Origin of the sequence: Streptomyces sp. NRRL S-350, from assembly GCF_000719705.1 — a bacterium.
Taxonomy (GTDB): domain Bacteria; phylum Actinomycetota; class Actinomycetes; order Streptomycetales; family Streptomycetaceae; genus Kitasatospora.
Window position 1 is genome coordinate 1 of the sequence record NZ_JOHO01000004.1, and the last position, 55,483, is coordinate 55,483.

Genomic DNA, 55,483 nt, shown 5'->3' on the forward strand with positions numbered 1-55,483 from the left:
CCAGCCGAGCGTCTGGCTAAACTCCTCGCGGCCTAGACAACCGACCACGTGTTGCAACGACCACTAAAAACCGCCTTCGACGGTCCGGGCCTTCGTCGTTCTGCGGTGCGGTCCCGGCGGCGGGCGCTGCACCCGCCGCGACCAGGGAGGCGCACCGGTTTCCGCCGAGGTCCTTGCGGCAGGCGGGTGGCTCGCGCGTGGCCGCTAGTGCGGGGGCCTGGGGTGGTGGGCGAGGGTCCGGCGGAGGGCGTCGAGTCGGGCCAGGCATGCGTCCATGGCGGTGATGGCCGCGCCGGTCTCGGTGCGGAGGCATTCGCCGACCTGGGTGAGCCCGTCCTCGATCCGCTGCCAAGGGTCGGGTGCGTCGGTGGCAGGCCCGTCAGGCTCGGCGCCGGTTGCTGTCATGGCGGAGTCGGTCCGTGTGGGCGGTGTAGGCGTCGAGGCGGGAGGCGAGGTCGGCGTGGCGGGCGCCGAGGTGGGGGCGGACGCCGGCGAGGGGGGCGAGCAGGTCGGCGGCGTCGGCGGTGCCGAGGGCGGTGGTGAGGGCGGCCTGGGCGGGGCCGGCTGCGGGGGTCAGGTCGCCGAGGGCGGTGATCTGGGCGGCGAGGACGCGCAGGTCGGCAGCGTTCGCGCGGGCCCAGGTGGTGACGGCCCGCTCCGCGGCGCGGCGGTCGCGCACGGACTTGACGCGCTCGGCGCCGGTGCCGGCCGCGCCGGTGGGGCCGGCTGCGGGCCGCAGTCGCAGGTAGCGGTTCTCGGCGGCCTGGCGGCTGGCGACGCCCATGGGCTGGGCGAGGTCGGCCCAGGTGGCGCCTGCTGCCCGGGCCGTCTCGACCAGGCCTGCTTCCCAGCCCGCGAGTTCGGTACGGAGCTCGCGCAGCAGGAGCAGGGCGGCCAGGGCCTGGTCGGGGCCGGTCTGCGGTGCGGGGCCGGGGCCCGTGGGGTCGGCGGCCGGGGTCTGGGCGGTGCGGACGGCGTCGTCTATGGCGGCCAGCGCGGCGGCCGCGGCGAGGAAGGACGCGGGCTCGGGCGGCGGGTTGCCGCCGGCCGGGGAGGGCTTGGGCTGCTCTGCCATGCGGTGTCACTCTCCTGGCGACTCGCCTTGTTGTCATCGGATGGATGACATGCTAGAACAGATTCAGGTGAAGCGCACTGGCACCTATCAGTCCGATGGAGGTGTTTCGCGATGCTGATGCGCACCGACCCGTTCCGCGAGCTGGACCGACTGACCCAGCAGTTCCTCAACACGACCGGCACGTGGTCCCGCCCCACCCCCATGCCGCTGGACGCGTACCGCACCGGCGACGAGTACGTGATCTGCTTCGACCTGCCCGGGGTGGACCCGGAGGCGATCGACATCGACGTCGAGCGGAACATGCTGACCGTCAAGGCCGAACGGCGCCCCCGCCGCGAGGGTGAGAACGTGAAGTGGGAACTGTCCGAGCGCCCGCTCGGCGTCTTCTCCCGCCAGGTCATGCTGTCCGACACGCTGGACCCCGAGGGGATCAGCGCCGACTACGAGAGCGGCGTGCTGACCCTGAAGATCCCGGTCGCGGAGAAGGCAAAGCCCCGCAAGATCGCGATCAACCGCAGCGGCGACCGCAAGCAGATCCAGGCCTGACCCCCGGACCGGGCTGTTCCGCGCGGCCACCCCCCTCCGCCGCGCGGAACAGCCCGCGTCCCGGACACCCCGTCCAGCCGTGACCGCGGCCGTGGCGCCGACGGGCGCCACCCGAACGGAGGGAGATGCGTGGTGACTCTTCGATGGGAGGCGTTCCTGGACCTGGTCCGGGAGCGCGGCGAATACGACACCCCCCAGGAGGCCGAGCGGGCGTCCCGCGTCGTCCTGGCGCTGCTCGGCGCCCATCTGGCCGGCCGGGTCCGCGCCGACCTCGCCGCCCACCTGCCCGAGGCCATGGCACTGATCCTGCTCAACCCGCTGCAGGCCGCGGAACCCCTCACCCCCGAGCGGTTCGTGCGCGCCACCGCCGCCTGGATCGAGGGCGCCACCGAAAGCACCGCCCTGTGGGACATCGGCGCTGTCCTCAGCACCGTGGCCGACGCCGCGGGCGACGACCTCACCCAGCGCGTCCTGCTCCAGCTTCCCCCCGGCTACGACCTCCTCTTCGGTCGCCCCCACCCGGGACAGCGGCCGTGACTCCCCCGACCGCCCGCGCCGCCTCCCCCGCACCACCTCCGGAAGCCACCGACATGACCGCATACCAACAGCTCGTGCAACGAGTCCGCGACCTGGGTCGCTACGACACCGACCGGGAAGCCGAACGCGTCCTCCGCGCCGTCCTGGCCGCACTCGGCGGCCAGCTCATCGGCGAGGAACGCTGCGACCTCGCCGCCGCCCTGCCCGAGCACGCCCGCAGGGCCTTCGCCGACCAGATCCCCCTCACCCAGCCGCTGGACGCGCACGCCTTCGTCGACACCGTCGCGACCGCCCTGGCCACCACCGCCGACGCCGCCCGCTGGCACACCACCTCGGTGCTCGCCGCGCTCACGGAACTCGTCGGCCAGCCCCTGACGGACCGCCTCCTCGCCCAGCTGCCGCACGGCCACGCGATCCTGTTCGGCCGCGCCGACCTCACCACCGCCGCCTGAGGCACCGGCCCGTCACCTGAGACACCGGCCCGTCACCCCCACCGGGGTGACGGGCCGCAACAGGTCCGACGGCAGCCGCCGAGCCCTGACGGGCGCAGCCCGGCGAGCGGACGGTCACTGGTCGGAGTAGCTGAGGTCTCCCACCGTCCAGCTGCTGATGTCCGCGATGGCGATGCGGTACATGCCCCCGGTGTGGGGCAGCCCGTAGCTGCCCTGCAGGATCCGGGCGACGTGCAGGTGCAGGTGGGTGGGCCGCGCGGCGGACGAGGCCGCACCTTCGCCGCCTGCGCCACCGTCGCCGGTGGCGGGCCTCGTGAAGAGGGCCGCGAATGGCTTCAAGTGGTCGGAGGCGGCAAGGACTTCGGACACCCGCTCATGCCACAGGCGCTCCGGCGCCAGCCGGCCGGTGATGACCGCCCCTGGGACGACCACGGTCAGGGGCATCTGGTTGCTGCTCTCGGACTCCACCATCGCGGCGATGTCGACGAGCAGCCCATCAGGGTTCGACATGAACCCGAGGATAGTGCCCGCCGGAACCCACCGGAACGGACACCCCCGAACGGACGGCCCCGGACCGGGCCGCACGACGCGTGACCGGAGCCCGACAGGTGCTCGACAGGTGCTCGACAGGCACCGGGGCCGGGGCGACGGGCGACCAGGGGCCACCCGCGCAAGGTCCCTCACCCGGACACGAAAACCTCTGCTGGCGAGAGTAGACATTGCCCGATGGCGTGTGTAGTGTTCCTGGTGTTGGAAGAGCAGGAAAGCAGGGCGGGCAGACATGAACTGCCCGGGCAGTACCGCAGTTCGCAACACCGACAGTGATGCAGGAGGCGTGCAGGTCGTCAGTACGCGGGGCCCCGGTCATGACAGGAGGGGTCCTGGCGGAACGCGGGTGACCTGCCGGGCGTCACGGACCCGGTCGTGCATGGGGTCCGGGGCGGCGGCGGTCGCGCACGCGCAGTACCAGCAGTACGCAGTACCAGCAGTAGGTAGTAACAGCAGTAGGCAGTACCAGCAGTAAGCGCAGTACAGCGGTAAACGGCAGTACCAGCAGTACGCACGATGCACATCAGAGGAGAAGGGAAGGGTTCACCCCGTCGGATCGCCCGCCACGGCACGCATTCCCGCCGGGCGGTCACCGCAGTAACCATCGTCATGGAACGTCATGGAAGAGGTGGTCCTCGGTCACGCATACGCGATCCCCGCGTCCTGCCCCTCCCCCGGGCAGTGCGGACGCCGCAGGCCGGCGCATCAGCCGGCAGCAGTAGTGCAGTAGATGGTGCAGTGAATCCTCATATCCCTGGGCCCCGGCGCAATTGCGCGCCGGGGCCCTCGACCCGTTTCCCGAGAAAGAAGGTGCTGGTGGAACAGACCACCCTCGCCACCAACCACGACACGGCGGACCACATGAGCGCAGAGAACAAGTTCGACGACGACGACTACCCGGCCTACACCATGGGCCGGGCCGCGGAGATCCTGGGCACGACGCCGGGTTTCCTCCGCAGCCTGGACGAGGCCAAACTCATCAGCCCGCAGCGGTCCGCAGGCGGCCACCGCCGCTACTCCCGCTACCAACTGCGCATCGCCGCCCGCGCCCGCGAGATCGTCGACCAGGGCACTCCCCTCGACGCCGCCTGCCGCATCATCATCCTCGAAGACCAACTCGAAGAGGCCCTGCGCATCAACGCCGAACTCCGCCAGGACCGCACGTAGCCGGACGAGGAGCTTGCCGTAGCAGCACAGGCCGTCCCGCTCCACCGGCGCTCGTCGACGTGGTGCCGGTGGGCCGGCCCGCGCGGACGGCGCCCGGGTGGCGGCTCAGCCGACCGTCTCGGCCACCGGCCCGGACGGGGGCCCGCTCTCGGCGGCCTCCGCACCGCCGTCGCCACCGCTGCTGCTGCCACTGGCACTGCCGCGCATCAGCAGCAGGGTGAGCGCTGCGGCCGCCACGACGGCGATGCCGCCCACGGTGAAGGTGGTGGAGGTGGCGGTGTTGAACGCCTCGCGGGCGGCCGCGACCAGCCCGCCGTCCCCCGTGGAGCCCGCGACAGCGAGCGCGCCGGTGATGTCGTGGCGCGCGGCGGCGGGGGCGCCGTCGGGCATCGCGCCGGTGTAGGTGCCGGAGAGCACGGTGCCGAGAACGGCGACGCCGAGCGCGGCTCCGGACTGCTGGATGGTGTCGTTGAGCGCGGAGCCGACGCCCGCGTGCTCGCCGGGGATGGCACCCATCAGCGCGTTGGCGGCGGCCGGCATCCCGAGGCCGGAGCCGACGCCCAGCACCAGCATGGCCAGGGCGACCTTGGTGAATCCGTCGCCGACGGAGAGTGTGGCCAGCAGCCCGAACCCGCCGGCGATGACCAGCATGCCGACGGCCGTCAGCACCCGCGCCGGGAGCTTCTTGCCGAGTGCGGCGCCGATCCCGTTGAAGACCAGCGAGGCGATGGCCAGCGGGATGAAGGCGAGGCCGGTGTCGGTGGGCGAGAACTCCAGGACGAACTGCAGGTACTGGGTGAGGACCAGCATCAGTCCGCCGGTGGCGAAGGTGAGCAGGACGAGCGAGAAGCTGGCGCCGGTGAACACCCGGTTGCGGAACAGCTTGAGCGGGACCATCGGCGAGTCGGTGCGGACCTGCCGGACGGCGAACCCGGCCAGCGCGGCCACGGCGACGGCGAGCGCGCCGAGCGTGCCCGGGCTGGTGAAGCCGTCGCGGGGCAGCACGATGATCGACCAGACCAGCGCCGTCATGCCGACCATCGACAGCACCATGCCCGGCAGGTCGGGTCGGCGCCACGGCCCCTTGGACTCCGGCATGAGCAGCACCGCGGCGAGGATGGCGACCGCCGCGACCGGCACGTTGAGCAGGAACACCGCGCCCCACCAGAAGTGCGCGATCAGTGCGCCGCCCAGCACCGGCCCGCCGACCAGGCCCACCATGGCGACCGCGGTCCACGCGGCGATCGCCTTCGGCCGCTCGTCGTCGTCGAAGACGGTGATCAGGATGGAGATCGTGCTCGGCATGACCAGCGCGCCGCCGACGCCCATCAGGACGCGTCCGGCGATCAGCTGGCCGGGGCTGTGGGCGACGGCCGCTACCAGCGAGGCGGCACCGAACAGGGCCAGTCCGACGATCATCACCTTCCGTCGCCCGAAGCGGTCGGAGAGGCTTCCCGAGGTGAGCAGGAGTCCGGCGAAGACCAGGATGTACGAGTCGATGATCCACTGGATGTCCTGCGCCCCGGCTCCGAGGTCCTCCGCGATCGGCGGGATGGACACCGTGAGCACCATGTTGTCGATCACCAGCACCAGGCTGCTGAGACAGAGCACGACCAGGATGAGCCAGCGTCGCGGATTGCGTTCCATCACGTTCCCCCTTCGAACTTCGAACTTCTCGGCCGTCGGACTCACCGACGCGAGTGGTGGCCCGCGCAGGCCTCGGCCGCGCGGAAGTCGGCGCGGCGCACTCCGCCCTCCGTCCCCACGGGAACAGCGTGCGCCGCTCCGAACACTGTACGGAGGCCGCACAGTGTTCGCAACGCCGTACACTGTGCGGAGCGACTTATGCTGAACCGACGACGCCTGACGGGACCGGACAGGACCGAACGGACCGAACGGGTGATCACGAACGATCACGAGTGATCACGAGCGATGAGGAGAGCCGATGGCGGCCACACCGGACGACGGAACGTCGGGCATCCCCACCCTGTGGACCCGCCCCCAACGACCCCGCCGGGACCAGCCCGCGCTCAGTCGCGAGCAGATCGTCACACAGGCCCTCGCCCTCCTGGACAGCGACGGCACCGAGGCGCTCAGCATGCGCAAGCTCGGCGCCCGCCTCAACGCAGGCGCCACCTCGCTCTACACCCACGTCGCCAACAAGGACGAACTGCTCGCACTCGTCGTCGACCAGGTCTTCGCCGAACTCCCGCTGCCGAGGACGGACGCCCCCCAAGGCGACCCGAAGGTGTGGCGGGCCGCCATCGAGGAGTGCGCCGAGGGCGTGCGCGCGGTCATCCTCCGCCACCCCTGGATGGTCTCGGTGCTCGGCGACGTCGGGATGGTCTACTTCGGCCCCAGCTGGATGCGGCTTTCCGAGGCCTTCCTCGCCCTCCTGGAGGAGTCCGGCCTCGACCTCGCCCAGGCCAACGAGGCGATGGGCGTCGTCATCGGCTACACCATCGGAACCGCCACCGTGGAGGCCGCCTGGCTGAGCGCCCTCGCCAAGCGCGGCCTGGGCGAACAGGAGTGGATGGACCAGCTCCTGCCAGCCGTCGCCGAGGCCACCAAGGACCACCCCCGACTGCACCGGCTGTACACCACCCAGGTGCAGCGGGAGATCGAGGCCGGCCGGGACTCCGCCTTCCTCAACGGCGTCCGGCTGATCCTCGACGGGATCGAGGCCTCGTGGGCAGCCAGGGCCGAAGGGGGAGGGCCTGACGGCCGGAAGGGGTGACGGCCGGAAGGAGTGACGCCCGGCAGGGGTGACGTCCTTGGCAGGGGTGACGCCCGGCAGGGTGATGTCCGGGCTTGAGGACGGCCTCGGCTCGGCTCACCGCCCGTTCAGCGCCTGCACCTCCGCGTACCCGGGCACCGGCCCGACCGGCTCACCCGCCGCGACGGCAGCCGCCGTGGCCACCGCAGCCGCCAGCGCCGAGCGGTACAGCAGCGAGCCGAGGCTGACCCGGGCCACCCCGAGCGCGGCCAGCTCGGCGAGGCCCGGACCGGTCGGCGTCCAGAGGATGTTGAGCGGGACGCCGACCGCACCGACCAGCCGTCCGATGGCCGCCGGCTCGGTCAGCCCCGGCGCGAACACGCCGTCTGCGCCCGCCTGCCGGTACGCGTCCAGGCGGCGAAGCGTCTCCGGTTCCGGGTCGTCCTGCCCGTGCCAGTAGGTGTCGGTACGGGCGTTCACGAACAGCTCCGGCACGGCCGCCTTCACCGCCGCGACCTTCGCCGCATGGACGGCGAGCGGCGCCAGCGTGCCGTCCGCCCGGCCGTCCTCCAGATTGATGCCGACCGCTCCTGCCCGAGCCAACTCGACGGCCAGCGCGGCCACTTCGTCCGGGTCGTCACTGAAACCGGATTCCGCGTCGACACTGAACAGGAAGCCGCCGCCTCCGAGTCGGCGCGCCAGCCGCACGGTCTCCGCACGAGTGGCGGCGGCGCCGTCGGGCAGCCCGGCGGCGGCTGCCACACCCAGGCTGGTGGTGCCGATCGCGGCGTGGCCGGCGGCGGCGAGGGCGGCAGCCGTGGCATGGTCCCAGGCGTTGGGGAGCAGCAGCGGGTGTCCGGGGCGGTGGTGCAGGGCGGCGAAGGGCGTCATGGCGTGGGCTCCGGGGCGGTCGGGTCTGCAGGGCGGTCGGGGTTACGGCGCAGTCAGGGTTGCGGGGCAGTCGGGGTTGCGGGGCGGTCGGAGTTACGGGGCAGTCGGGGTTGCGGGGCAGTCGGTCGGGGCTACGGGGGCTCGTGCGGGCTGCGAGATGGGCACGGACTGCGGGTTCACACCGCCTCCTCGCCCACGACCGCGGCCTCCACCGAGCTCAGATCCCCCACGGAGTCCGCGTAGTACCCGGATTCGGAGACATGACGGACGACCTGCCGGAAGCTCCAGCCCGTGCCCGGCGAGTCGTCCAGGCAGGCGTCCGGCAGCGCGGCCACCCGGCGGGCCCAGATCCCGGCGAGCCGGGTGAGGCGGCTGCGGGCCTCGTCCAGGTCGGCGACGGTGAACGGGGCGAGGTCGGCCGGGGTGGTGGCGTTGGAGGCGTGCCAGTGGTCGGGCTCGGTCGGCTCCCCGGCCAGTCTGGCCTCCAACTCGGCCAGGTGGTCGATGAGATGGTCCACCACGCGACGAACTGCCTTGTGCGGCGTATAGGTTCGCCCTTCGGCATTGACGATCGGGCGGCCGTCCCAGGCCGGCCAGGTGGCGGCCAGATCCAGCACGTGGTCGACCATCTCCGGTACCAGGGAGACGAGTTCGGCCTTGCTTCCGCCCTGGGCGGCCGGCGTCTCGGCGGCCACTGAGGCCACGTCCGCCGGGGCCACGTCCGCCGGGACCGCGTCCGCCGCGGACGCGTCCGCCGGAACCGCATCCCCCGAGGCCAGGTCCGCCGGGTCGGACGCACCGAGCAGGATCCCCTCGGCGATGACCAGGGCGTGCGAGCGCCCCGGGCAGACCCGGGGGGCAGCTCCGAAGGTGAGCGCCACGCCGTCCGGCGCCTCGGCCTGGGCGGCCGCGAGGTCGAGCACCAGGTGCGTCCCGGCCGGTACGGCGGTTCCGCCGACCTCGGTCGACCGGGCGGCGAGCCGGCGCATCACCCGTACCGGCGGGTCCTCCCGCAGCGCGGCGGCCAGTCCGCCCTCGTTGCGGCGCGCGGCCTCGACCAGGGCGGCGGTGGCGTCGCAGGCCTGGACGAGCAGGCCGATCCGGTTCGCGGCCGTCTCCTCGTCCGGGTCTCCCATGGCGGGCAGCAGCCGGGCCACCGCGGCGTCCGCTTCCGGATCGTCCGGCGAGTCCGCGAAGTACGCCCGGGCCACCGTTGCGACGTCCCGCGCCACTGCCTCCGGGTCGGCCAGGCCGAGCGCCTCCGCGAGCACCCGAACCACCCGCCGCCGCACGTCGGGGTCGAAGCCGGCTGCCGCGGCCACCCGCAGCGCGGACGGGTCCAGCCGCTCCAGGTCGGCCAGCACCAGGGCCCGACGGCGGGCATGCGGCTCGCCCGAGCTGAACCGGGCGACGGAGGCCCGTAGCCAGGCCACCCCGGCGGCCACGCCCGGGGTACCGGCCGGTGCACCGCCCGACACGCCGCCCAGCACGCTGCCCACCGCGACGGGCGGGACGGGCGGGACGGGCGCCGCGGGCAGCGGGACCAACGCCGGGTCGGCCAAGGCCGCCGTGACGTCGTCGTAGCGGGAGAAGGTCATTGTTCCGAAGCCGGATGCCACCGTGGGTTCGCTCATGCCGCCATCGTGGTCCCGGCTCGTTTCGGCCCCCGCCGAACTGTGCCGGGGCGACCATGGAGGCATGTCCCCGGAACCCCGCACCGACCCCGGCCCGGCCCGGCGCCCCGACCGCCACGGCCGGGCACTCGCCGCCTTCGCCGCCCTCCTCGCCGACCCGACCCGCGCCGCCTTCTGCGACGCGCTGCTCGACGGCCGCGCCTGGACGGCCGGCGAGCTGGCCCGGTACGCCCGCGTCGCGCCGTCCACCGCCAGCGAGCACCTGTCGCGGCTGGTCGCGGGCGGACTGCTGGCCGAGGAGCGGCAGGGCCGGCACCGGTACGTCCGGGTGGCCTCGCCCGCGGTGGCCACCCTGCTGGAGGACCTCACTTCCTTCGCCGAGTCCGGCGGCAGCGGCCCACCCGCGCCGCGCACCCTGGGCGAGGCCACCCGGCTGAGCGCGGAGGCCCGCGCCCGCACCTGCTACGACCACCTGGCCGGCCGCCTCGGGGTGGCCGTCTCGGACGCGCTGCTCGCCCGCGGCCTGGTCGCCGACGACACCGGGCCGGCCGTCACCGAACACGGCCGGGCATGGCTGGCCGACCAAGCGATCGAACTGCCGCCGCGCACGGGCCGCCGCGGCGGACGGCCGGTGGTGCGCAGCTGCCTGGACTGGACGGAGCGCCGCAACCACCTGGGCGGAGCGCTGGGCGCTGCGCTCTGCCGGACCGCCCTGGACCGCGCCTGGGTGGAGCGGATCGGCTCCGGCCGGGCCTTGCGCATCACCCCGGACGGCGGCCGGGCGCTGCGCGAACTCCTCGGCGTGGAAGTCCCCTGAGCCCCGCGCCCGACTGAGCCCCGCGCCCGCCGCCGGCGTCCGCCTTCACCCGGGTCGGCTTCCCCTGGTCGGCTTCACCCCATCGACTTCGCCCCGTCCAGCGCCTCCCGGATGATGTCGGCGTGCCCGGCGTGCTGCGCAGTCTCGGCGATCAGGTGCAGCAGCACCCGCCGGGCCGACCAGGCCGCACCCGGTTCGAACCACGGCGCCGACGGCAGCGGGTGGGCGACGTCGAGGTCGGGCAGGGTCCGGACCAGCTCGTCCGTGCCGCGCGCCACCCGCTCGTACTCGGCGAGCAGTCCTGCCAGGGTCTCGCCCTCCGCCATCCGGAACTGCGCCGCCCAGGCATCGGCACTCCCGGAACTGCCGGTGCCCCCGGAACTGCCGGTGCCCCCGGAACTGCCGGCGCCTCCGGAACCGCCGGCACCCCCGCCCCTGCTTCCGTCCCCGCCCCGCATCGCCTCCGCGCCCCCGGTGATGAACCGCACCCAGCGCGCCTCGACCGCCGCCACGTGCTTGACCAGCCCGCCCAGGCACAGCTCACTGACCGTGGTGCGTTCGGCCGCCTGGGCGTCGGTGAGATCGCGGACGGTGCGTCGCAGCAGGCTGCGGTGCTTGTCGAGCGTTTCGACGAGTTCCTCGCGCTCCCCCATCAGGCGTCCACCGTGTTCGGCTGCTCGCCTACGGTCCGTCCGAGGTCGATGATCCCGAAGGCCGCACCCTGCGGGTCGCCGACCGCCGCGAACCGGCCGAACGGGCTGTCCATGGGCCCGAAGTACACCCTGCCGCCGCGCGCCGTGAGCCGTTCGATCGCGGCGTCGGTGTCGTTCACGGCGAAGTAGACGCTGATGTAGGACGGCGCCTCGGGCGGCAGGACTCCGCTGTCCGCCCCCATCCGGCCCAGCACCGGCCGGTCGCCGACCTGGAACATCCGGTAGTCGAACTCCTCGGAGTCCATCTTCCGCACGCCGTATGGGAAGACGGCCGGGAAGAAGGCGTCCGCCTTCGCCGGCTCACGGGTGACCAGTTCGGCCCAGCTGTACGCGCCGGGCTCGCCCTGCTTCTCGAAGCCCTCGTGGCGCCCGGCCTGCCAGACGCCGAACACGACACCGCCCGGGTCCTTGGCGATCACCATCGTGCCGAAGTCGCCGACCTGCATCGGCCCCATGACCACCTCGCCGCCGTGCGCGCGGATCCGCGCGGCCGTGGCACCGGCGTCCGGCGAGGCGAGGTAGAGGCACCAGGCGGACTGCGACTGGTCGCCGGGCATCGGCGGCACGACCGCGGCGACGGCCTTGCCGTCCGAGTACGCCTGCGTGTAGTTGCCGAACTCCGACGAGCTCTCGCCGAAGGTCCAGCCCAGTACGTCGCCGTAGAAGGCCTTCGCGCCCTCCACGTCGGTGAACATCGCGTCGGCCCAACAGGGTGTGCCCTCAGGTAGCGCAGCCATTTGTCCCTGCCCTCGTGTGTGGCTGGAGCGCGCGCCGGGGGGCACACGCCGACCCCCGATTCGCCAGCCTAGCCACGCCGCGGCGCACCCGCGCGGGATGGCCCGCACGGGTGCGCCGGGAGGTCACCCACCCCTGGGCCCGCTCAGTGCTTCGGCACCGCCCCGCTGCGCGGTGGTCGCAGCGCGGTCGTGCCGAGGCCGGTCGGCCCGAGCGGCACCGCGCCGGTCAGGACGGCGGCCGAGGGCTCCGGGGCCCTTCCGGCTCCCGGTGCGGGGAGCGGCGACAGTGGCGACAGCGGTGGCACCGGCGCGGTCGGGACCACGGGCACGGCCGGAACCACGGGCGCCGACGCCTCGACGGAACCTCCCGACGGCGCCCGGCCGGGACTCCCCGAACCCGCCCGCCGGGCCGCCGTCGCCGCCACCATGTCCCGCTCGGCGCCGAAGTGCCGCCGCAGGTCCGCCTCGCCGTAGCGACGGCAGTCCTCGTGCCAGCGCAGGATGCCCGCGAGCCAGTTCTGCAGCTCCTTGACGTAGCCGTCGAGCATCTCGCGGGCCGCCGCATCCAGCCCGAAGTCCTCGTACATGACCGGGAGTTCCTTCTGCGCGACGTGCTGGAACTGGCCCAGCCGCGAGTGCATCAGGTCGTCGACGATCCGGACGGCCGCCGGGTAGTCGCAGTTGAAGAAGTTCTGCACCACCAGGACGACGTTGTGCAGTTCGCCCTCGTACTCGATCTCCTTCTGGTACGAGAAGAGGTCGTTCATCATGGTCGCGTAGTCCATGGCGGAGTGCTCCAGCGCGCGGATCGAGCCGTGCCGGTAGACGTCCGGCGGCACCGTCTGCCCGTGTCCGAGGCGGCAGAGGCTCGCGGTGAGGTCCGAGCCGAAGGTGGCGCGGCGCATCTCCAGGTAGTCCACCGGGTCCGGGATCCGGTGCTGGATCTGGTTGGCGATCTCCCAGACCCAGCTCGCCGTCATGTCTTCGACCGTCCTGCGGAACGCGGCCCTGGCTTCGGCGGTCATCGGGCCCGCGGTGCGCTCCCAGATGTCGGCGAGGCCGCGCTCCAGCGCGTTGGCCGGCTCGGGCACGGGGCTGCCGTCCACCGGCATGAACAGCGTCAGCCGCTCGTTGGCGAGCTTGGCGCCGGTCAGGTCTCGGGTCCGGCCGAAGGCCACCGGGTAGTAGTCGTCCGCCCAGGTGCCCCACGCCAACCAGGCCGAGTCGATGTCGAGTTGGTCGGCGGTGGCGTCGGGGTGGATGCCGGCCGCGCAGAGCGCGAGGTCGTAGTCGCGCATCGCCTCGGCGTCCCAGATGCCGGAGCCGGGGACGGCCGGGTCCGCGTCCAGCAGGCCCATCCGCTCGGCCCACTCGACGACCCGCTGCCGGGCGCCGTCCAGGTGCGGGCTCAGCGTCAGGGCGAACGGCAGCTTGAACTCGGGCAGTCGGGACGGGCCGACGGCCCGGAACGGCACGTGGCCGTGCGAGCGCGCCCGGCGCACGGCCGGCCCGGCTCCGGCCGCCGCCGCTCCCGCCTCCGGATCCACCACCGGCTTCGCCCCCACCCCGGCTCCTGCCGCCCCGGCTCCCCTCGCCCCGCTGCGCAGGATGTCCAGGGCGGAGGTGCCGATGCCGCCGATCGCGTACTGGTCCCACCAGTTGCCGGAGCCCGGCACCCCGGGCAGACCCGGAAGACCCGGCATCGCACCGCCCGAGCCCGGCGCCACGCCCCCCGCCGAACCCGCCGCCGCCCCACCGCCGTTCATGTACCGGCTGGAGCGCATGTGCCACTCGTGACCGCCGGACTGCCAGTCCTGCAGGCCCTTGACGTACGCCATGACCTTCGCCCGGCCCTCCGGTCCGAGCCCGGTCTCCGCGAACAGCACCGGCAGTTCGGTGAACACGGTGTTCTCGAACTGCTGGAGCCGCGAGGTGAGCAGGTCGTTCACGGCCTCGGCCGCCTCCTGGGTGGTGCACTCCAGGAAGCGCTCCAACACCAGGATGCCGTTGCTCAGTTCGCCCTCGTCCTCGACCTCCCGCTGGTACGAGAAGATGTCGTTGCGCAGGTGCACGCCGTCGGAGAAGGCGTCCATCAGCACCCGCAGCGCCCGCGCGCCCGACACCTCCGTCGGCACCTCGGCGCCGGCCGCGTACTCGACCAGCTGCGCGGACCACGGCGCACCGCCGACCTTGCGGCGCATCTCGATGTACTCGACCGGGTTCGCCACCCGGCCGGCGTCGATGTTGGCGAGCTCCCAGAGCGACTCGTCGAGCAGGTTGCGGGTGCTCTCGGCGAACCGGATCCGCCAGTCCTCCCCCATCGCCGGCACGGTGCGCCGCCACAGGTCGGCCAGGCCGGCCTCGACCGGGTTCGCCGGCTCGGGCACCGGCGCGGCCGGGTCGGCCGGCATGAACAGCGGCAGCCGGTCGAGGTGCGCCTTGCCCGCCTCGCGGTCGTTGGTGCGCTTGTACATGTCGAGGAAGTGGTCGTCGAAGAAGAAGACCCAGACGTACCAGTCGGTGACCAGCGACAGCACCTCGGCGGAGGCGTCGGGGTGCGTGTAGGCGCAGAGGAGTCCGTAGTCGTGGGCTTCCAGGTCGGCCTGATCCCAGATCCCGGAGCCCTCCAACATGCCCATCTCCCGGGCCCAGCCCGTGGAATGGGCCCGAGCTTCGTCCAGGTGGGGGTTGAGGCGTGCCGGATGCGGCACGTAGAAGGACGGCAGTTCGAACGGCTGGGTCACGGCGGGCGAGCCTTTCTGGACGCGTCAGTTGGACCAAGAATGACCCGCGTCCCGGGCGCCACACCGGCACACCAAAACAGTCATATGAGATGACCCATCCGCTCGAACCCCCACTCGAACCCCCGCTCGAGCCGCGGACCGAACCGCAGAGCGAACCGCCACCCGAGCAACCGCCCAGCCCCGGATCGTACGTACGACCCCACCCCACCACCGGCCCCCTCCCGCAAAGCCACCCACCCAGCCGAGCGCACTCCCACCACCACACGCCCCCGCCCCACCGCGCACCACCCGTGCGCTAGGCGTCCACGTTCCTCCACCCGAGCGCCCTACTCCTCGCTTCCGTGCCCGGATCCCGGCGACATCCCGTTCGCGGGAGACCCGTTCACCGATCCGTCGAACTTCGTGAAGCGCGCACCTGTCCCACCAGCGGCGCGATCCTTCGCAGGGCCCGGCCGGCCCGAAACGGCACTGTCCTCGCCCAGCAGTCCCTCCCTGATCAGCCGGGCGTGTTCCGGCCGTCCAGCCGCGTTGATGAATTCCGCCAACCTCCTTGTGCAGACGTTTCGTTCATCGGAATGCTCCGGCAAGCCGACGTCATCCAGCAGCTGGTTCAACGGTCCGATCACCGGAGTCCCCCCAGCCGGCCCTGACGGTCCGAGCGGGCCTGCCAGGCCCGCCGTCGGCCCGTCATCGTCCTCGTCGTCATCCCGGAACGAGCCGGCCCCCGGCCCCAGGTGCTCGTACAGGTCGCTCAGGGCTTCGTCGTTGGCCGCCGCCGAGAGCTGTGCGAGCGGGCCGATCATGTCGACCGCCTCCTTGACCTGCTCGTCATGGCGTGCCAGCCACCACACCACCGCGCTGCCTGGCGACTTCAAGACGTCGTCACCGAGATAGGCCCGCTTGCTCTGCTCGTAACGCCGCTCGTGCTCCCACACCTCCTCGGTCTTGCGCACCTCGGACAGCTTCCCCAATCGACTTCGGTCGTCCTCCGACAGCCTGAGCTCGACGCGGCCGCCCATGGCCTCCACCAGCCCCGACCGGTCCTGGCTCTGGGTACCGAGCAGGCCGTTCAACCGGTGCTGCACCAATTCGAGCCGCCCGGGAACTTCGTGTTCGGTCAACGCCTTGGCACGCTCCAAGACCGTCTCGACCGCCAGACTGGCCGGGTCCGCGTGCACGAGCCCGGTCGTGTTCAGGATCGGGCGCCACCACACCGTCGCCGAGAAATAGAAGTCGTAGTCCGGCACCCGGCTCGGCAGCGCCACTGAGACCACCCGAGTCTTCTCCCACGGTGGCTCATCCGAATCCGGCCTCGGAGCTCTGGCCGATGCCAGCAGAAGGGCCAGCAACACGGCCATCGCCGCGGGCACCGCCCACAACCAGACCGGCCATCTGGCCGACATCCCGAGCACCACGGTCGCCGACCCCGCAGCCATGGCCAACCCGACCATCGGTACTTTCCCCATGCCGTTCACAGCCCTCTCCCCCAGGTCACGCCGACGAGCGGTTCGATCCCCTGCGCGCGATCGATTTCCCGGCAGAAGCGCGCCAGGACCTCCGCCCGGCTCGCCTCAGCAGGGGAGTCATCGGCCTCATTCGCCCAGCCATGCGCCAGCCGGTAATAGCGGTTGAGCACATCGACACGCCCGTCGGCGGCATCGGTGAGTACCCTCATTAGCCGTCCGCCCCCGTCCGGCGCCCGCCGCGCAGCCGAAAGCCAGGTCCGGATCCCGGACTCCCACGCCTCGGCCGGCGAGACCGCCAGTACCCCTCGCCAGCCCCGCACGACCTCCGCACGCGGCACCCAACCCGGCAGCGGGTCGACCAGTTCCAGGAAGATGCCGGCATCAGGTCGCATCGGCACTCTTCTCTCCAAGCCTTCGCACAGGCGGTCGAGCAGCTTCAGATAGAGGCGCTTGTCCCTGCCGACCAGTTCGAACAGGGCCTCCCGGCCGTACCGCGGACCGTCCTGGGCCTCCCGCCGCGTGAGGTGGTGCAGGCGAACGAGCGCCTGGCCCGGGTGGCGGGTAGCCATCACGTCAGCGCAGATCCGTGCGAGACCCCGTACGAGGTTGGCGTGCAGTTGCTGCCCCACCACCCATTCGTAGATCTTCGATCGGAAGGCCGAGTCGCCGGTCTCGCTCGTGAGTCCCCGTTCCAGCACCAACATGGCCTCCGGCAGAAGCTTGGTCTCTGCCGCCCAGGACTCCACCAGGCCCGTCAGTACGTCCAGGTCACCGCTCTTCAAAGCCGATTCGGTCAATCGGACGATCAGCCGCTGCCGATCCGGCGTGTCCAGCCATGCCGTTTCCCTGGCCGCGTCCTCGAGCCAGTCTCCGAACCCGCCCCGCAGGTCTGGGTAGTACAACCAGAAATGAGTACGGACAGCCTCCGCGTAGGCCAGCCCCGTGAAACGGATCCGTCCTTCCGAGACCTCCACGCGCAGGTCGTGCAGCCGTTGGGTCAGATCCGCACGATCGAGGCGGGGCCGTTCGTCCTCGGGGTGGCCGAGCTTCCTCAGCAGCCGATCGGAGAGCCGGAAGACAGCATCCGCTGGAGCCCCCTCCAGCATCGCCGCCGTGAACAGCAGCGCCCGCTGGCGCCCATCGGCGAGTTCGGCGACCTGCTGGGCCACCTCGTTGCCACGATCGCGAAGCGCTGCGACAGCCTTGGCGGCCCATTCGTCGAGGTCACCGCCCGCGGAACGCGCTTCGGTTAGCAACTCGTGCAGCCGCTGCAGCTCACGCATGGACGAGGTGTTCACAACCTCACCGAGGGCCGACCGGTACAGGTCCGCAGAAGTCACTGCGACACCGGCGTTACGGAGATGCCTCACCAGCACGTGCGCGCCATTGGGTCGGCCGATCCGCACCAGCAACTGCCGAAGGTCCGAATGCAGGAGAGACTCGCGATCTTGGTGCAGGACCACCGCCAGCCGGCCACCGACACGCTCCACCTTGTGCCAGTACGAGCTCACCAGGCCCTGGGCGTCCGGAAACCGCGCCTCGGATATGACTGACAGATCGATAAGAACTCGTTCACCCGGAGCCAACGGGATCGGATCGCCCTGGTGATCATCCAACGCGACCTCACGGAAAGGGTCATGAGCCTCTCCGGTGCCGTGCAGCAAAACGACGGCTGCCGTGCGCCGCCCGCTACCGTCCGCTCCGGAAATCAGCACAGCCGTGCCGGGGTCTTCCAGCCTGTTGACCGCTTCCCCGTATCCACGTGGCGGAACGAAGCGCTGGGTCAGCCAGCGCCGGCGCTCAGCCGCCACCCGCAGGGGATCCGCCCCACCGCGAACCAGTCGCTCCGACGCGAAGTAGTAGTAGGAGTAGTTGTTCTGGCTTCCACTACCCGTGTGCGTCGGCCCCTGAGTGTCACCGATCCACGTGGCATTCCCGACGTCGCTCACCGCCGTCCCTCGTGGTCACCCCGGCCGCGGAAGTCGTTGTTGACCGTGCCCCGTTCGACGTAGTTGTTGCCGTTTCCATGGAACTCGACACCGCCCGTGCGGGTGGTGATGTCCTGTGTGCCGCTCCCGGTGTGGATCGGTCCACTCGCATTGTTGATGAACGTCCCCACGTCGCCGCCCACGTTGCCGATGCCACCGCTCTGGTCATGCCGGTAGTCCCGAGCCTGAACCAGGCTTCCGTCCACGCTGCCGGTCTCGGTGTGGGCTTCCCTCGCCCGCTGCTCCTTGGCGGTCCGCTGCTCAGCCTCGGCGAGCTGGGGGACCGCCTCGGCCAGGTCGTCCCCGAGGCGCTTGAGGTTGGACTCCGCGTCACGGATGTCGAACCGGCGGTACTGGCAGTCCGCCAACTCAGCGATCTCGGGGGGAAGATCGTGCCGATCGAGCCGTGTCATGCGGCCGACGAGCACCGGGACGACCAGGGCTCCGGTCTCGAAGGCCTCGGCGATCTCCCTCCGGGTCCAATCCTCCGGGTCATCGAGCGCACGTCGTCCGTCCGAAGTTTGGGCGTCGGCCCAGCGCGGACCGATGACGGCGACGAGCACGCTGCTACGCCGGACGGCGGTCAGGAGCTCCTGGGGAAATGGCCGGCCGATCGGGATGGACTTGCTGGCTCGGAAGACCCGGTCGGTGCCGAAGCGCCGGGAGAGCTCCCGCTCGATCAGGGTGGCTGTCGTTCCTTCATCGCTGGTGCGGTAGTTGATGAAGATCTCGGGCATGACGAAGTCACCTCTCCGGTGCGTGAGGGGGGTGGATGGCAGCCGGGGACGGGCCGCGGGTCGGATCGGTCTACGGGTGCAGTGCGCGGGCGAGCAGAGGCTGGATGTCCTGCGCGAATCGGCCGCCAGGGAACCGGTTCAGCTCGCGGGCGAGCCGCCGGACGTCGGAGCGAATCGTGGCCGACCTCAGCGACGGGACCAGCGGCAGGAGTTCTGCGGCGAGTTCGCAGGCATGTTCGGGCTCGCCTGCTGCCGCATGTGCCAGGGCCCGCCTGAGGCCGTACCGGGCGCGGCTGCGAACGGCCTGCGAGGGGATTCGCAGGCACTCGCTGTCGAGTACCTCGGCGGCCTGGCCGGGGCGACCGAGGTCGTACAAGCACCATCCGGTGACCATGGCTGCCGGGTCGGTCAGATTGGTGGTTCCAAAGACAGGGGTACCGCTGTCGGCTTCGGCGTCGGCCCTGGCCAGCAGCCCTCGGGCACGGTCGAGGCCGCGCAGGCAGGCGGCGTGGTCGCCGGCGAGTGCATGGCCCTGTGCTTCCCGCTGTGCCGCAAGGCCTCGGATCCGCGGTGGCAGCGAATCTTTCTGGGCCGGTTCGACCAGTTGTACGGTCTGGGTAGCGTCGCCCGCATAGAAGGCAATCAGTGCGCGTCTGACCAGCGCGTACGAAGCCAGGTCGCGGTCACCGCCGGCCTGCGCGAGTTCGACGGCGCGGGCGGTCCACCACAGGGCGGACGGGTTGTCGTCGGCTTCCTGGGCCATCCAGCCCGCGTACTCGGCGTACCGGGCGGCCAACCCGAGCAGCCGGTCGCGGTTCGCTCCAGCGGCTTGGAGGGCGAGCTCGCGAAGTGTGTGGGTCTGGACCGTGAGCAGCGGAAGCAGCGTGCCGGGATCACTGACCTGGCCGAGCTGTCTCATCTGGTCGAACTGGGCTCGGAAGATCTCGACCGGGGCGGATTCCGCGACAGCTACCGCCGGGGTGACCGGCGGCAGCGCAGCGGCGAGGCCTCCGCCGAGCAGGGTGGTGGCCCCGGCGGCGAGCAATTGCCTCCGGCCCATGGCTGGAGACCAACGGACACCCCCACGGTCGACCCGGAGCAAGGGGTCCCCGTCGCCCTGGGTGCCGCTCTCCGCAAAGTCGGGGGATCCGAGCGGATCGCAAGCATCATGGCTCGGCAGGAGCCGCTCCAGCTCACCGTCGGCGGCGAGCTGGACGTCACAGCGACGGGCGAACTCGGGCGGCGGCTGCTTGTGCCCGCGCTCGATCTTGCTCAGGTGGCCCTTGCTGTAGCTGAGCAGCTCGGCCAGCCGAGTGAGAGTCAGCCCGGCGGCAATCCGGCGTCTGCGAAGCTCCGGACCGAACTCGCCGGATGGCGCTCTGGACATGCTCATGCCACCCCTCTTTCTCTGATCACCCAGCGCCTGCTGCATCGTGGGCCGAAAGCGGTCACCCCTCGCTTCCGCCTGGAATCTTGGCATGCGATCGAGCCGGTCAAACGGGGTTCTGCAGGTTTCCCGTTTCCTCTTTGCTTCTCGAATGGCCATGCGAACAAAACGAGTTGGAGATAAGTCAACCCATTGGACCGACACGCCCAAGCGCCGGTCGGACCCGAGACCCGCTCCACTTCGCGATCAGGGCAGTGCTCCACCCTCCGCCGCGCCGGCCGGCCGGCGACACCACGGGCGCAGACAAACGGTGGACCACGCCGACCGCAGCGGCGTAGTCGATAGCCGCGGTGGTGCAGCGCTCGCGACACCAAAGACTCCGGAGAGACTTCGCGGACGGCGCCGACTTCCGATTCGCCGCCGTGAAGTGCGGCCCGTTCGGAGGCCGTTCGGCTCGACACGCCGTCGACCGGGCGCCCGGGGCGGGTGCGCTGGGCGCGGGCAAAAAATATCCCGCGTCACCCTTTCGAGGCCCCAACAACCGCTCCGCCAACGAACAAACCAGGTGCGGCAAGGCCTGGAACACCAAGAGTTCCCCCGGTACGGGCGTGTTGACCACCTCCGCCCACGTCACGTCCACCAGACTGGGCGCCGACCCGACGTCAACTCCGAGGAGGGCAAGCCCATGAACGCCACCGTTCGGCTCGCACAGCAGCCCGAGGCCGACGAACTGCTCGGACGGAGTGCGCTCGCCGCACTCGTCGGCATGTTGCTCGATCAACAGGTCCCGATGGAGTGGGCGTTCACCGGTCCGCTGACCATCGCGCAGCGCCTCGACCGGGACGACCTGGACGCCCACGAGATCGCCACCTACAACCCGGAGGAGTTCGTCGCGCTCCTGTCCGCGAAGCCCGCCGTCCACCGCTACCCCGCCGCGATGGCCAAACGGGTGCAGCAGCTCTGCCAGTTCCTCGTCGCGCAGTACGACGGCGACGCCGCCGCGCTGTGGAAGAACGTCCGCACCGGCAAGGAACTGCTGAGCCGCCTCAACGCCCTGCCCGGCTTCGGCAAGCAGAAGTCGCAGATCTTCCTCGCCCTGCTCGGCAAGCAGTACGGCGTACGGCCGGAGGGCTGGCGCGAGGCGGCCGGCGTGTACGGCGAGGAGGGCGCGCACCGCTCGGTCGCCGACATCACCGGGCCGGAATCCCTCGTCCTGGTGCGGGAGTTCAAGCAGGAGATGAAGCGCGCCGCGAAGGAGGCCAAGGCCGCCGCCAAGCCGCGCACGACCAGTCGTGCGACGGCCGCGACGGCCGCGCCGGCTCCGACCGGCGTCCGCTGAGAACCGGTTGCCGCGGTCCGTCCCACCGGGCGACGCTCCCGGTATGACCGCAGCCGGCCCGACCTCGCCGAGCGGGTCCGCCCTCTTCGCCCCCGACGGGCGGCTGATCGCCGTCCCCCGCAAGGCAGCCCGCCGGGAGCAGCTCCTGGCCCACCTCGCCGACACCCTCTTCGAACCCGGTCGCGGCTGCACCGAAGCCGAGGTCAACGCCGCCCTGCACACGGTGCACGACGACGCCCCCGCCCTGCGCCGCTCCCTGGTCGAGGCCGGCCACCTCGCCCGCCCCATGGACGGCAGCAGCTACCGGCTGGCCTCCGAGCGCCGGTAGGCGTACCGCCCGCGGATCCGTCGGACGAAGTACCGCCCGTGGCTCTCCGCCGCCAACAGCTCCCGGTGCACCCGGGCCGGTACGCCCGCGTAGACGTACACCTGGCCGCTGGTGAACTCCAGCTCCAGCAGCCGCGCCGGCGGGTCGTAGCCGACCGAGCGCAGCACCGAGGAGTCCACCGCCGTACGGTCCATCGCCTCCAGTGTGCGCCGGAGGCCCCGGTCGCGCAGTGCGACCGGGGCCCCGTGCGGAGCGCCTTCCGTCAGAGCAGGGCGGTCTCCCGTTCGTCGGCGGGCTTCTCGGCGAGCTCCCCGGCGGGCTTCTCGGCGGGCTTCTCTGCGGCCTTCTCGGCGAGTTCCCCGGCAAGCTCCTCGACGGGCTCCTCCGCAGCACCGGCCGCCGCCCCCGCACCGACCGCCGTGCGCCGCCGCGGCAGTGCGAACATCAGCAGGAACACCGCCAGCAGCACCCCCGCGACCCACCACATCGCGTGCACGAAGGCCCCGCCGAACGCCGTCCCGACCGCCTCCGGCGCGACCACGTCGTCCATCGCCCCGAAGAAGGCCACCGAGACCAGCCCGAGTCCGAGCGCGTTCCCCACCTGCTGCACGGTGTTGATCAGTCCGGAAGCCGAACCGGCGTGCTCTCGCGGCACCTCCGCCAGCACCGCGTCCGTGATCGGTGCGACGATCAGCCCCATCCCGAGGCCCATGACCACCAGCGGCAGCGCCATCTGCCAGGGTGCGATCGCCGTCCCGTACCGGTGCGCCTCGCCGATGTAGGTGAGCACGCCCGCCGCCATCACCAGCGCGCCGGCCTGCAGCACCTTCCGTCCGAACCGCGGCACGAGCTTCTGCACCGACAGTCCGGCCGCCGTGGAGACCGCGATCGAGAACGGGATGCCGGTCGCGCCGGCCTTGAGCGGGCTCCAGCCCAGTCCGACCTGCATGTAGAGCGTCCAGACCAGGAAGAAGATGCCGAGCGCCACGCCGAAGGCGAGTTGCACGCAGATCCCGGCGGCGAAGGACTTCACCCGGAACAGCGCCAGTTCCACCAGGGGCGAGCCGTCCCGCCGCGTCTTGGCCTTCTCGTACGCCACGAACAGCGCGAACACGGGCAGGCTGCCGGCCATCGACAGGTACCCCCAGAGCGGCCAGCCGGCCTCCCGTCCGTGCGTCAGCGGGTAGATGAGCATCAGCAGGCCGACGCTGGCCAGCGCCACCCCGACCAGGTCGAGCTTGAGCGCCTGGTCGGCCTTCGACTCGTCGATGAAGCTGCGCCCGAGCAGCAGACCGGCGATGCCGACCGGCAGGTTGATCAGGAAGATCGGCCGCCAGGCCAGGCCGAACAGGTCCCACTCGGTGAGCAGCGCACCGATCATCGGACCGGAGACGGCGCCCAGTCCGACCACCGCACCGAACATGCCGAACACCTTGCCGCGTTCCTCCGCCGGGAAGGTCGCGTGGATGATCGACAGCACCTGCGGCACCATCAGCGCCGCCGTTCCGCCCTGCAGCAGTCGCGTCGCGACCAGCATCTCCGGCCCGGAGGCCAGCCCGCAGAGCGCGGAGGCCGCCGTGAAGCCGCTGATCCCGATCAGGAACAGCCGCTTGCGGCCGTAGATGTCGCCCAGCCGCCCGCCGGTGATCAGGCCGATCGCGAAGGCGAGGGCGTAGCCGCCGGTGACCCACTGCACGGCGCTGAACGAGGCGCCGGTGTCCGCCTGGATGCTGGGGATGGCGATGTTGACGATGGTGACGTCCACCAGGTCCATGAAGGAGGCCACCATCACGATCGCCAGGGCGATCCACCTCCGCCGGTCGGCCGCTGCCGCGCTCATTCCGTGCTCCTCGCTCTTCTCCGCCTTCTCCACGTCCACGACGGTACCGACCATGTAGGTCAGGTCCTGTCCCACTTCGTCGGGCATGCTGGACGGCATGAGCGACACCCCGGCCCGGCTGCTGAACCTGCTGTCCCTGCTCCAGACCCCGCGCGAGTGGCCCGGCAGCGAGCTCGCCGAGCGGCTCGGCGTCAGCCCCCGCACGATCCGGCGCGACATCGACCGGCTGCGCGACCTCGGCTACCCGGTGCAGGCCAGCATGGGCGCCGTCGGCGGCTACCGGCTGGTCGCGGGCACCGCGATGCCGCCGCTGCTGCTGGACGACGAGGAGGCGGTGGCCATCGCGGTCGGGCTGCGGGCGGGCGCCGGACACGCGGTGGTCGGCATCGAGGAGGCCTCGGTACGGGCCCTCGGGAAACTGCTGCAGGTGCTGCCGAGCCGGCTGCGGCACCGGGTCGGGATGCTCAACTCCGCCACCGTGCCCCTGCTCACCGGGGACGGCCCGACCGTCGACCCGGAGGACCTGACCGTACTGGCCGGCGCCGTCACCAACCGGGAGCGGCTGCGCTTCGCCTACCGCGCCTACGACGGCACCGCCACCAAGCGGCTGATCGAGCCCGAGCGGCTGGTCTCGGTCGGCCGCCGCTGGTACCTGGTCGGCTACGACCTGGACCGCGACGACTGGCGCCTGTTCCGGGTCGACCGGCTCAGCGAGCCCTTCGCCACCGGCGCCCGCTTCACCCCGCGCCCGCTCCCCGCCGAGGACGCCGCCGCGTACGTGGCGGGCAAGCTGCGCCGCCCGTCGCCGAGCGGCACCGTGGTCGCCACCGTGCACGCCCCGGCCGAGCTGGTGCGGCAGCGCTTCAAACCGGCCGACTCCGAGATCGAGCCGGTCGACGACCACAGCTGCCGGCTCCGTTCCCGCTCCGACTCGCTGGAGTGGACGGCGATGCGGCTGCTGTCGCTGGACTGCGCCTTCGAGGTGCACGAGCCGCCGGCCCTGCGCGAGCACCTGCGCGGACTCGCCGCCCGCGCCCACCACGCGGCCGGCCGGGAGCCCGACCGGGGGGACTGACCAGGGAAACCGACCAGGGGGCCCACCGGGAGGCGGCAGGGAAACGGAAGGGCCGACCGGAAGGAAACCGGGAGGCAGCCGGAGGGGCCGGGCCCGGCGGGCGCCCGCCACTACTCCTCGGGCAGCCGCCGGACTTCGACCGGACACCCGGGTACCGCCGGCGCTCGGACCGCGTAGTCCGTGCTCGGACCCCGTACGCGGCGCTCAGACCCCGTAATCGACCCTCAGACCCCGTACTCGGCGGTCAGCAGCGCGCGCCCGAGGGTGTGGAAGGTGAGGTGGAAGCCCACCTGCGCCGGCGGGAGGTCGGGGGCGACGTCCAGCTTCTCCACGTCCAGGGCGTGTACGGCGAAGACGTAGCGGTGCGGGGCGCCGGGCGGCGGGGCGGCGCCGTCGTACCGGTTGTTCGGGAAGTCGTTGCGGCCGTGGAAGGAGGCCACGCCCGGCAGGCTGTCGTCCGAGGAGCCGGCGCCGCGCGGCAGCCCGTCGGTGTCGGCGGGCAGGTCGAGGGCGAGCCAGTGCCACCAGCCGGAGCCGGTGGGCGCGTCCGGGTCGTAGCAGGTGACGGCGATGCTCCGGGTGCCCTCCGGCAGGCCCGACCAGGCCAGCTGCGGCGAGAGGTTGCCGCCGGCGTGGATGAACTCCTCGCCCAGCGTGGCGCCTTCGGTGATGTCCTGGCTGCTCAGTTCGAAGGACGGCACCTGCGGCAGGAAGTCGTACGGAAGCGGCGGACGGGCACTCATGGGTGGTCACCTCTCACGCTCGGATTGTCACGAGTCACTGTAACGGGGTGCACGTCCGATCCGGCCGCCCCTACAGTCGGGGTCATGGCCTCGAACGACCCCAGCCGCGCGGCGAGCACGCTCGACCCCGCACAGATGATCGCCGACGCACGCCGGGCTCTCTTCACCATGGTCGGTGTGCTGGCCGCGATCTGGCTGATCCAGCTGGTGAACTGGATGGACGACTACGACCTCGGCCGCCGGTTCGGTGTCGTCCCGCAGGATCCGGGCCGCCTGCCGAACGTCGTCACGGCGCCCTTCCTGCACTGGAACTGGGCTCACCTGGAAGCCAATTCGGGCCCGCTGTTCGTCTTCGGCTTCCTGGCGGCCTACCGCGGCGTGAAGAAGTTCCTCGGCCTGACCCTGCTGGTCGCGCTGACCAGCGAGCTGACCTCCTGGGTCTTCGACAACCCGAACTCGGTCGGCGCCGGGGCCAGCGGCGTGGTGTTCGGCTACTTCGGCTACGTGGTGCTGCGCGGGGTCTTCGACCGCAACCTGGTCGACACCCTGATCGGCGTCGTCCTCGGCGCCTCCTTCGCCTACATGGTCACCAGCGCCCTGCCCGGCGTAGCCCCCGGCATCAGCTGGTCCGCCCACCTCGGCGGCCTGGTCGGCGGCCTGGCCGGGGCGTGGATCTTCCGCGACCGCGCCTCGCGCGCCGCGGCCGCGCGGCCCGCAGGCACGAAGGCCACCACCACGAAGGCCGCCACCACGAGGGGCATGGCCGACAAGGGCGTGGCCGACAAGTCCGGCGCCACGAAGCCCGCACCCTCGCCGGACAGCCCCAACGCCGCCCTGCTGAAGGAGTTGGACGACCTGGGCCTCTGAGGCCCCGGCGGGCGGCCCCGCCCCCACCGGAGTGCTCACCGCCGCCGCTTGGACGTCCCGAACAGGCTGCGCGAGATCTCGTGCCCGAGCTGCCGCCCGGCGGTGCGCGCGAAGGACTTCACCGTCGGATTGCTCAGCAGCGATCCGAGCAGCCCGCCCACGCCCTCCTTCGGCACCTCCCGGGCATCGCGCGGCGCCTCGCGGGCTTCCCGGGACGCCTCCCGGGCATCGCCCCCTGGTGCGGCCCCCGCCGGTCGCGTCGGCGCCGCCTCCGGCCGGGGAGCCCGCGCCGCCAGCTTCTCGTACGCCGACTCCCGGTCGACGGCGTCCCGGTAGCGAGCCGTCAGCGGCGAGGCATCCACCGCCGCCTGCAGCTCCCCCGCCCCGATCGGCCCCATCAGCGACTCCGGCGCTCGCAGTCTGGTCGCCGCGACGGGCGTCGGCGCGCCCTTCTCGGAGAGGACGGTGACCACGGCCTCGCCGGTGCCGAGCGAGGTCAGCACCGCACCGAGGTCGTACGAGGAGCGCGGGAAGGTCGAGACGGTGGCCTTGAGCGCCTTGGCGTCGTCCGGGGTGAAGGCGCGCAGTGCGTGCTGCACCCGGTTGCCCAGCTGCGCCAGCACGTCGGACGGGACGTCGCGCGGCGTCTGCGTCACGAAGAAGATGCCGATGCCCTTGGAGCGGATCAGCCGCACGGTCTGGGGGATCGCCTCCAGGAAGGCCTTGGAGGCGCCCTTGAACAGCAGGTGCGCCTCGTCGAAGAAGAACACCAGCTTGGGCCGGTCGGGGTCGCCGACCTCGGGCAGCTCCTGGTAGAGGTCGGCGAGCAGCCACATCAGGAAGGTGGAGAACAGCCGCGGCCGGTCCTGCACGGCGGGCAGTTCCAGCACCGAGACCACCCCCCTGCCGTCCGGCGCGGTCCGCAGCAGCTCGGCGGTGTCGAACTCGGGTTCGCCGAAGAACGCACCGGCGCCCTCGTTCTCCAGCACGGTGAGCGCCCGCAGGATCACCCCGGCGGTGGCCGCCGAGAGCCCGCCGATGGTCCTCAGCTCCTCCTTGCCCTCGGGTGAGGCGAGGAAGGCGATCACCGCGGTCAGGTCCTTGAGGTCGTAGAGCTCCAGGCCCTTCCTGTCGGCGTAGTGGAAGACCAGGCTGAGCGAGGACTCCTGGGTCTCGTTCAGGTCGAGCACCTTGGCGAGCAGCAGCGGCCCGAAGCTGGTGACGGTGGCCCGGACGGGGATGCCCGCGCCCTGCCCGCCGAGTGAGTAGAACTCGGCGGGGCAGCCTCTGGGTGCCCACTGCTGCCCCACCTCGGCGGCCCGGGCGGCGGTGCGGTCGCTCGGCGCGCCGGGCGCGGCGACGCCGGAGACGTCCCCCTTGATGTCGGCCAGGAACACCGGTACGCCCTGCCCGGAGAGCTGCTCGGCGATCAGCTGGAGGGTCTTGGTCTTGCCGGTGCCGGTGGCCCCGGCGACCAGGCCGTGCCGGTTGAGCACGCCCAGCGGGATGCGCACCTGGGCGTCCGGGTACGCGGTGCCCTCCAGCAGCACCGCTCCGAGGTCGAGGGCGGGGCCGGTGAAGGCGTACCCGTCGGCGATCTCCCGGACGGCCGGCGGGGTGGGGGCGGAGGACATCGGTGCACACTCCTGGGCGGATCGGATCGCTACGGGGACGCTTCGGAACGCTTCGACGTCGGGACCGGATTGCGGTCGAGCCGGGCGATGTTCGCGACATTTCCCATCAAACAGCCGCATTCGTCCACCCGCAGTTCACAGCGGCGCGCGTGGCGGCGTCGCGGCTGCTGCGTCATTCGCCGCCCAAACGGTAGGCTTTCCGTGTGATCTTCAAGCGCATCGGCAATGGGCGGCCGTACCCGGATCACGGCCGGACGAGCACCCGACAGTGGGCTGACGTCGCCCCGCGTCCGGTGCGGCTCGACCAGCTGGTGACCACCAAGGGCCAACTCGACCTCGAAACCCTGCTGGCCGAGGACTCGACCTTCTACGGGGACCTCTTCGCCCACGTGGTGAAGTGGCACGGCGACCTCTACCTGGAGGACGGCCTGCACCGGGCCGTCCGGGCTGCGCTGCAGCAGCGCCAGGTGCTGCACGCCCGCGTCCTCGAAATGGAGTGACGGCCCGCCACCCCAGGGCCCGTCGGACCCTCCGCAGACTTCCGGACCGCCCCCTCGCCACCCGGCGGAGGGCGGTCCGCTCGTACCCCGGTACCCCCTTTCGGGTACCGGGGTACTCCAGATGATGATCGTTTAGTACCTTCACAGCCGTCCGGCACTACGCTGCTGACTACGGCCGCGACCAGGGGATCCGCCCGCACCCGGGCACCCCAACCCGACCGACCCGTCATCCCGACCCCGCCCCGGCACGAGGGGGAGACAACCCATGAGCATGCTGACTCCCCAAGGCCTCAAAGGGAAGCAGTACCGCATCACCGGCAACGCCTATCCACGCCTGGGCCGGCCCCCGAAGCGGAGCCGCAAGGTGGTCGCCGCGCTCGTCGGGCTGCTCGCCCTGGCCCTGATCGCCCTCGGCGGCGTGCAGCTGTACGACATCTTCACCGGCAAGAACAAGAACGCCTCCGCCCAGGCCTGCGCGACCCCGTCCGGCAAGCCGCTGGCCGCCCCGACACCGGGCGCCACCCCGGGAGCCCCCGCCGCCTCCGGTGCGCCCGCAGCCCCGGGGGGCGACCCGCACGCCATCCCGCAGCCCGCCACGGTCACCGTGAACATCTACAACGCCACCACCAAGGCCGGCCTGGCCGGCCGGACGGCGGAGGAGTTCAAGAAGCGCGGCTTCACCATCGGCAAGGTCGGCAACGCGCCCGCCGAACTGGACAAGAAGGTCCCCGGGACCGCACAGGTGATCGCCGGCCCGACCGGCGCCGGGGCCGGCACCCTGGTCGGCTCGCAGATCGCCGGGGCCGCCGTCACCGCCGACGCCCGCACCGACGCCAGCGTGGACTTCGTGATCGGCGACAGCTACAACGCCCTGCTGGACGAGACCCAGGCGGCCGCCGCCCTCGCCCTGGCCACCAAGCCCTCCCCCACCCCGACCACCGCCGGCAGCTGCTGACACCCCGGTAGCGACGGAAGGGCCCTCCGGCGGTTCGCCGGAGGGCCCTCGGTCGTTCCTCTGCCTGCCGGAGCCGGGGCTCAGCCCGCGGTGCCGTACAGCCGGTCGCCCGCGTCGCCGAGACCGGGGACGATGTAGCCGTTCTCGTTCAGCCGCTCGTCCAGGGCGGCGGTGACCACGGTGACCGGCATGCCCGCCAGCTCCCGCTGCATCACCTCGACGCCCTCGGGGGCGGCCAGCAGCACCACGGCGGTGACGTCGGTGGCGCCGCGTTCGATCAGCATCCTGATCGCGGCGACCAGGGTGCCGCCGGTGGCCAGCATCGGGTCGAGCACGTAGACCTGGCGGCCGGAGAGGTCGTCCGGCATCCGGGTGGCGTACGTGGAGGCCTCCAGGGTCTCCTCGTTGCGGACCATCCCGAGGAAGCCCACCTCGGCGGTCGGCAGCAGGCGGGTCATCCCGTCCAGCATGCCGAGGCCGGCCCGCAGGATCGGCACCACCAGCGGGCGCGGGTAGCTGAGCCGGGTACCGAGCGTGACCGCCACGGGCGTGGTGATCTCCACCTCGTCGGTGCGGACGTCCCGGGTGGCCTCGTACGCGAGGAGGGTCACCAGCTCGTCGGTCAGGCGACGGAAGGTCGGCGAGTCGGTGCGCTCGTCGCGCAGGGTGGAGAGCTTGTGGGCGACCAGGGGGTGGTCGACGACGTGGAGACGCATGTACCGAGGTTAGCCCGGGTCTGGACGGGTGTACGACACGCCGGGCCCGGCCCGGGCACCCGAACCGGGTGACGCCTCGTGACACGCCGTGACGCGCCGCTGGTGTCCGGACGGAAGCACCTCCTGTGGTATCAACCGGGCCGTTCTGGGAATGTCACGTCTTATGACGAGCAACCCGAAAGCCGGGGACGGCTCGGCGGACGAGCCCGTCGGCGGAGCGGGCCCGCCGCACGACCCCCCGGAGACCGAGGCCGAGCGCCGCAAACGGCGGGCCGTCTTCCTGCGCGAACTCACCGAGGCCAGGGAACTGCGGGAGCGGGTCCAGCCCCGGCGGACCAAGGAACGGCGGCTGCGCGAGGCGATGAGGATGCGAACCTTCCGGATCTGAGCGGCGCCCCGGCGACCTCGGGCGAGCGGCCGGTGGTCCCCCGATCGGAGGCCCGGACGAGGGCCCGGACGGAGACCGAGTCGAGGCCCGGGCGGTCCGGAAGCGCGTTCGGAGCAAATTTCGACCGGCCCCGGACCGTCGCCGGCACGACCCGTCCCCCCGCCGCCCGGCGCTTCCGACACGACCTGCAAAGACGCGCTGCCGAACACCCCCCGCGACGGCGGGCTTTCTGTCACGATTCCGAGGGGACGGTCCGAACAAGCGGACCGCCTCTGGCGCGGGGGCGGCCAGATTTCCGCGTTGCCCAGCGCGCCGACAGCCGAGACCGATGATCTTGGGAGTGTCCTGGTGGCCTACTTCGCTGCAGTGCTTGCTCGCACCGAGGACGGGTGGGATGTGAGCGAGACGGAGCTCGACGACGTCGAAGCCCTGGCCGATCTGGCCGACCTGGCTCGCGACTGCGCCCAGGACGACGACAGCGTCCTGATCTTCATCGAACAGGAGGACGCCTGGTTCGCCATCGTCCGCGTGGACGGCGAGGAGGACCCGCGGATCTTCGTGTCGGACGGCGCCGCCGCCGCCCGCAGCTCCTACGGCTCCGTCCTCACCGACGAGCTGGTCGACCAGGCCGGCGAAAGCGAGTTCGGCGACCTGGAGCACCTGCTGGACGACAGCGAGGAGGCGGAGGAACCGGACGACGACGCCGAGCCCCTCGGCAGCGTCCCGGTCGGCCCCCTCGGCGACTCCCACCTGCTCGTCGAGTTCGGCCTGGCCTCCGACCGGCTGCTCGCCCTCAGCGGCGAGGGCGCCGTCCCCGGCGACGCCCTGGAGGAGATCGCCGAGGCCCTGGGCTGCGGCGAGGTCCTGGAGGCCGTCCGGTAGCGGACGGATGCCCGACACTGGATGCCATGCAGTCCGCATCCACCGCACCGGCCGTCCCGTACGTGCCCCCGCTGCCCGCCCCCGTCCGCCCCGACCCGGTCCGCGACCGCTGGGCGGCGCCGATGCGCCTCGCCATGGCCGAGGCCGCCCTGGCGCCGGCCACCGGTGACGTGCCGGTCGGGGCGCTCGTCCTGGGCCCCGACGGTGAGGTGATCGGACGCGGCCACAACGAGCGCGAGGCCGTCGGCGACCCGACCGCGCACGCCGAGGTGGTCGCGATCCGCCAGGCCGCCGAGAAGACCGGGGAGTGGCGGCTGAGCGGCTGCACCCTGGTCGTCACCCTGGAACCGTGCACGATGTGCGCCGGCGCCATCGTGCTGTCCCGGATCGACCGGGTGGTCTACGGCGCCCTCGACGAGAAGGCCGGCGCCGCCGGCTCGCTCTTCGACGTGATGCGGGACCGCCGCCTCAACCACCGCCCCGAGGTGATCTGGGGCGTCCTCGCCGACGAGTGCGGCGACCAGCTGCGGGCCTTCTTCGACACCCACCGCTGACCCACCGCCGACTCCGCCGCCGGACCGCCGCCGGACCTCGCCGCCGAACCGCCGCGGCGAGGAGCGTCCCGATACGGATTTCGTTCCCGCGGCAACCGTCCGGTAGAGTTCCCCTCGGTAGCGTGTCCGAGCGGCCAAAGGAGCACGCCTCGAAAGCGTGTGTGGGGGCAACTCCACCGTGGGTTCGAATCCCACCGCTACCGCCAGCAAGCCCGAGGGCCCGTCCGATCCGGACGGGCCCTCGGCGTTTCCCACGCACCCCCGGACGCGGAAGAGGCTCCGCACCCCGGGCCGATGACCACCGGCGCCCGGTCCGTACGGAGCCTGGAGGGGGAGCGGCTCGGGGGGACTGACCGCTCCCCCGGCGGAGTCCCACAACCGGCGCCGCGTCGGGGGGGAGCCGCGGCGACCGGTCCCACAGCGGGGAGCTCCGGATCCACGTACCGGGGATTCCTGCCGGATCCGCGGTACGTCTCCATCCTGCCGCCCGGTTCGCGGCCGGGCCCCCGGAGAAGGGCCCCACTCGCGGGGACCTTCGTCCCGGCGGCCGAACGCGTCGCACACTTGATAGCCCGTCCGGGTGGATAAGCTGCCCTCTGCAGGCCGCTCGGGGACCGAATGACGGCGGCCACAGCTGGAGGAAGGTCACCCGATGGCGCAGGCGAAGAAGATCGGCATGGCTCTCCTGCTCGTCTTCGTTCTCTACTCGATCATCACCTCGCCGACCCGGTCCGCCGAGCTCGTCCAGCTGGGCTTCGAGGGCATCTCCAACGCGGCCAAGGCCGTCGGCACCTTCATGACGGGCCTGATCAAGTAGCCCCGGCCGGCCCGGTGGTTCGCGCCCGGGGTGCGGACGGCCGACCGACCGCCGCGGCGCACCGGCTACGGTGGGCGGGACTCTCCACCCCCGTCCGCGAGGAGCGCCGATCGTGATCCGGCATCTGGTCCTGTTCAAGCTCAACGAAGGCGTCGGCAAGGACGACGAACGCGCCGTCGCCGGCGCCAAGGCGTTCGCCGAGCTCGGTGCGGTGATCCCCGAGCTGCGCGAGTGGGACTGCGGCTGGAACACCACCGAGCGGGACATCGCGTACGACTACGCGATCAACAGCCTGGTCGAGGACCGCGACGCGCTGCAGGCCTACCTGACCCACCCGGCCCACCAGGCCGCGGCGGCCCGGTGGCGCGAGTTCGCGACCTGGGTGATCGCCGACATCGAGGTCTGATCCCCCGTCCGGCCGGGCCCGGGACGGGCCCTTCCCCCGGACGGCCCGCGGCGCCCCCTCCGGCCTTCGGACGGGGCGCCGTGCTCCGTCCCGGAACGATCCTTGCGGCGCCTCACCCACGGGCCCCGGGAAGGTTGAACACCCCACCAACACACCTCCACCGGGTGCTTGCCCGACCTGTGCCCACCTTGTGATGCTATGACCGGTTTTGCCGGACATGGCGAGGTGGTGAACCAGCCGCGACACCCGATCCGCAGGGCCCGTCGTTGTCGACTATGGGAGGGGTGACGTGTCCGTGGACGAAGTACTGGCATCGATCATCAGCCCGGCCGGCGAGCTCCGTCCCGACGGGCTGCGCGGCCCCGGCGGCCGGCCCGTCGTGGACGTCCGGACGCTGACCCGGGTGCTGTTCGAGCGGCTCGCCGAGCTGCCCCCCGACGCCCCCGAACGCGAGCGGATCCGGGCCGCCCTGATCGAGGTGAACATCCCCCTGGTCCGCTACGCGGCCACCCGCTTCCGCAGCCGCAGCGAGCCGATGGAGGACGTCGTCCAGGTCGGCACCATCGGCCTGATCAACGCGATCGACCGCTTCGACCCGGGCCGCGGCGTCCAGTTCCCCACCTACGCACTGCCGACCATCCTCGGCGAGATCAAGCGCTACTTCCGCGACAACGTCCGCACCATGCACGTCCCGCGCCGGCTGCAGGAGCTGTGGGTGCAGGTCAGCGGCGCGATGGAGGAGCTGACGGTGCTGCACGGGCGGGCGCCCAAGGTGCCCGAGATCGCCGCCAGCCTGCGGATCCCGGAGGAGGACGTCCGGGCCTGCCTGGACGCCGGGCGGGCCTACAACGCGGCGTCCCTGGAGGCCGCCCAGGAGCACGAGGGCGGCCTCGCCCTGCTCGACCGGCTCGGCTACGAGGACTCCGCGCTGGCCGAGGTCGAGCACCGCGACATGGTGCGCCACCTGCTGGTCCAGCTCCCCGAGCGGGAGCGACGGATCGTGATGCTGCGGTTCTTCGCCAACCTCACCCAGTCCCAGATCAGCACGGAACTGGGGATGTCCCAGATGCACGTCTCGCGGCTGCTCTCCCGGATCCTCACCAGGCTTCGGACCGGGAACTCGTGGGAAGAGTGAGATTGCAGCGCGTTACCCCCGCGTGACAACTCGCGACGTTCGGGTTTGCCGTGGTCCGTGTGCCGGTATGGAGGGGGCAGGGCCCGCCGGGAACCTCCCTGCGACGGCTCCCGTTCAACTGTCAGTCACAAGGGGGTGGGTGCATGTCCGGAGAGCTGGGCACTGCGGAGATCCACGCTGGTCAGGCCAATGGCACGGCCGTGGTCGAGGACCTGGTCCCGCGGCAGCGGGTCCGACCGGTCGAACCGCCGGGCCCCGAGGCGGCGCCCGAGACCCCGCCCGGCTCCGCGCTGGACACCCGGACGCTCTCCCGCTCGCTGTTCCTGCGGCTGGCCGCGCTGGAGCCCGCGAGCGCGGAGCACACCTACGTCCGGGACACCCTGATCGAGCTCAACCTGCCGCTGGTCCGGTACGCCTCCGCGCGCTTCCGCAGCCGCAACGAGCCGATGGAGGACATCGTCCAGGTCGGCACCATCGGCCTGATCAAGGCCATCGACCGCTTCGATCCGGAGCGCGGGGTGGAGTTCCCCACCTTCGCGATGCCCACCGTGGTCGGCGAGATCAAGCGCTTCTTCCGGGACACCAGCTGGTCGGTCCGGGTGCCGCGGCGGCTCCAGGAGCTGCGGCTGGCGCTCACCAAGGCCGGCGACGAACTGGCCCAGCGGCTGGACCGCTCCCCCACCGTCGCCGAGCTGGCCGCCTGCCTGGGGGTCAGCGAGGAGGACGTGGTCGAGGGCCTCGCGGTGGGCAACGCGTACACCGCCAGTTCGCTGGACTCCGGCTCGGGCGAGGAGGACAGCGACGGGCCGCTGGCCGACCGCCTCGGCTACGAGGACCTCGCGCTGGAGGGCGTGGAGTACCGGGAGTCGCTGAAGCCGCTGCTGGCCAAGCTGCCGCCCCGCGAGCGCCGGATCATCATGCTGCGCTTCTTCGGCAACCTGACGCAGTCCCAGATCGGCGAGGAGATCGGGATCTCGCAGATGCACGTGTCCCGGCTGCTCACCCGGACGCTCACCCAGCTCCGCGAGGGCCTGATCAGCGAGGGCTGAGCCGGTCCGACGGACTCGCCGCGTCGGCCAGCAGGTTGACGCGCAGTCCGGCGAGCACCTCGTCGTCCAGCCCGAGCCCCTCCCGCCAGAACGGGTCGAAGCCGCCCCAGCCGGCCTCGACCTCCGCGAAGGCCGCGTCGAGGTAGCCGCCGTCGGCCCGGAAGACCGGCAGGAGGAGCTCGGGTTCGCGCATCAGGCCGCGGGCGCCGAAGTCGTCCAGCACCCGGGCGACGGCCGGGGCCGATCGCTCGTTGGTGAGCAGGTAGTCGGCCAGGACGGTCTCGCGGTCCACCCCGAGGGCGGTCAGCAGCAGTGCGGCCGCCCAGCCCGTGCGGTCCTTGCCGGCCGAGCAGTGGAACAGCAGCGGTGTCCCGTCCGGGGCGGCCAGCAGGCGCAGCAGTGCGGCGAAGCGCTCGCGCGCCACCCGGTCCGTGACGAACCACCGGTAGAGGCCCGTCATCAGGGCCGCCGCCCCGCCGCCGCCCAGCAGGGCGCGCTGGCGCTGGGGGCTGCTGTCGGCCAGGGCGTTCCTGACCATCAGATGGATGTCGAAGGCGCTTGCCAGCAGGGGGAGGTGGTGCAGCGTCACGCCGCCGGGCAGGCGGTCGAGGCCGGCCGCGCGGACCTCGCCGATGCTGCGCAGATCCACCACCTGGCGCAGGCCGAGCGCGCCCAGCGGGCGGAGGTCGTCGGCGGTGACATGGTTCAGGCCATCGCTGCGCAGCGCCACGCCGTGCCTCAGCACCCGCCCGTCGGCCGTCCGGTACCCGCCCAGATCGCGGGCGTTCACCGCACCGCGCAGACCGAGGCTGCGCCCGACCAGCGTCCTTCCGTCCGGCGCCGGCGCCCTATTCCGGGCGCCTCCGATTCTCCAGGACTCGGCCTGCCGATCGGCCATGCGGCGCCTCCATTGCATATTCGGACTGTCACATGGCACAGCCGTGCCCGATATTGCATGAACCTGCCCATTGGACCGGCGAGATGTGCGAGAGTGTCGTGCGCAACGACGCCAGTGTAGGTGTCCCACCTGCCCCACCAGGCCACACCGTCGGTAACCATGCGTAGCACTCAGCTTCCGGTTTTTCATTTTCAATTCATTATTTGCATCACCGGTCCGGTTCCGGTCACAATCAGCGCCTTCATGGCATCGCCATGAACGTTGGTAACAGGTTCGCTGCACTCTCGCCCTTTTGGTCCCCCGCACGGCCGGCCGTCGACCAAGATGGCGCCGGGCAGCCTGCTGCCCGCGAACAGCTACACGGGCAGGCGAGCGCCGAGCAGCGCGACGCATGCCCCAAGGGGAGGATCACCATGGGTCGAGCGACCCGAAGACTCGCCGCGTGCGCGGCGGCAGTCCTGCTGGCCAGCGGCCTGCAGTCCACCCTGGCCTTCGGCGACACCACGCCGCCCAGGATCGACCTCACCGTCCTGGTCGTCGATGACGGCGGCCCGTCGGTCGCAGCCATCACCGCCGAGCTCAAGAGCCAGGGCACGCCGTACAAGGTCGTCAGCCTCAATGACCCCAACCGCCCCGTCATCAACTCCGCTTTCCTGAGCGACACGGTGAACGGGCAGCCCCGGGGGAAGTTCCAGGGCATCGTGCTGCCCAACGAAAACCCCTTCCCCAACAGCGCCGCCGAGATGACGGCCATCGCGAGCTACGAAGCCGCTTTCAACGTCCGCCAGATCGACGCGTACACGTGGGCCAGTCCGGCGGTGGGACTGAACTACGCCCAGAATCCCGGTTTCGTCGGCACTCTCGACGGATTCCAGGGCGCCACCACCACGGCCGGAACTTCGGGCCCGTTCGGGTACCTCAAGGGCAGCGTCCCCTTCGAGGACAACGACCCGAACGTCAGCGAGAGCTACGGCTACCTGGCCACCCCCCTCGCGACCCTGCCGGCGGGCGCCTCCTTCGTCCCGCTGGTGGACGCGCCGATACCCAGCACGACCACGCGCGGGTCGCTGGTCGGCGAGTACACCCACGACGGCCGCAAGGAACTGGTCGTCACCTTCGTGTACAACCAGTACCAGCAGCAGTACCGGCTGCTGGCCCGCGGCATGGTCGACTGGATCACCCAGGGCGTCCACCTCGGCTACGACCGCAACTACTTCGCGGCGCACGTGGACGACGTCTTCCTGGCGGACGACCGCTGGGACACCGTGCTGAAGTGCACCCCCGGTGACGTCACCTGCCCGCCCGGCACCCCGGACACGGCCAACCCGATCCGGATGACCCAGGCCGACGCCCAGTACCTCAAGCAGTGGCAGACCGCCAACAACTTCACCCTCGACATGGTGTTCAACGGCGGGGGCAGCGAGGACTGGAAGGCCGACCACGCGACCACCGTGGACCCCACGGCGAACCAGATGATCGCCGACCAGAACAGCTACCGCTGGGTCAACCACACCTACACCCACCCGTACCTGGGCTGCGTCCAGGACGTCTCGGTGGTGCCGTGGAAGTGCACCAAGGACGCCGCGGGCAACACGGTCTGGACCGACCAGAACACCATCTCCACCCAGATCAAGAACAACTTCGACTGGGCCACCGCCAACGGTCTCAAGCCCGACCCGCAGGTGCTGGTCACCGGCGAGCACTCCGGCCTGCTGACCGCACCCCAGGAGACCAGCGACAACCCGTACCTGGCCCCGGCCCTGGCGGCCAACGGCATCAAGTTCACCGCCAGCGACGCCTCGCGCGAGGCCGGCCAGCGGGCCGTCGGCCCGTCCACGCTGACCGTGCCGCGGTACCCGATGAACGTCTTCTACAACGCCGGCACGGCGAAGGAGGAGGCCGACGAGTACAACTGGATCTACACCAGCAAGGCCAACGGCGGCAGCGGCGTCTGCGAGAACAACGCCAACTCGACCTGCCTGTCGGCGCCGCTGGACACCAACACCGGCTACCAGTCGTACATCGTGCCGCTGGAGGCCCGGATCGACCTCGGCCACGTGCTGAGCAACGACCCGCGGCCGCACTTCATCCACCAGTCGAACCTGTCCGAGGACCGGATCCTGTACCCGGTGCTGGAGAAGATCCTCGGCACCTACCGGGCGCTGCACGCCGACAACACCCCGATCGTGAACCTCGGCGAGCGCGAGCTCGGCCAGGAGTTCCAGAAGCGCGCGGCCTGGAACACGGCCCTCGCCGCCGGTCAGGTCACCGCCTACCGGGTCGGCAACACCGTCACGGTCAACGCGCCGTCCGGCGTTCAGGTCCAGGCCACCATGCCGACCGGAACCACTCAGAAGCTGGCCATCGGCTCGACCGCCTTCGGTTCGTCCTACGCCGGTACGCTCTCCGGCTGGGTGGCTCCGGGCGCCCTGCAGAGCAGCGTCACCCTGCAACTGGCGTCCGCGCCGGCCGCCCCGGCCGCCGTCGCGCCGAGCATCGCGGCCAAGTCCGTCCCGGCCCCGGCGCCGGCCGACAAGCAGGTCGTGCCGCAGGGCGTCGCCACCCCCGTCCCGGCGGGCCCGAGCGACACCACCCGCAAGCCGGCCCCGTCGCTGGTCCCGGGCAGCGGAACCCCGGTGCCCGGCAAGGGCGTCGCCGCCGACGGCACCGCCCACGGCGACAAGGCCGCGGCGAAGAACGGCAAGGCCTCCGGGGGGACGGTCTCGACCGGCAGCACCACCGGACGCTCCGGCAACCGGTAACACGCACCACCCGCCGGCGGGGTCGGACCGGGCGACCGGCCCGACCCCGCCACGGCTCCCGTTCCGGCCACCCAGGCCGGAACCGACGCAAGAACAGGAGGGGGGACAGGAGATGCGCGTCACCCTGCTCACCGAGGGGACGTATCCGCACCAGCACGGCGGCGTGAGTGTCTGGTGCGACCAGCTCGTTCAAGGCATGCCCGACGTCGACTTCGACGTCATCGCCGTCACCGGTACCGGCCACGAAGCACTGGCCTGGGAGCTGCCCGCCAACGTACGGTCGGTCACGACCGCCCCGCTGTGGGGCCCGGCCTCCGAGGCCAGGGCGCCCCGCGGCAAGGAGATGCGGCGCTTCCTCAACGCGTACGAGCGCTTCCTGCACTCCATCCTCGACCCGGTCTACACGACGCACTTCGGCACCGAGCTGTACGGGTTCGCCGACCTCGCCCGGCGCGGGCTGCTCAGCCCCGCGCTGCGCAGCGAGCGCGCGCTGCGGACCCTCCAGCACGTGTGGACCCGCGACTACCTGCCCACCGCCGTCTCCCGGCCCACCCTGCACGACGCCCTGAACGCCACCGACCTGCTGGAGCACGCCCTGCGGCCGCTCTCGGTCGAGCCGCCCAAGGACGGCGTCGCCCACGCGGCCAGCGGCGGCCTCGCCACCCTGCCGGGGCTGATCGCCGCCCAGCAGTACGGCGTACCGTTTCTGCTCACCGAGCACGGCATCTACCTGCGCGAGCGCTACCTCGGCTACCGCACCGGCCCGTACCGCTGGCCGGTCAAGGCGCTGCTGCTCGGCTTCTACCGGATGCTCGCCGAGGAGAGCTACCGTCAGGCCGCGCTGGTCACCCCCGGCAACCGGTACAACCGGCGCTGGGAGGAGCGCGGCGGCACTCCCTCCGCGCACATCCGCACCGTCTACAACGGGGTGGACCCGGCGGCCTTCCCGCCGGCCGGCCCCGAACCCGAGACGCCGACCCTCAGCTGGGCCGGCCGCGTCGACCCGATCAAGGACCTGGAAACGCTGATCCGGGCGTTCGCCATCGTCCGGCGCGAGATCCCCGAGGCGCGGCTGCGGCTCTTCGGCGGCACCCCCAAGGGCGGCGAGGCGTACCGGGACGGCTGCATAGCCCTGGCCGCCGAACTCGGCATAGCCGACTCGGTGGCCTTCGAGGGCCGCGTCGCCGACATCACCGACGCGTACGCGGCGGGCAACGTGGTCATGCTCTCCAGCATCAGCGAGGGCTTCCCGTTCACCCTGATCGAGGCGATGTCCTGCGGCCGCGCGACCGTCTCGACCGACGTCGGCGGCGTCCGCGAGGCCGTCGGCGACACCGGCCTGGTCGTCCCGCCGCGCGAACCCGAGCCGATGGCGGCCGCCGCGATCGAGCTGCTGCGCGACGCCGAACGACGCGCCCGGCTCGGCGAGCAAGCCCGGCTGCGGGTGATCGAGCAGTTCACGCTCCGCCAGAACATCGACGGATTCCGCGGCATCTACACCGAACTCCTGGGCACCGCCCGCTGGATGCCCGACGGCGTGGTCGCCGTCACCGACCAGGCCCCCAGCCCCGACTGGGGCCAGCCGCTGACCGTCGTCCGCCCCCAGCCGAGCGAGGTGGGCGCATGAGCGGGCCCCTGCGGCTCGTTCCGGACGAGGACGGCTCCGAGCGGACGGTGCAGCTGCGCACGCTGCCGCTCAAGCTCCGCCGTCCCGCCCCGCCGGAGCCCGAGCCCGCCCCCGAGGAGCAGCTCGGCCTGTCCGCCGACCCGCTGGACGAACTCGCCGAGCGCCTGCGCGAGATCTGCGCCGACGCCGTCCACCCGTACGAGATCGCGGCCATCCTGGAGTCGGACGGCCTCTCGGACGAGCAGGCCGCCCTGCTGTACGGCCGCCCCGACGCGTTCACCGTGGCCGAGGAACTGTTCGAGAAGGTCGAGCGCCGCTACCCCGGCCCCAGCTCGGAGTTCGCCAACCCCTGGCGGGCCGACCCCTGGCGCTGCGTCGTGCGCGGCCTCGTGTTCGCCCTGCCCGGGCTCGGCTACCTGCTCGGCGCCAACCTGTTCGCGACCGCCCGGATGCGCTTCGGCCTGCCCTCGGGCATGCTCGCGCTGTCGGTCGCCACGCTGGTCAGCTGGGGCTTCAACCAGGCACTGGCGCACCGCGCGTACCGCTGGCTGGGCCGGCTGCGCCGCCGGGAGGCCGCGGTCTGCCTGGCCGTCGGCGCACCGCTCGGCGCGCTGGTCGCGGCGGCCTGCGCGTACGTGGTGGGCGGGCCGCTCGGGGCGCTGTGCTTCGCCGCCGGGCAGTCCTGCTACCTGGGCGCGGCCACCGTGCTGCTGGTGCTCGGGCGGGAGAAGTTCCTGCTGCTGGCCCTGGCCCCGGCCTCGGTCGGCGCGGGCGTGGTGCTGGCGGTGGACGTCCCGCAGGTGGTCCGTACGGTCGTACTGGGCGCCTCGCTGCTGCTGGCGGTCGGCCTGGCCGTCCGGGAGCTGGTGGTCTGCGTCCGCGGGGGCGAACGCGAGCCCGTGGCGATGGGACTGCCGCTCCGCCAGGAGCTCCCCCACCTGCTGTTCGGCCTGGCCTGCGGCGCGCTCACGCTGATCGCGGGCCTCGGCGAGACCATTCACCAGGCCGTGCAGGCCGCCTCGCACACCGCGCACGCCGCGGCCGCGGCCCTGCCGCACCACAGGGTGCCCGAGGTGAGGACGACCCCGACCGGCCCAGCCATGATCGCGCTGACGCTCAGCCTCGGCCTCGCCGAATGGCTGCTCTTCCGCTACCGGGCGATGGCGGTGGCCGCACTGCGCAGCAGCCACACCACCGGGCAGTTCACCCGCCGCACCGGCGGGATCCTGCTCGGCTGCCTGTTCATCTACCTCACCACCGTGGCCGCGCTGGACGCCGCCGCGACCGTGCTGTGGCCGGGCGCCCCCTCGCTCGGCGTGCCGCAGCTCGGCGCGATGCTGCTCCTCGGCGGCTCGCTCTGGCTGGCGCTGCTGCTGAACGCCTTCGGGTTCAGCTGGAGCACCGCCCTCATCTGTCTGGCTGCTGCGGGTGCCGAGAGCGCCGGGCTGCTGACCGGTGCGGATCCGATCGTCCTGCAGCTGATCGGCTGCGGGACGGCCGCCGTCCTCCTCACCGCCATCGCCGGGCACGCGCTCGGCCGCACCACCCAGCACCGCTGAACCACTTCCGCACCACGAACCACCGCACCACGAACCACCGCACCACCGCACCACGTCCGCCCCACGTCGGACACCCGCACGCCCGATTCGCGTGCACCGCCGTACCCGCCCCACCCGAGACACCAACCAGGCCGCCGGCGGCCGCCCACCACACAGCGTCCGGCCGCCCCGGCAGATCAAGAAAGCGAACCCCGCATGAGCAGCGTCGCGGTCACCGGAGCCGAGGGCTTCATCGGCTCCCACCTCGTCGAAACCCTGGTCGCCGACGGGCACCACGTCCGGGCGATGGTCCAGTACAACTCCTTCTCCTCCTTCGGCTGGCTGGAGACCCTGTCCGAGGAGGTGCTGGACTCGGTCGAGATCGTCCTCGGCGACGTCCGCGACCCGGGCTCGGTCAACGGCCTGGTCAAGGGCACCGAGGCGGTCTACCACCTGGCCGCCCTGATCGCGATCCCGTACTCCTACCGGGCCCCGCACTCGTACGTCGACACCAACGTCACCGGCACCCTGAACGTGCTGGAGGCGGTGCGCCACCTCGAGATCCCGCGCATGGTGCACACCTCGACCAGCGAGACCTACGGCACCGCGCAGACCGTGCCGATCACAGAGGACCACCCGATCAACACCCAGTCCCCGTACGCCGCCTCCAAGGCCGGCGGGGACCGGCTGGCCGACAGCTACCACGCCAGCTTCGAGACGCCGGTCGTCACCCTGCGCCCGTTCAACACCTTCGGCCCGCGCCAGTCGATGCGCGCCGTCATCCCGACCGTGATCGCCCAGGTCGCGGCCGGCCAGACCGAGATCACCCTCGGCGACCTGCGCCCGACCCGGGACTTCACGTTCGTCAAGGACACCGCCAACGCCTTCCGCACGGTGGGCACCGCGGCCGCCGAGACGGTGGTCGGCCGCACCTTCAACGCCGGTACCGGCGGCGAGATCTCGGTCGGCGACCTGGTCACCCTGGTCGGCAAGCTGATGGGGGTCGACCTGGTGGTGAAGGAGGACGAGCAGCGCATCCGTCCGACCAACTCCGAGGTCATGCGCCTGGTCGCGGACGCGACCCGACTGCGCGAGGCCACCGGCTGGGCCCCCCGGTTCAGCCTGGAGCAGGGCCTGGAGCAGACCATCGAGTTCTTCCGCGACCCGGCGAACCTGGCCCGCTACAAGACCGACATCTACAACGTCTGACGCTCGGCGACCATGCTCGTCCTGGCAACCAAGGTTCGCGTCCTGCACATCCTTTCCGTGGGGGAAACACCATGCATGCAGTGATCCTGGCCGGCGGCAAGGGCGTCCGCCTGCGCCCTTACACCACCGCGCTTCCCAAGCCGCTCGTTCCGATCGGCGACCAGCACGCGATCCTGGAGATCGTGATGCGCCAGCTCGCCGCCGCGGGCTTCCAGACCGTCACCCTGGCCATCGGCCACCTCGGCCACATCATCCGCGCCTACGTCGGCAACGGCTCCCAGTGGGGCCTGCGGGTCGGCTACGCCGTCGAGGACAGCCCGCTCGGCACCATGGGCCCGTTGCTCACCATGCAGGACCGCCTGCCCGAGCACTTCCTGGTGATGAACGGCGACATCCTGACCGACCTGGACTTCGCCGGGGTGCTCAGGCACCACGAGTCGTCCGCCGCCCCGCTCACCATCGCCACGTACGCCCGCCAGGTCAAGATCGACTTCGGCGTGCTGACCACCGAGTCGGGCACCATCACCGGCTTCCAGGAGAAGCCCACCATCGACTACCGCGTCTCGATGGGCGTGTACGGCGTCTCGCGCTCGGCGCTCGCCAAGTACACCCCCGGCCTGCCGCTGGGCTTCGACGAGCTGGTGCTCGACCTGCTGGCCGCCAAGACTCCGCCGGCCTCGTACGAGTTCGACGGCTACTGGCTCGACATCGGCCGCCCCGACGACTACGACCGGGCCAACGCCGAGTTCTCGACGATCCGCCCGGTCCTGATGCCCTTCGAGTCGGCGGGCATCGCGTCGGACGTCGCCGAGCTGCCGATCCCGGCCGCCCGCACCGCCCCGGACGACACGGCCGACGAGCCCGTCACCGCGGGCGCCGAGAGCGACGGACGGGCCGCGTGAGAATCCTGCTCCTCGGCGGCGACGGCTTCCTGGGCCGTCACGCCACCGCCGTCCTGCGGTCACTGCCCGGTGCCACCGTGCTGACCGCGGGCCGGCGGCCCGCCCACGACCTGCGGCTGGACCTGGCCACCTCCCAGGCCGACCCGCTCGGTGAGGAACTGGCCGCGCTGGCCCCCGACGCGGTCGTCAACTTCGCCGGCGCGGTGGCCGGCAGCGCGGTCAAGCTCGCCGAGGTGAACGCCCGCGGCCCGGCGGTGCTCTGCGAGGCGCTGCAGCTCGGCGCCCCGAAGGCCCGCCTGGTGCACATCGGGTCGGCCGGCGAGTACGGCGTCTGCGAAGCGGGCGGCTCGCTGTCCGAGGACGCCGACGCCCGCCCGGTCGGCGTGTACGGCGCGACCAAGCTGGCCGGCTCCCTCGCGGTGGCCGGCTCGCCGCTGGACGCGGTGGTGCTGCGGGTGTTCAACCCGGTCGGCCCCGGCGCCCCGGCGGGCTCGCTGCCCGGCCGGCTGGCCGCCGAGCTGCGCCGGGTGGCGCCCGAGGGCGCCGACGGCGTCGTGACGGTCGGGGACCTCTCCGCCTACCGCGACTTCGTCGACGCCCGGGACATCGCCCGGGCGGTCGGCCTGGCCGTCGCGGCCGACCGGCCGCTCCCCCGGGTGCTCAACCTCGCCTCCGGACGGGCCCGGCAGGTCCGGGCGATCGCCGACGGGCTGATCGCCGCGGCCGGCTTCACCGGCCGGATCGACGAGAGCGGGGCGGGCTCCGAGCGCTCGGCCGCCGTCTCCTGGCAGCAGGCCGACGTCTCGGCCGCCGCCCGGGAGCTCGGCTGGCACCCGGAGACGGACCTCGCCGACACCCTGCGCGACCTGTGGCTCAGCACCACCGAGCCCACGCCGACCCCGGTGGTCGCATGACCGCCGGACACCCCGACGGCCGCCTGCTGGTGCCGCTGTACGTCCACCCCGCGGTGGACCCGGCGGCCTGGCAGGCGGTCGCCGCCGCCGACCCCGACCGGATCGCCGCCGTCGTGCTCAACCTCGCGGACGGTCCGGGCGAGGTCCCGGACGGCGTCTTCGCCGAGGCCGCCGACGAACTGCGCGCGGCCGGACTGCCGTTGGTCGGCTACGCGGACACCGACTACGGCCGCAGGCCGCACGCGGCCGTGGTCGCCGACATCCTGACGTACCGTCAGCGGCACGGCATCACCGGCGTGTACTTCGACCAGGTGGCCACCCACCCGGGGGCTTTGGCGCACTACCGGCGGCTGGCCACGGCGGCCCGCGCGGCGGGCTGCGGCATCGTGATCTTCGGTCACGGCGAGCACCCCGACCCGGCCTACGCCGAAGTCGGCCTGGCCGACCTGTTGGTCACCTTCGAGGGCGACTGGGACACCTACCGCGCGATGACGCAACCGCTGTGGACCGGCCGGCACGCCGCATCCCGCTTCTGCCACCTCGTCTACGACGTCCCGGCCGAGCACGCCCGGGACGCCACCGCGTTGATCGGCGCCCGCCGGGCCGGCGTGGGCTGCGCCGTCCCAGGCGCCGGCGAGAACCCCTGGCGCACCCTGCCGTACGGCTTGACCGCCGCTGAACTCACCTGACCCGATCCGGAGTTCGACTACCGTGAACCGCCGCACCAGGCTACTGCCGACCGCTCTAGCCCTCGCCACCGCCACCGCCCTGCTGGCCACGTCGTGCAGCAGTTCCGGCTCGGAGGACGACGACTCGGCCGACGGCTCCCCGAGCACCCCGCCCACGGCCGCCGCCCCGAGCACGCCCGGCACCACGGCGCCGGGCACCCCCGACGGCAGCACCCCGGCCACGCCCGACCCGCCCGGCGCCACCGCCACCGGCGGGGTCCCCGGCACGCCGAGCGGCACCACGGCCCCGGGCACCACCCCGCCCGGCACCACCGCCCCGCCGGCCGCCGGCGCCCGCTGGCAGCCCGCCCCGGGCCTGGCCTGGCAGTGGCAGCTCGGCGGCGGCGCCGTGGACCAGTCCGTGGACGTCCCGGTCTACGACATCGACGGCTTCGAGAACGACGCCTCGGTCGTCGCCGCGCTGCACGCCAAGGGCCGCAAGGTGATCTGCTACGTCAACGCCGGCTCCTGGGAGGACTTCCGCCCCGACTCCGCGGCCTTCACCAAGTCGCTGCAGGGGTCGGACACCGGCTGGAAGGGCGAGAAGTGGTTCGACATCCGCAAGCTCGACCAGCTGAAGCCGCTGATGGCCGCCCGCTTCGACATGTGCAGGAGCAAGGGCTTCGACGCCGTCGAGCCGGACACCATCGAGGCCTACAACCAGAACAGCGGCTTCCCGCTGACCGCCGACGACCAGCTCAGGTACAACCGGATGCTGGCCCAGCTCGCGCACGGACGCGGTCTGGCCATCGGTCTGAAGAACGACCTGGACCAGATCCCCGCGCTGCTGCCGGACTTCGACTTCGCGGTCAACGAGCAGTGCGCGCAGTACGACGAGTGCGACCGCGTCGCGCCCTTCGTCAAGGCGGGCAAGGCGGTCTTCCACGTCGAGTACAAGCTGGACCCGGGCCAGTTCTGTACCAAGACCAAAACGCTTGGCTTCAGTTCGATGCAGAAGAAGCTCGACCTGAACGCCTGGCGCAAGCCCTGCTGAGATACCCGTCCCCCGCCGCGCGGGTGACCCGGAGGAGGGCCACCCGCGCGAGGGTCACTTGACCGCCAGCCAGATGACGGCGCCCAGCACGGCCAGCACGACGACGGCGATCACCGCGACCAGGCCGGTGCGGTTGCCGCCGCCGCTGCTGCGGCCGTAGGTGGAAACGTTGCCCGGCTCCTGGCGTGCCGGGGTCTCGTCGACGAACGCCCGGAACATCTGAGTGCTGCCGGCGGGGTCGTAGTCGTTGTCAGCCATGGCACGGACTCTAACGAATCGGCCCACCTCAGGCACAGCCCGGACCCCCGTCCCGGCCGGCACACCACCCCGTCGTGCGACGGCGGTACGACCGGCTCGTGAACACCGCGCGGCACCCGGAATGCCCGCCGCGGGAACGGGTTGGCCCCGATCATGACCGGAAACCACAGCCGGGTGAGTCTCGGCACCTCCGACCTGTCCGTATTCCCGCTCTCCCTCGGCGGCAACGTCTTCGGCTGGACGGCCGACGAGCAGCAGTCGTTCGCCGTCCTGGACGCCTACGCCGCCGCCGGCGGAAACTTCGTCGACACCGCCGACGTCTACTCGGCCTGGGCGCCGGGCAACACCGGCGGCGAGTCCGAGACCGTCCTCGGCCGGTGGCTGCGCAGTCGCGGCAACCGCGACGACATCGTGATCGCCACCAAGGTCGGCATGCACCCCGACGCCGGCGGCCTGGGCGCCGCCAACATCAAGTCCGCGGCCGAGGCGTCGCTGCGCCGCCTGGGCGTCGAGCGGATCGACCTGTACTACACCCACCGGGACGACGACACGCCGGTCGAGGAGTTCGTCACCGCGCTGGACGAGCTGGTCCGCGAGGGCAAGGTCCGCGCGGTCGCCGCCTCCAACATCAGCGGCGAGCGGCTGTCCGAGGCGCTGGCCTTCGCCGAGCGCGAGGGCCTGGCGAAGTACGTCGCCGTCCAGCCGCACTACAACCTGGTCTCGCGCCACACCTTCGAGGGCCCGCTCGCCGACGTGGTCGCCGAGCACGGCCTGGCCACCGTCCCCTACTACGCGCTCGCCTCCGGCTTCCTCACCGGCAAGTACCGCCTCGGCGGCCCCGGGGTGGACAGCGCCCGCGCCGAGGGCGCCGCCCGGTACCTGGACGACCCGCGCGGCCCCAAGGTCCTGGAGGCCCTCGACGCCGTCGCCGAGGAGCACGGCGTCGAACTCGCCACCGTCGCCCTGGCCTGGCTCACCGCCCGTCCGACCGTGGCCGCCCCGATCGCCAGCGCCCGCACCGTCGACCAGCTCCCGCCGCTGCTGGCCGCCGTCGACCTCCGCCTCACGCCCGCCCAGACGGCCCTGCTGGACGCCGCCTCCGCCTGAGGTCGCCCGGCGCGGCAGGACCCCGTCCCTCCCCCAGGCCGCTCCTCCCGCAGGCCGCGAACCCGCCCCGCACCGGGCGGCGTTCGCGGCCTGCGACGTTCGCGGCCTGCGGCGTTCCGGTGGCATCGCCGGTCCGGGAACTATCGTCGGCACGGGCAAGTCATGGTCAATGAACCGTCAAGCACTGATCAAGACTTCCATCGACCACGACGCTGATGAGGGGGACGCTTTGGCCGACAATCCTGCTTGGAACGGTCTCTTCGACGACGAGGACCGGAAGCGGTACGCGAGCCTGCGGCTCAACTCCGCGGGCGGCAGCGGAACGAGCGGCAGCGGGAAGGTGACCGTCACCCCGGCGGACCTGAAGGCCCGGGCCGGCACCGTCGACGAGATCCAGGGCAACTTCCGCACCGTCGACGACACCGCCCAGGAGAAGACCACCAACGCGTACGGCTCGCTGACCAGTTGGCTCACCGGCCCGGAGCTGCGCAACCGCTCCATCCGCTGGGACGACCAGGTGGCCACCCTCGGGAACACGCTCTTCGACATCGCCAAGCGACTGCGCCACACCGCCGACCAGTACACGGCGACCGAGAACGCCAACAAGCAGAACGTGTCCGGCGGGAACTGAGGGATCCACCACCATGCTGAGCTACGAAACCGTCCGGAACGCCAAGATCGAACCGCTGCACGCGGCGGCCGAGGAGTGGAAGACCCTCCAGTCCCGCTACACCGGCCTCAAGGAGAGGCTGACCAACGAGGTCGCCGGCAAGCTGGCCGCCGGCTGGGAGGGCGAAGCCGCCACCGAGGCCCGCTCGCTGATCCAGAAGGCCGCCGAACAGATCGACGCCGCCGGGAAGGAGTCCGCCGACGTCAGCGGCCTGCTGGCGGACGCCGCCCAGCAGTTCGCCGACGCCCAGAACCGGCTCAGGAAGATCGCCGACGAGGACGGCCCCGCCAACCACCTCCAGGTCGACGCCACCGGGACGGTCACCGACGTCCACCCGCTGCTCCACGACAAGGCGGCCCAGGCCGACCCGGACTACCAGACGGTCTTCCTGCCCCAGCGCAAGCGCGCGGTGGAGGACCTCGTCCACAGCCTGGAGGCGGTGCTCCAGCAGGCCGCCGACGCGGACCAGGCCGCCGCCTGGGCGCTGCGCGCCGACCCGAACGGCGCGAACGACAACGCGTTCAACCCGAACGGCTACCACACCCTCCAGGAGGCCACCGAGGCCCGCAAGGACCTCACCGACGCGCTCGCCCTGGCCGGCAAGGGCGGCGACCTCTCGGTCGAGGAGCTGACCAGGCTCAACGCCCTGCTGGAGAGGCGCAAGAACGACCCGGCCTTCGCCGAGCAGTTCGCCACCACGCTCGGGCCCAAGGGCACCCTGGAGTTCTGGCGCGACGTCAACGACCCGGCGAAGTTCGGTGCGTACAGCAAGGAACGCAACGAGGCCGTGAAGAAGCTCCAGGCCTCACTGGGCGCGACCCTGGGCACCGCGACCCAGAGCCACTCCAAGCCCATGCAGGACTGGGAGAGCGAGATGGTCAAACTCGGTCCCCAGGTGATGAACCGCCCGGGCGGCGGTCCGACGCCGCTGGGCTACCAGCTGATGAGCAGCCTGATGCGCTCCGGCGAGTACGACACCGAATTCCTCGACAGCTACGGCAAGAGCCTGCTCGCGTACGAGCGCAACGCCAAGACCGACCCCCAGCTCATCTGGGCGCCGGACTCGACCCAGCCCAGCTGGGACCACCTCGGCGAGGGCCGCGGCGGCGACGCGGTGGCCGGCTTCCTGGAGTCGCTCAGCCACAATCCGCAGGCCTCCACCCGCTTCCTCGACCCGGGCGACCCCCGGCACGACGACACCCTCAAGTACCTGCTGGAGGACCGCCGCTGGCCCAAGGAGATGGGCCCCGACGGCAAGCACGTCCAGGGCCACCACGCGCTCGGCCTGGCCGTCGAGGCCGCCGCCACCGGCGACCGGCCGGGCCAGGAGGACACCGTCAGGCACCACTCCGAGGCCCAGGCCCGGGTCATGCGCGACACCGTCAACCTGCTGGACGGCGGCATCGGCCACGAGAAGCTCCCGGCCGGCATGCAGCGCCCGATCGCCAACGCCCTGGCCGACTACTCCTCCGACACCCACGACATCCTCTCCGGCACCAACCGTGCCGCCAAGGACCACGCGGGCAGGGACGCCAGCGGCGTCTGGGTCGACCCGGTCACCGGGGAGACCAGGATGGCCACCGACAAGGGCGCCCTGATCCGGGTCCTGCGCGGCATCGCCGACGACCCGGAGTCCCACCACGTCGTCCAGCAGGCCGAGATGGTGCACGTCGCCCAGCAGCTCGCCGAACTCCCGGCGAACGCGGGCGAGAAGGAGTGGAAGGGCGTGATGGCCAACTCCTCCGTCGCCCTCGGCGTCTACGACGCCGTCCAGGCGGACGCCATCCTCGACCAGCGCGACGACGACACCATGGTCGCGGCCTGGAAGGCCAAGGGCCTGTACCAGGGCATCGGCACCCCGCTGAAGCTCGTCCCCGTCCCCGGGGTGGGCGCGATGGCGCAGAGCCTGCTCGGCGACGGGATCATGGGGTGGCAGCTGAACGCCACCGAGGAGATCAACGCGACCGCGGCCGGCCGGATCGAGGGGAACACGCTCACCGGCTCCGACGGCCGCAGCGGACACGAGGGGATCAGCGCCATGGTCGAGAAGTGGCAGCAGCAGCGCAACGGCCTCAACCCGGACGCCCCTTCCGTCGACTGGGACGAGCAGCAGATGCGGACGATCTACAACACCGGCCGCACCGATGCGGCCACCGCACTCGGCCGTGGAGGCGAGAACAAGTGACCCCCGAGCCCACGCAGCCGCGCGGGGCACGTCGGCGGTGGCGGCTCCCGGTCGCCGCCGCCCTCGGGCTGCCCCTCGCCGCCGGCGCCGTGTTCTACCTGGGCGGCGGGTACGACCGCTGGCAGGACGGCCGCAGCCTGGCCGGCCTCTGCCACGGCAGCCTGGACACCGCCGAGGTCAAGGAGTTCCTCGGCGTGGACCGGATGCGCGGCGAGGACGCCGTCTCGCCGGACGGACCGGCGGCCTGTTCCGTCGTCAACCCGGAGCACACCGGTGGGTTCCTCTCCGTCAAGACCGGTTGGGGTCAGCAGGGCTCGGCGCAGGCGCTGGCCGCGCTCCGCCGCGATCGCGCCGACCTCGCCACCACCATGGCCGCGCCCCTGGGTTACGGCCGCCGCGGCGTCCTGGACCTCCAGGAGGACGACGGCGCGGTCGCCGTCCTCCCCCTGGACTGCCCCGGCCAGGGCGGCAAGGAGCTCCTCGTCACCGTCAAGGGCCTCCCGCGCACGGGCGGCCTCGACGACGCCGCCCAGCGGGCCAGGTTCGCCCGCATCGCGGCGCGCACCGCCGACGGGGCCGCCCGGGTGTGGGGCTGCACGGCCCCCTCGGGGCCGGACATCACCGACGTCCCGGCGGACACCCGGTACCGGAAGGTTCCGGCCGGGCAGGCCGCCGGCACCTGCAGCGGGCTCGACGGGACGACCGGCGAGACGGCGGCCGACCCGAACGCCCCCGTCGAGGACTGCTTCCTGTACGACGCCGGCGACAGCCCGCGATTCCGCCTGGGGGCGTACTACCCGCCGTTCGCGGACGCCCTTCCCAAGGTGGCGCACTACCCGGTCGCCGGCGCGTCCGGCAGCCGGGACGGCCTGCTCTGGGCCACCGCCTCCTGCCCCGGCGGCGGCACCGCGCTCTACACGGTGGACACCGTCGACGACGGCAAGCGCACCGCCACGCCCGACCCGGCCGCCCAGGGGTCCGCCCTGCGCACCTTCGCCACCCGGTCGGCCGAGCGCCACGGCTGCGCCGCACCGCAGCTGCCCTGAAACGCGGTTCGGGCCCTGACCACGGCGTGCGCGGTCAGGGCCCGGTGCGGTCGCGGCGCTACGGCCGACCGAAGTGGGTCGGGTAGTGGTTCGCGTCGAGGGTGGAGACCCGGACGGTCCGACCGGGCCGGGGAGCCTCCACGAACGTGCCGCCGCCCAGGTACATCCCCACGTGGTGGATCCCGGAGGCCCGGCCGCTGTCGGACCAGAACACCAGGTCACCGCGGCGCAGCTGCCCCGCGCTGATGGGCGTGGTGGCCGCGTACTGGTCGTCGGCCACGCGCGGCAGGTCGATCCCGCTGCGGCGGTAGGCCTGCTGCACGAGGCCCGAGCAGTCGTAGCCGGACGGGCCGTTGCCGCCCCAGACGTACGGCTTGCCCAGCTGGGCGAGCGCGAAGTCGACGGCCGTCTCCGTGCTGTCTGCGGCCGGTGCCCGGTCCGCGGACTGCTTGCCACCGGACCCACCGGCCCCCTCGGAACCCCCGGGACCACCTGGACCACCGACGCCGCCGGATTGCGCGGACCGGCCGGTGCGGCTCGCGTAGACGTCAGAGTGGCTGGTCCACCGCCACTGCCCGGCACCGTTCTCGAACCAGTACCTCGACCCGTCCCAGCCCTGGCGCGGCCCGGAGGAGGCCGAGCCGTTGGAGACGGCCGCGGCGCCGGCACCGGAAGGCCTGGCGGCGGTGCCGGACTGGCCGGTGCGGCTCGCGTAGACGTCAGAGTGGCTGGTCCACCGCCACTGCCCGGCACCGTTCTCGAACCAGTACCTCGACCCGTCCCACCCCTGTTTCCCCGCCGCCGCGTGCGCGGATCCGCCCCCGGCCGTCAGGCCGACGACACCGGCACCCGCCAGCACGGAGGTGGCCAGGCAGGTGCTCCGTACGGCGCGGTGTATTCGGCTGCCGCCGGCCGCCGCGGAACGGGCGGTGCGCGGCCGGGCCGCGCAGTTCGGGCAGCCGCAGCCCGCGATCGCGGGGATGCCGCCCAGGCGCTCCTCGAAGGCGATCAGGCCGGGATCCCCATCGGGCCCGGCCCCGGGTTCGGCGTACGCGCCGGTGGCTATCCTCATGCGAGTCGTCCTTCCTTCCGCCCGGCACGCGCGGCCGGGGGCGGTACCGAGGCGGCCACTCCGGCCGGGGCGACGAAGGCGACCAGCAACTGCTCCATCAGAGCACTCCGGGCGGCCTCGTCCAGTTCGTGCGCGGTCGCCCGCTCCAGGCGGCGGACGGCGAGCGCCGCCGCCTCCACCGCGTCGTCCACCAGCACGGTCCGCAGGCCCGCGTCCAGGTCCGCCAGCCGGCGGCGGCGCATCGACTCGGCGACCTCCGGCGCGTAGTCCAGCGCCATCGGCTGCACCGAGTAGACCTCCAGGCCCGCCGGGGCGGCCTCGGCGGCCAGCGCCCTGGTCAGCTCGTCGGCGAACCACTGTCCGTCGCGCAGCGCCGGGCCGGGGGCCGCGTTGCTGTCGCAGGGCAGCATGGACGCGGTGCGGGTGAGCACCGCCTGGACCTGTTCGCGCAGGTAGACCTCGTGGTCCTCGATCGCCAGCAGCGCCCGCGCGGTGTCCTTGACCCGCCAGACGATCAGCAGCCGGACCACGATCGGCGTGCCGGTGCGGTCGACCACCCTGGCGGGCTCGCTGCGCCAGTGCCGCAGCCGTACGTCCACCCGGCGGCGGCGCAGCAGCGGGTTGACCCAGACCAGGCCGGTCCGGCGGACGGTGCCCCGGTAGCGGCCCCAGCGGGTCAGCACCCGGGTCTCGCCGCCCGCGTTGGCCAGCAGCCCGGCGAGCGCGAACACCGCCACCAGGCCGGCCGCGCTGACCTCGGCGATCGTGCGGGCGTCCGCCTCCGCCCGTCCGTTCGCCCGCGCGACGGCGTCGCGCAGGTCGGGCAGCGCGTCCCAGTGCGGGATGACGCCGGCGCGCAGCAGGGCGACCAGCACCCCGCCCAGGCCGAGCAGCACCGCCAGCAGGGCGATCCAGCCCGGCAGTGCGGTGGCCCGGTGCTCGCGCAACGCCTGGTCGGCGCGCGGCGGGCGCCGGGAGGTGGCGGCCGCCGGGGCGCCGACCTGGCCGGCGTCGTCCGGCAGGTCGACGCTCCCCGGGACGGCCGTCTCCAGCGGGTCGCGCGGGTCCACCGGGCCGGCGGGCGACGGACCGGGGACGACGGCCAGCGGGATGGTCGCCGGTCCACCGTCAGCCGGTGCGCTGTCGGCCGGTCCGACCGGCGGGGAGGGCGTGCCGGCCTTGACCGTCCTCAACGCCGAGGCCCTGGCCAGCGGGCTTGAGCCGTAGGAGGAACGTTCCGGCATGGCCGGGGGGAGCGTCTTGGGCTGGTGGTCGGGTCGCTGCGAAGAATCGCGGGTGACGTCCATGCACGGATCCTCAGGGTCGGTGTGTCGCGCAACGGGCGGCCCGGATCTGACGGGCAGTGCCAAGATCAGGCTAAGTTCATACATCATCAAATGCGACATTTGAGTCGAGTGTGTCGACATTTACTGATGTATCGTCCGAAGTCGATCTGACGCGCAGGCACATGAACGGACGGTCGAAGAAATCGGCGCTGGTCAGCGCCGTCGAGTACCGGTCCCGCGACTGAACACCCGGCGGGTGATCAGCCCGGTCCCGGCGAGCACCAGCAGGACGCCTGCGAGCCCCCCGCGCCAGCCGGCCTGCTCGGAACGCACAGGCTCCGCCGGCGGCGCGGCCAGCGGCCGGACCGCACCCTCGGCCGGATCGGCGCTCCCGGTCGACGAAGGCTCACCCCTGACGGCGACGGCGACCGCCCGGGACGGGGTGCCGCCCGGTGTCGGTGCCGGAGAGGGCGTCGCAGCGATCGCGACCGTCGGAACGACGGACGGAGAAGGAGCGGAGGGAACGGAGGGGACGGAGGGAACGGAGGGGACGGAGGGAACAGAGGGGACGGCGGGAACAGATGGGACGGCGGACACCGACGGAACGGCAGCCGGCCGACTCGGCGAGCCCGAAGCCGTGGCAGGAGCCCCCGCACTCGGCGCGGCCGAAGCCTTCACCGGCGGAACGGCCACCGGCGGGACGACGATCGGCAGCACCCCTGAGGGAGCCGGCACCTCGGGCACAGCCCCGCCGGCCGGACTCGGCGAAGTCGAAACCGAAACCGACGGCGAGGGTGAGGGCGAAGCCGACGGCGACGGCGACGGCGACGGCGACGGCGACGGCGACGGCGAGGGCGAAGCCGTCACCCCAGCGCTCGGCACCGCCGCCCCAGCGGCGACCCG

The 55,483-nt window shown here is 72.4% G+C and carries 53 protein-coding genes, 1 tRNA gene and 1 pseudogene (1 of these 55 cut by a window edge); 32 read left to right on the forward strand and 23 right to left on the reverse strand.

Annotated features, from left to right (window positions below):
* Positions 1–204: 204 nt before the first annotated feature.
* The gene (locus tag IF30_RS0105375) at positions 205–405 is read right to left on the reverse strand and encodes a hypothetical protein (RefSeq protein ID WP_030232673.1); all 201 of its coding nucleotides are present in this window, start codon (positions 403–405) and stop codon (positions 205–207) included.
* On the reverse strand, positions 380–1,075 hold the full coding sequence (locus IF30_RS0105380) for a hypothetical protein (protein WP_030232676.1): 696 nt from the start codon (positions 1,073–1,075) through the stop codon (positions 380–382). The genes IF30_RS0105375 and IF30_RS0105380 overlap by 26 nt, the downstream gene beginning before the upstream one ends.
* A 111-nt stretch (positions 1,076–1,186) precedes the next feature.
* Here IF30_RS0105380 and IF30_RS0105385 point away from each other — a divergent pair, with 111 nt between their 5' ends.
* From IF30_RS0105385 to IF30_RS0105395, 3 genes are all read left to right on the forward strand, one after another.
* Positions 1,187–1,621 (forward strand): Hsp20/alpha crystallin family protein, encoded by a 435-nt coding sequence (locus IF30_RS0105385; RefSeq protein ID WP_030232680.1) that lies wholly within the window; start codon positions 1,187–1,189, stop codon positions 1,619–1,621.
* 132 nt (positions 1,622–1,753) lie between these two features.
* The gene (locus IF30_RS0105390; protein WP_030232681.1) at positions 1,754–2,158 is read left to right on the forward strand and encodes a DUF2267 domain-containing protein; all 405 of its coding nucleotides are present in this window, start codon (positions 1,754–1,756) and stop codon (positions 2,156–2,158) included.
* 74 nt (positions 2,159–2,232) lie between these two features.
* The gene (locus tag IF30_RS0105395) at positions 2,233–2,610 is read left to right on the forward strand and encodes a DUF2267 domain-containing protein (RefSeq protein ID WP_234322591.1); all 378 of its coding nucleotides are present in this window, start codon (positions 2,233–2,235) and stop codon (positions 2,608–2,610) included.
* Positions 2,611–2,724: 114 nt separating this feature from the next.
* Here the strand turns inward: IF30_RS0105395 and IF30_RS0105400 are convergent, their stop codons facing one another.
* The gene (locus IF30_RS0105400; protein ID WP_030232686.1) at positions 2,725–3,120 is read right to left on the reverse strand and encodes a hypothetical protein; all 396 of its coding nucleotides are present in this window, start codon (positions 3,118–3,120) and stop codon (positions 2,725–2,727) included.
* Positions 3,121–4,020: 900 nt separating this feature from the next.
* Between IF30_RS0105400 and IF30_RS0105405 the strand changes: the two genes are divergently transcribed.
* A complete protein-coding gene (locus IF30_RS0105405; RefSeq protein WP_030232688.1) occupies positions 4,021–4,326 on the forward strand; it encodes a MerR family transcriptional regulator in 306 nt (101 codons plus the stop codon).
* Between the two features lie 105 nt (positions 4,327–4,431).
* On the opposite strand, the gene IF30_RS0105410 is transcribed toward IF30_RS0105405, so the two are convergent.
* Positions 4,432–5,973, reverse strand: a complete 1,542-nt coding sequence (locus IF30_RS0105410; protein WP_030232690.1) for an MFS transporter — start codon at positions 5,971–5,973, stop codon at positions 4,432–4,434.
* A 298-nt stretch (positions 5,974–6,271) separates the two neighbouring features.
* Here IF30_RS0105410 and IF30_RS0105415 point away from each other — a divergent pair, with 298 nt between their 5' ends.
* Positions 6,272–7,063 carry a TetR/AcrR family transcriptional regulator gene (locus IF30_RS0105415; protein WP_037899082.1) on the forward strand — a complete coding sequence of 264 codons (792 nt, stop codon included), beginning with the start codon at positions 6,272–6,274 and terminating at the stop codon, positions 7,061–7,063.
* 96 nt (positions 7,064–7,159) lie between these two features.
* Here IF30_RS0105415 and IF30_RS0105420 read toward each other — a convergent pair whose 3' ends face one another.
* Positions 7,160–7,933: an isocitrate lyase/PEP mutase family protein gene (locus IF30_RS0105420; protein WP_030232693.1), complete on the reverse strand. Its 774-nt coding sequence runs from the start codon at positions 7,931–7,933 to the stop codon at positions 7,160–7,162.
* A gap of 176 nt (positions 7,934–8,109) precedes the next feature.
* Complete coding sequence (locus tag IF30_RS49085; protein WP_234322592.1) at positions 8,110–9,567, reverse strand: cytochrome P450; 1,458 nt, start codon at positions 9,565–9,567, stop codon at positions 8,110–8,112.
* A 64-nt stretch (positions 9,568–9,631) separates the two neighbouring features.
* Between IF30_RS49085 and IF30_RS0105435 the strand changes: the two genes are divergently transcribed.
* On the forward strand, positions 9,632–10,384 hold the full coding sequence (locus tag IF30_RS0105435) for an ArsR/SmtB family transcription factor (protein ID WP_030232695.1): 753 nt from the start codon (positions 9,632–9,634) through the stop codon (positions 10,382–10,384).
* Positions 10,385–10,458: 74 nt separating this feature from the next.
* Here the strand turns inward: IF30_RS0105435 and IF30_RS0105440 are convergent, their stop codons facing one another.
* The 7 genes from IF30_RS0105440 to IF30_RS0105470 all read right to left on the reverse strand — a co-directional run bounded on the left by IF30_RS0105440 (position 10,459) and on the right by IF30_RS0105470 (position 20,162).
* On the reverse strand, positions 10,459–11,037 hold the full coding sequence (locus IF30_RS0105440; RefSeq protein WP_051709281.1) for a DinB family protein: 579 nt from the start codon (positions 11,035–11,037) through the stop codon (positions 10,459–10,461).
* On the reverse strand, positions 11,037–11,834 hold the full coding sequence (locus IF30_RS0105445) for a VOC family protein (protein ID WP_030232699.1): 798 nt from the start codon (positions 11,832–11,834) through the stop codon (positions 11,037–11,039). Before IF30_RS0105445 ends, IF30_RS0105440 begins: the two co-directional genes overlap by 1 nt.
* 143 nt (positions 11,835–11,977) lie before the next feature.
* Positions 11,978–14,578, reverse strand: coding sequence for a terpene synthase family protein (locus tag IF30_RS49090; protein ID WP_234322593.1), 2,601 nt, complete (start codon positions 14,576–14,578; stop codon positions 11,978–11,980).
* A gap of 326 nt (positions 14,579–14,904) precedes the next feature.
* Entirely contained in the window at positions 14,905–16,053 is a 1,149-nt protein-coding gene (locus IF30_RS40995; RefSeq protein ID WP_158834763.1) for a hypothetical protein, read from the reverse strand.
* Positions 16,050–17,993 carry a hypothetical protein gene (locus tag IF30_RS0105460; RefSeq protein WP_051709285.1) on the reverse strand — a complete coding sequence of 648 codons (1,944 nt, stop codon included), beginning with the start codon at positions 17,991–17,993 and terminating at the stop codon, positions 16,050–16,052. The genes IF30_RS40995 and IF30_RS0105460 overlap by 4 nt, the downstream gene beginning before the upstream one ends.
* Positions 17,990–18,769, reverse strand: coding sequence for a toll/interleukin-1 receptor domain-containing protein (locus tag IF30_RS0105465; RefSeq protein ID WP_030232710.1), 780 nt, complete (start codon positions 18,767–18,769; stop codon positions 17,990–17,992). The genes IF30_RS0105460 and IF30_RS0105465 overlap by 4 nt, the downstream gene beginning before the upstream one ends.
* Positions 18,770–18,839: 70 nt before the next feature.
* The gene (locus IF30_RS0105470; protein ID WP_234322594.1) at positions 18,840–20,162 is read right to left on the reverse strand and encodes a helix-turn-helix domain-containing protein; all 1,323 of its coding nucleotides are present in this window, start codon (positions 20,160–20,162) and stop codon (positions 18,840–18,842) included.
* 679 nt (positions 20,163–20,841) lie between these two features.
* On the opposite strand from IF30_RS0105470, the gene IF30_RS0105475 reads away from it, so the two are divergent.
* Positions 20,842–21,495: an HhH-GPD-type base excision DNA repair protein gene (locus tag IF30_RS0105475; protein WP_051709287.1), complete on the forward strand. Its 654-nt coding sequence runs from the start codon at positions 20,842–20,844 to the stop codon at positions 21,493–21,495.
* Positions 21,496–21,538: 43 nt separating this feature from the next.
* Positions 21,539–21,823, forward strand: coding sequence for a DUF2087 domain-containing protein (locus IF30_RS0105480; protein ID WP_051709289.1), 285 nt, complete (start codon positions 21,539–21,541; stop codon positions 21,821–21,823).
* Here the strand turns inward: IF30_RS0105480 and IF30_RS0105485 are convergent.
* Complete coding sequence (locus tag IF30_RS0105485; RefSeq protein ID WP_030232720.1) at positions 21,796–22,017, reverse strand: KTSC domain-containing protein; 222 nt, start codon at positions 22,015–22,017, stop codon at positions 21,796–21,798. The genes IF30_RS0105480 and IF30_RS0105485 overlap by 28 nt on opposite strands.
* A gap of 68 nt (positions 22,018–22,085) precedes the next feature.
* On the reverse strand, positions 22,086–23,663 hold the full coding sequence (locus IF30_RS0105490; protein WP_078891182.1) for an MFS transporter: 1,578 nt from the start codon (positions 23,661–23,663) through the stop codon (positions 22,086–22,088).
* 97 nt (positions 23,664–23,760) lie between these two features.
* On the opposite strand from IF30_RS0105490, the gene IF30_RS0105495 reads away from it, so the two are divergent.
* Positions 23,761–24,738, forward strand: coding sequence for a helix-turn-helix transcriptional regulator (locus IF30_RS0105495; RefSeq protein WP_030232724.1), 978 nt, complete (start codon positions 23,761–23,763; stop codon positions 24,736–24,738).
* A gap of 224 nt (positions 24,739–24,962) precedes the next feature.
* On the opposite strand, the gene IF30_RS0105500 is transcribed toward IF30_RS0105495, so the two are convergent.
* Entirely contained in the window at positions 24,963–25,481 is a 519-nt protein-coding gene (locus tag IF30_RS0105500) for a YbhB/YbcL family Raf kinase inhibitor-like protein (protein WP_030232725.1), read from the reverse strand.
* 84 nt (positions 25,482–25,565) lie between these two features.
* Between IF30_RS0105500 and IF30_RS0105505 the strand changes: the two genes are divergently transcribed.
* Positions 25,566–26,348 carry a rhomboid family intramembrane serine protease gene (locus tag IF30_RS0105505; protein WP_030232727.1) on the forward strand — a complete coding sequence of 261 codons (783 nt, stop codon included), beginning with the start codon at positions 25,566–25,568 and terminating at the stop codon, positions 26,346–26,348.
* A 35-nt stretch (positions 26,349–26,383) separates the two neighbouring features.
* Here IF30_RS0105505 and IF30_RS0105510 read toward each other — a convergent pair whose 3' ends face one another.
* Positions 26,384–27,982: a helicase HerA-like domain-containing protein gene (locus IF30_RS0105510; RefSeq protein WP_030232729.1), complete on the reverse strand. Its 1,599-nt coding sequence runs from the start codon at positions 27,980–27,982 to the stop codon at positions 26,384–26,386.
* Between the two features lie 203 nt (positions 27,983–28,185).
* Here IF30_RS0105510 and IF30_RS0105515 point away from each other — a divergent pair, with 203 nt between their 5' ends.
* Both IF30_RS0105515 and IF30_RS0105520 read left to right on the forward strand, forming a co-directional pair.
* Positions 28,186–28,482, forward strand: a complete 297-nt coding sequence (locus IF30_RS0105515; RefSeq protein ID WP_030061387.1) for a type II toxin-antitoxin system VapB family antitoxin — start codon at positions 28,186–28,188, stop codon at positions 28,480–28,482.
* A gap of 265 nt (positions 28,483–28,747) precedes the next feature.
* Positions 28,748–29,437 (forward strand): LytR C-terminal domain-containing protein, encoded by a 690-nt coding sequence (locus tag IF30_RS0105520; protein ID WP_030232732.1) that lies wholly within the window; start codon positions 28,748–28,750, stop codon positions 29,435–29,437.
* 80 nt (positions 29,438–29,517) lie between these two features.
* Here the strand turns inward: IF30_RS0105520 and upp are convergent, their stop codons facing one another.
* Complete coding sequence (gene upp / locus IF30_RS0105525) at positions 29,518–30,153, reverse strand: uracil phosphoribosyltransferase (RefSeq protein WP_030232735.1); 636 nt, start codon at positions 30,151–30,153, stop codon at positions 29,518–29,520.
* A gap of 163 nt (positions 30,154–30,316) precedes the next feature.
* On the opposite strand from upp, the gene IF30_RS0105530 reads away from it, so the two are divergent.
* The 8 genes from IF30_RS0105530 (at position 30,317) to IF30_RS0105565 (ending at position 35,384) form a co-directional block, all read left to right on the forward strand.
* Positions 30,317–30,541 (forward strand): hypothetical protein, encoded by a 225-nt coding sequence (locus tag IF30_RS0105530; protein WP_051709291.1) that lies wholly within the window; start codon positions 30,317–30,319, stop codon positions 30,539–30,541.
* Between the two features lie 396 nt (positions 30,542–30,937).
* A complete protein-coding gene (locus IF30_RS0105535) occupies positions 30,938–31,423 on the forward strand; it encodes a hypothetical protein (RefSeq protein ID WP_234322595.1) in 486 nt (161 codons plus the stop codon).
* 26 nt (positions 31,424–31,449) lie between these two features.
* Positions 31,450–31,977: a tRNA adenosine(34) deaminase TadA gene (tadA, locus tag IF30_RS0105540; RefSeq protein ID WP_030232743.1), complete on the forward strand. Its 528-nt coding sequence runs from the start codon at positions 31,450–31,452 to the stop codon at positions 31,975–31,977.
* A 116-nt stretch (positions 31,978–32,093) separates the two neighbouring features.
* Positions 32,094–32,183: transfer RNA gene (locus IF30_RS0105545), tRNA-Ser, on the forward strand.
* 446 nt (positions 32,184–32,629) lie between these two features.
* Positions 32,630–32,794, forward strand: a complete 165-nt coding sequence (locus IF30_RS48560; protein WP_199807825.1) for a hypothetical protein — start codon at positions 32,630–32,632, stop codon at positions 32,792–32,794.
* A 112-nt stretch (positions 32,795–32,906) separates the two neighbouring features.
* The gene (locus IF30_RS0105555) at positions 32,907–33,200 is read left to right on the forward strand and encodes a Dabb family protein (protein WP_030232746.1); all 294 of its coding nucleotides are present in this window, start codon (positions 32,907–32,909) and stop codon (positions 33,198–33,200) included.
* A 352-nt stretch (positions 33,201–33,552) separates the two neighbouring features.
* Positions 33,553–34,335 (forward strand): RNA polymerase sigma factor SigF, encoded by a 783-nt coding sequence (locus IF30_RS0105560; protein ID WP_199807827.1) that lies wholly within the window; start codon positions 33,553–33,555, stop codon positions 34,333–34,335.
* 143 nt (positions 34,336–34,478) lie between these two features.
* Positions 34,479–35,384: an RNA polymerase sigma factor SigF gene (locus tag IF30_RS0105565; RefSeq protein WP_030232752.1), complete on the forward strand. Its 906-nt coding sequence runs from the start codon at positions 34,479–34,481 to the stop codon at positions 35,382–35,384.
* On the opposite strand, the gene IF30_RS44920 is transcribed toward IF30_RS0105565, so the two are convergent.
* A complete protein-coding gene (locus IF30_RS44920; RefSeq protein WP_158834766.1) occupies positions 35,371–36,282 on the reverse strand; it encodes a tyrosine-protein phosphatase in 912 nt (303 codons plus the stop codon). The two genes, IF30_RS0105565 and IF30_RS44920, sit on opposite strands and share 14 nt — an antisense overlap.
* A 413-nt stretch (positions 36,283–36,695) precedes the next feature.
* Here IF30_RS44920 and IF30_RS0105575 point away from each other — a divergent pair, with 413 nt between their 5' ends.
* The 8 genes and pseudogenes from IF30_RS0105575 to IF30_RS0105610 all read left to right on the forward strand — a co-directional run bounded on the left by IF30_RS0105575 (position 36,696) and on the right by IF30_RS0105610 (position 46,956).
* The gene (locus IF30_RS0105575; RefSeq protein WP_063752499.1) at positions 36,696–39,044 is read left to right on the forward strand and encodes a hypothetical protein; all 2,349 of its coding nucleotides are present in this window, start codon (positions 36,696–36,698) and stop codon (positions 39,042–39,044) included.
* 112 nt (positions 39,045–39,156) lie between these two features.
* Positions 39,157–40,671, forward strand: coding sequence for a GT4 family glycosyltransferase PelF (gene pelF, locus IF30_RS0105580; protein ID WP_078891147.1), 1,515 nt, complete (start codon positions 39,157–39,159; stop codon positions 40,669–40,671).
* Entirely contained in the window at positions 40,668–42,230 is a 1,563-nt protein-coding gene (locus IF30_RS0105585) for a hypothetical protein (RefSeq protein WP_051709295.1), read from the forward strand. The genes pelF and IF30_RS0105585 overlap by 4 nt, the downstream gene beginning before the upstream one ends.
* Before the next feature lie 195 nt (positions 42,231–42,425).
* Entirely contained in the window at positions 42,426–43,418 is a 993-nt protein-coding gene (locus IF30_RS0105590; protein ID WP_030232766.1) for an SDR family NAD(P)-dependent oxidoreductase, read from the forward strand.
* Positions 43,419–43,489: 71 nt separating this feature from the next.
* Positions 43,490–44,191: pseudogene (locus IF30_RS0105595) on the forward strand (nucleotidyltransferase family protein); the annotation flags it as partial.
* A 125-nt stretch (positions 44,192–44,316) separates the two neighbouring features.
* Positions 44,317–45,234, forward strand: coding sequence for an NAD-dependent epimerase/dehydratase family protein (locus IF30_RS0105600; protein ID WP_030232770.1), 918 nt, complete (start codon positions 44,317–44,319; stop codon positions 45,232–45,234).
* Entirely contained in the window at positions 45,231–45,923 is a 693-nt protein-coding gene (locus tag IF30_RS0105605; RefSeq protein ID WP_030232774.1) for a spherulation-specific family 4 protein, read from the forward strand. The genes IF30_RS0105600 and IF30_RS0105605 overlap by 4 nt, the downstream gene beginning before the upstream one ends.
* 22 nt (positions 45,924–45,945) lie before the next feature.
* The gene (locus tag IF30_RS0105610) at positions 45,946–46,956 is read left to right on the forward strand and encodes an endo alpha-1,4 polygalactosaminidase (protein WP_078891149.1); all 1,011 of its coding nucleotides are present in this window, start codon (positions 45,946–45,948) and stop codon (positions 46,954–46,956) included.
* Between the two features lie 54 nt (positions 46,957–47,010).
* On the opposite strand, the gene IF30_RS0105615 is transcribed toward IF30_RS0105610, so the two are convergent.
* The gene (locus tag IF30_RS0105615; protein WP_030232780.1) at positions 47,011–47,214 is read right to left on the reverse strand and encodes a hypothetical protein; all 204 of its coding nucleotides are present in this window, start codon (positions 47,212–47,214) and stop codon (positions 47,011–47,013) included.
* A gap of 153 nt (positions 47,215–47,367) precedes the next feature.
* Here IF30_RS0105615 and IF30_RS0105620 point away from each other — a divergent pair, with 153 nt between their 5' ends.
* From IF30_RS0105620 to IF30_RS0105635, 4 genes are all read left to right on the forward strand, one after another.
* Positions 47,368–48,321, forward strand: a complete 954-nt coding sequence (locus IF30_RS0105620) for an aldo/keto reductase (protein ID WP_030232784.1) — start codon at positions 47,368–47,370, stop codon at positions 48,319–48,321.
* Between the two features lie 169 nt (positions 48,322–48,490).
* On the forward strand, positions 48,491–48,952 hold the full coding sequence (locus IF30_RS0105625) for a type VII secretion target (RefSeq protein WP_158834769.1): 462 nt from the start codon (positions 48,491–48,493) through the stop codon (positions 48,950–48,952).
* A gap of 13 nt (positions 48,953–48,965) precedes the next feature.
* Positions 48,966–51,176: a hypothetical protein gene (locus IF30_RS0105630; protein ID WP_030232790.1), complete on the forward strand. Its 2,211-nt coding sequence runs from the start codon at positions 48,966–48,968 to the stop codon at positions 51,174–51,176.
* Positions 51,173–52,222 (forward strand): hypothetical protein, encoded by a 1,050-nt coding sequence (locus tag IF30_RS0105635; protein ID WP_030232793.1) that lies wholly within the window; start codon positions 51,173–51,175, stop codon positions 52,220–52,222. The genes IF30_RS0105630 and IF30_RS0105635 overlap by 4 nt, the downstream gene beginning before the upstream one ends.
* A gap of 58 nt (positions 52,223–52,280) precedes the next feature.
* Here IF30_RS0105635 and IF30_RS43235 read toward each other — a convergent pair whose 3' ends face one another.
* The 3 genes from IF30_RS43235 to IF30_RS0105650 all read right to left on the reverse strand — a co-directional run.
* Positions 52,281–53,294 carry a C40 family peptidase gene (locus IF30_RS43235; protein ID WP_051709299.1) on the reverse strand — a complete coding sequence of 338 codons (1,014 nt, stop codon included), beginning with the start codon at positions 53,292–53,294 and terminating at the stop codon, positions 52,281–52,283.
* Positions 53,291–54,601, reverse strand: a complete 1,311-nt coding sequence (locus IF30_RS41000) for an SPFH domain-containing protein (protein WP_051709301.1) — start codon at positions 54,599–54,601, stop codon at positions 53,291–53,293. Before IF30_RS41000 ends, IF30_RS43235 begins: the two co-directional genes overlap by 4 nt.
* 192 nt (positions 54,602–54,793) lie before the next feature.
* Positions 54,794–55,483: the end of an Ig-like domain-containing protein gene (locus tag IF30_RS0105650; RefSeq protein WP_030232802.1), read on the reverse strand. It continues 2,118 nt past the right edge of the window; 690 of the gene's 2,808 nt are visible here — the last part of the coding sequence; its start codon lies beyond the right edge, outside the window; it ends in the stop codon at positions 54,794–54,796.

What these genes read in the sequence shown, in the direction of transcription:
- IF30_RS0105375 (WP_030232673.1), bottom strand. Translation starts at nt 405, where the DNA reads ATGACAGCAACCGGCGCCGAGCCTGACGGGCCTGCCACCGACGCACCC.
- IF30_RS0105380 (WP_030232676.1), bottom strand. Translation starts at nt 1,075, where the DNA reads ATGGCAGAGCAGCCCAAGCCCTCCCCGGCCGGCGGCAACCCGCCGCCC.
- IF30_RS0105385 (WP_030232680.1), top strand. Translation starts at nt 1,187, where the DNA reads ATGCTGATGCGCACCGACCCGTTCCGCGAGCTGGACCGACTGACCCAG.
- IF30_RS0105400 (WP_030232686.1), bottom strand. Translation starts at nt 3,120, where the DNA reads ATGTCGAACCCTGATGGGCTGCTCGTCGACATCGCCGCGATGGTGGAG.
- IF30_RS0105405 (WP_030232688.1), top strand. Translation starts at nt 4,021, where the DNA reads ATGAGCGCAGAGAACAAGTTCGACGACGACGACTACCCGGCCTACACC.
- IF30_RS0105410 (WP_030232690.1), bottom strand. Translation starts at nt 5,973, where the DNA reads ATGGAACGCAATCCGCGACGCTGGCTCATCCTGGTCGTGCTCTGTCTC.
- IF30_RS0105415 (WP_037899082.1), top strand. Translation starts at nt 6,272, where the DNA reads ATGGCGGCCACACCGGACGACGGAACGTCGGGCATCCCCACCCTGTGG.
- IF30_RS0105420 (WP_030232693.1), bottom strand. Translation starts at nt 7,933, where the DNA reads ATGACGCCCTTCGCCGCCCTGCACCACCGCCCCGGACACCCGCTGCTG.
- IF30_RS49085 (WP_234322592.1), bottom strand. Translation starts at nt 9,567, where the DNA reads ATGAGCGAACCCACGGTGGCATCCGGCTTCGGAACAATGACCTTCTCC.
- IF30_RS0105435 (WP_030232695.1), top strand. Translation starts at nt 9,632, where the DNA reads ATGTCCCCGGAACCCCGCACCGACCCCGGCCCGGCCCGGCGCCCCGAC.
- IF30_RS0105440 (WP_051709281.1), bottom strand. Translation starts at nt 11,037, where the DNA reads ATGGGGGAGCGCGAGGAACTCGTCGAAACGCTCGACAAGCACCGCAGC.
- IF30_RS0105445 (WP_030232699.1), bottom strand. Translation starts at nt 11,834, where the DNA reads ATGGCTGCGCTACCTGAGGGCACACCCTGTTGGGCCGACGCGATGTTC.
- IF30_RS0105465 (WP_030232710.1), bottom strand. Translation starts at nt 18,769, where the DNA reads ATGCCCGAGATCTTCATCAACTACCGCACCAGCGATGAAGGAACGACA.
- IF30_RS0105470 (WP_234322594.1), bottom strand. Translation starts at nt 20,162, where the DNA reads ATGAGCATGTCCAGAGCGCCATCCGGCGAGTTCGGTCCGGAGCTTCGC.
- IF30_RS0105475 (WP_051709287.1), top strand. Translation starts at nt 20,842, where the DNA reads ATGAACGCCACCGTTCGGCTCGCACAGCAGCCCGAGGCCGACGAACTG.
- IF30_RS0105480 (WP_051709289.1), top strand. Translation starts at nt 21,539, where the DNA reads ATGACCGCAGCCGGCCCGACCTCGCCGAGCGGGTCCGCCCTCTTCGCC.
- IF30_RS0105485 (WP_030232720.1), bottom strand. Translation starts at nt 22,017, where the DNA reads ATGGACCGTACGGCGGTGGACTCCTCGGTGCTGCGCTCGGTCGGCTAC.
- IF30_RS0105490 (WP_078891182.1), bottom strand. Translation starts at nt 23,663, where the DNA reads ATGAGCGCGGCAGCGGCCGACCGGCGGAGGTGGATCGCCCTGGCGATC.
- IF30_RS0105495 (WP_030232724.1), top strand. Translation starts at nt 23,761, where the DNA reads ATGAGCGACACCCCGGCCCGGCTGCTGAACCTGCTGTCCCTGCTCCAG.
- IF30_RS0105500 (WP_030232725.1), bottom strand. Translation starts at nt 25,481, where the DNA reads ATGAGTGCCCGTCCGCCGCTTCCGTACGACTTCCTGCCGCAGGTGCCG.
- IF30_RS0105505 (WP_030232727.1), top strand. Translation starts at nt 25,566, where the DNA reads ATGGCCTCGAACGACCCCAGCCGCGCGGCGAGCACGCTCGACCCCGCA.
- IF30_RS0105510 (WP_030232729.1), bottom strand. Translation starts at nt 27,982, where the DNA reads ATGTCCTCCGCCCCCACCCCGCCGGCCGTCCGGGAGATCGCCGACGGG.
- IF30_RS0105520 (WP_030232732.1), top strand. Translation starts at nt 28,748, where the DNA reads ATGAGCATGCTGACTCCCCAAGGCCTCAAAGGGAAGCAGTACCGCATC.
- upp (WP_030232735.1), bottom strand. Translation starts at nt 30,153, where the DNA reads ATGCGTCTCCACGTCGTCGACCACCCCCTGGTCGCCCACAAGCTCTCC.
- IF30_RS0105530 (WP_051709291.1), top strand. Translation starts at nt 30,317, where the DNA reads ATGACGAGCAACCCGAAAGCCGGGGACGGCTCGGCGGACGAGCCCGTC.
- tadA (WP_030232743.1), top strand. Translation starts at nt 31,450, where the DNA reads ATGCAGTCCGCATCCACCGCACCGGCCGTCCCGTACGTGCCCCCGCTG.
- IF30_RS48560 (WP_199807825.1), top strand. Translation starts at nt 32,630, where the DNA reads ATGGCGCAGGCGAAGAAGATCGGCATGGCTCTCCTGCTCGTCTTCGTT.
- IF30_RS0105565 (WP_030232752.1), top strand. Translation starts at nt 34,479, where the DNA reads ATGTCCGGAGAGCTGGGCACTGCGGAGATCCACGCTGGTCAGGCCAAT.
- IF30_RS44920 (WP_158834766.1), bottom strand. Translation starts at nt 36,282, where the DNA reads ATGGCCGATCGGCAGGCCGAGTCCTGGAGAATCGGAGGCGCCCGGAAT.
- IF30_RS0105575 (WP_063752499.1), top strand. Translation starts at nt 36,696, where the DNA reads ATGGGTCGAGCGACCCGAAGACTCGCCGCGTGCGCGGCGGCAGTCCTG.
- pelF (WP_078891147.1), top strand. Translation starts at nt 39,157, where the DNA reads ATGCGCGTCACCCTGCTCACCGAGGGGACGTATCCGCACCAGCACGGC.
- IF30_RS0105585 (WP_051709295.1), top strand. Translation starts at nt 40,668, where the DNA reads ATGAGCGGGCCCCTGCGGCTCGTTCCGGACGAGGACGGCTCCGAGCGG.
- IF30_RS0105590 (WP_030232766.1), top strand. Translation starts at nt 42,426, where the DNA reads ATGAGCAGCGTCGCGGTCACCGGAGCCGAGGGCTTCATCGGCTCCCAC.
- IF30_RS0105605 (WP_030232774.1), top strand. Translation starts at nt 45,231, where the DNA reads ATGACCGCCGGACACCCCGACGGCCGCCTGCTGGTGCCGCTGTACGTC.
- IF30_RS0105615 (WP_030232780.1), bottom strand. Translation starts at nt 47,214, where the DNA reads ATGGCTGACAACGACTACGACCCCGCCGGCAGCACTCAGATGTTCCGG.
- IF30_RS0105620 (WP_030232784.1), top strand. Translation starts at nt 47,368, where the DNA reads ATGACCGGAAACCACAGCCGGGTGAGTCTCGGCACCTCCGACCTGTCC.
- IF30_RS0105625 (WP_158834769.1), top strand. Translation starts at nt 48,491, where the DNA reads ATGAACCGTCAAGCACTGATCAAGACTTCCATCGACCACGACGCTGAT.
- IF30_RS0105630 (WP_030232790.1), top strand. Translation starts at nt 48,966, where the DNA reads ATGCTGAGCTACGAAACCGTCCGGAACGCCAAGATCGAACCGCTGCAC.
- IF30_RS43235 (WP_051709299.1), bottom strand. Translation starts at nt 53,294, where the DNA reads ATGAGGATAGCCACCGGCGCGTACGCCGAACCCGGGGCCGGGCCCGAT.
- IF30_RS41000 (WP_051709301.1), bottom strand. Translation starts at nt 54,601, where the DNA reads ATGGACGTCACCCGCGATTCTTCGCAGCGACCCGACCACCAGCCCAAG.